Annotated in this window: 47 protein-coding genes (1 of these 47 running past the window's edge); 30 read left to right on the top strand and 17 right to left on the bottom strand. The window is 66.8% G+C overall.

The window, feature by feature from the left end; translation table 11 throughout:
* The 3 genes from QX128_RS29860 to QX128_RS29850 form a co-directional block, all read left to right on the top strand.
* Positions 1 to 1,257 (top strand): mannose-1-phosphate guanylyltransferase/mannose-6-phosphate isomerase (locus QX128_RS29860; RefSeq protein ID WP_316239309.1); only part of this gene is annotated, 1,257 nt, incomplete at its 5' end.
* Positions 1,258 to 1,326: 69 nt separating this feature from the next.
* The gene (locus QX128_RS29855) at positions 1,327 to 3,549 is read left to right on the top strand and encodes a tetratricopeptide repeat protein (RefSeq protein WP_316239308.1); all 2,223 of its coding nucleotides are present in this window, start codon (positions 1,327 to 1,329) and stop codon (positions 3,547 to 3,549) included.
* A gap of 57 nt (positions 3,550 to 3,606) precedes the next feature.
* Positions 3,607 to 5,826, top strand: coding sequence for a tetratricopeptide repeat protein (locus QX128_RS29850; protein WP_316239307.1), 2,220 nt, complete (start codon positions 3,607 to 3,609; stop codon positions 5,824 to 5,826).
* Positions 5,827 to 5,835: 9 nt separating this feature from the next.
* Here QX128_RS29850 and QX128_RS29845 read toward each other — a convergent pair whose 3' ends face one another.
* A complete protein-coding gene (locus QX128_RS29845) occupies positions 5,836 to 6,546 on the bottom strand; it encodes a DUF1223 domain-containing protein (protein WP_316239306.1) in 711 nt (236 codons plus the stop codon).
* A gap of 360 nt (positions 6,547 to 6,906) precedes the next feature.
* Between QX128_RS29845 and QX128_RS29840 the strand changes: the two genes are divergently transcribed.
* The 3 genes from QX128_RS29840 to QX128_RS29830 all read left to right on the top strand — a co-directional run bounded on the left by QX128_RS29840 (position 6,907) and on the right by QX128_RS29830 (position 10,202).
* Positions 6,907 to 7,914, top strand: coding sequence for a Gfo/Idh/MocA family oxidoreductase (locus tag QX128_RS29840; RefSeq protein WP_316218709.1), 1,008 nt, complete (start codon positions 6,907 to 6,909; stop codon positions 7,912 to 7,914).
* A gap of 49 nt (positions 7,915 to 7,963) precedes the next feature.
* Complete coding sequence (locus QX128_RS29835) at positions 7,964 to 9,112, top strand: DegT/DnrJ/EryC1/StrS family aminotransferase (protein WP_316239305.1); 1,149 nt, start codon at positions 7,964 to 7,966, stop codon at positions 9,110 to 9,112.
* 829 nt (positions 9,113 to 9,941) lie between these two features.
* Entirely contained in the window at positions 9,942 to 10,202 is a 261-nt protein-coding gene (locus QX128_RS29830) for a hypothetical protein (RefSeq protein ID WP_316218781.1), read from the top strand.
* On the opposite strand, the gene QX128_RS29825 is transcribed toward QX128_RS29830, so the two are convergent.
* Positions 10,199 to 11,101: a hypothetical protein gene (locus QX128_RS29825; protein WP_316218782.1), complete on the bottom strand. Its 903-nt coding sequence runs from the start codon at positions 11,099 to 11,101 to the stop codon at positions 10,199 to 10,201. The genes QX128_RS29830 and QX128_RS29825 overlap by 4 nt on opposite strands.
* A gap of 511 nt (positions 11,102 to 11,612) precedes the next feature.
* Between QX128_RS29825 and murJ the strand changes: the two genes are divergently transcribed.
* The 4 genes from murJ (at position 11,613) to QX128_RS29805 (ending at position 17,250) form a co-directional block, all read left to right on the top strand.
* Entirely contained in the window at positions 11,613 to 13,142 is a 1,530-nt protein-coding gene (gene murJ / locus QX128_RS29820) for a murein biosynthesis integral membrane protein MurJ (protein ID WP_316239304.1), read from the top strand.
* Between the two features lie 149 nt (positions 13,143 to 13,291).
* Positions 13,292 to 15,601 carry a xanthine dehydrogenase family protein molybdopterin-binding subunit gene (locus QX128_RS29815; protein WP_316182945.1) on the top strand — a complete coding sequence of 770 codons (2,310 nt, stop codon included), beginning with the start codon at positions 13,292 to 13,294 and terminating at the stop codon, positions 15,599 to 15,601.
* Positions 15,602 to 15,731: 130 nt separating this feature from the next.
* Complete coding sequence (locus QX128_RS29810; protein WP_315805319.1) at positions 15,732 to 16,181, top strand: cytochrome c; 450 nt, start codon at positions 15,732 to 15,734, stop codon at positions 16,179 to 16,181.
* A 148-nt stretch (positions 16,182 to 16,329) separates the two neighbouring features.
* Positions 16,330 to 17,250, top strand: a complete 921-nt coding sequence (locus QX128_RS29805; protein ID WP_316239303.1) for a cytochrome c — start codon at positions 16,330 to 16,332, stop codon at positions 17,248 to 17,250.
* A gap of 27 nt (positions 17,251 to 17,277) precedes the next feature.
* Here QX128_RS29805 and QX128_RS29800 read toward each other — a convergent pair whose 3' ends face one another.
* Positions 17,278 to 18,438 carry an ABC transporter substrate-binding protein gene (locus QX128_RS29800; RefSeq protein WP_315805321.1) on the bottom strand — a complete coding sequence of 387 codons (1,161 nt, stop codon included), beginning with the start codon at positions 18,436 to 18,438 and terminating at the stop codon, positions 17,278 to 17,280.
* 238 nt (positions 18,439 to 18,676) lie between these two features.
* Between QX128_RS29800 and QX128_RS29795 the strand changes: the two genes are divergently transcribed.
* Positions 18,677 to 21,199 (top strand): EAL domain-containing protein, encoded by a 2,523-nt coding sequence (locus QX128_RS29795; protein WP_315805322.1) that lies wholly within the window; start codon positions 18,677 to 18,679, stop codon positions 21,197 to 21,199.
* On the opposite strand, the gene QX128_RS29790 is transcribed toward QX128_RS29795, so the two are convergent.
* Positions 21,153 to 22,217, bottom strand: coding sequence for a helix-turn-helix domain-containing protein (locus QX128_RS29790; protein ID WP_316182993.1), 1,065 nt, complete (start codon positions 22,215 to 22,217; stop codon positions 21,153 to 21,155). The two genes, QX128_RS29795 and QX128_RS29790, sit on opposite strands and share 47 nt — an antisense overlap.
* A 368-nt stretch (positions 22,218 to 22,585) precedes the next feature.
* Positions 22,586 to 22,831: an Lrp/AsnC ligand binding domain-containing protein gene (locus QX128_RS29785; RefSeq protein ID WP_315805323.1), complete on the bottom strand. Its 246-nt coding sequence runs from the start codon at positions 22,829 to 22,831 to the stop codon at positions 22,586 to 22,588.
* Positions 22,832 to 22,952: 121 nt separating this feature from the next.
* Between QX128_RS29785 and thiD the strand changes: the two genes are divergently transcribed.
* Entirely contained in the window at positions 22,953 to 23,753 is an 801-nt protein-coding gene (thiD, locus tag QX128_RS29780; RefSeq protein WP_315805324.1) for a bifunctional hydroxymethylpyrimidine kinase/phosphomethylpyrimidine kinase, read from the top strand.
* A gap of 114 nt (positions 23,754 to 23,867) precedes the next feature.
* Positions 23,868 to 24,323 carry an ester cyclase gene (locus tag QX128_RS29775; RefSeq protein WP_410053194.1) on the top strand — a complete coding sequence of 152 codons (456 nt, stop codon included), beginning with the start codon at positions 23,868 to 23,870 and terminating at the stop codon, positions 24,321 to 24,323.
* 33 nt (positions 24,324 to 24,356) lie between these two features.
* Here QX128_RS29775 and QX128_RS29770 read toward each other — a convergent pair whose 3' ends face one another.
* A complete protein-coding gene (locus QX128_RS29770; RefSeq protein WP_316239302.1) occupies positions 24,357 to 25,406 on the bottom strand; it encodes an AraC family transcriptional regulator in 1,050 nt (349 codons plus the stop codon).
* A 139-nt stretch (positions 25,407 to 25,545) separates the two neighbouring features.
* Between QX128_RS29770 and QX128_RS29765 the strand changes: the two genes are divergently transcribed.
* The 9 genes from QX128_RS29765 to QX128_RS29725 are packed head-to-tail and all read left to right on the top strand — an operon-like array spanning position 25,546 to position 33,219.
* Positions 25,546 to 26,370 (top strand): alpha/beta hydrolase, encoded by an 825-nt coding sequence (locus QX128_RS29765; protein ID WP_316239301.1) that lies wholly within the window; start codon positions 25,546 to 25,548, stop codon positions 26,368 to 26,370.
* A 15-nt stretch (positions 26,371 to 26,385) separates the two neighbouring features.
* Positions 26,386 to 26,892 (top strand): hypothetical protein, encoded by a 507-nt coding sequence (locus QX128_RS29760; protein WP_316239300.1) that lies wholly within the window; start codon positions 26,386 to 26,388, stop codon positions 26,890 to 26,892.
* 30 nt (positions 26,893 to 26,922) lie between these two features.
* Positions 26,923 to 27,567, top strand: coding sequence for a hydrolase (locus QX128_RS29755; RefSeq protein WP_316239299.1), 645 nt, complete (start codon positions 26,923 to 26,925; stop codon positions 27,565 to 27,567).
* 14 nt (positions 27,568 to 27,581) lie between these two features.
* Positions 27,582 to 27,869, top strand: coding sequence for a XapX domain-containing protein (locus QX128_RS29750; RefSeq protein WP_315805329.1), 288 nt, complete (start codon positions 27,582 to 27,584; stop codon positions 27,867 to 27,869).
* Positions 27,866 to 29,743 (top strand): amidohydrolase, encoded by a 1,878-nt coding sequence (locus tag QX128_RS29745; RefSeq protein ID WP_315805330.1) that lies wholly within the window; start codon positions 27,866 to 27,868, stop codon positions 29,741 to 29,743. The genes QX128_RS29750 and QX128_RS29745 overlap by 4 nt, the downstream gene beginning before the upstream one ends.
* On the top strand, positions 29,743 to 30,168 hold the full coding sequence (locus tag QX128_RS29740; protein WP_315805331.1) for a DoxX family protein: 426 nt from the start codon (positions 29,743 to 29,745) through the stop codon (positions 30,166 to 30,168). Before QX128_RS29745 ends, QX128_RS29740 begins: the two co-directional genes overlap by 1 nt.
* Positions 30,169 to 30,195: 27 nt before the next feature.
* The gene (locus QX128_RS29735; RefSeq protein ID WP_316239298.1) at positions 30,196 to 31,086 is read left to right on the top strand and encodes a glyoxalase; all 891 of its coding nucleotides are present in this window, start codon (positions 30,196 to 30,198) and stop codon (positions 31,084 to 31,086) included.
* 41 nt (positions 31,087 to 31,127) lie between these two features.
* Entirely contained in the window at positions 31,128 to 32,507 is a 1,380-nt protein-coding gene (locus QX128_RS29730) for an alginate export family protein (RefSeq protein WP_316239312.1), read from the top strand.
* A 19-nt stretch (positions 32,508 to 32,526) separates the two neighbouring features.
* Entirely contained in the window at positions 32,527 to 33,219 is a 693-nt protein-coding gene (locus QX128_RS29725) for a YoaK family protein (protein ID WP_316182950.1), read from the top strand.
* An 8-nt stretch (positions 33,220 to 33,227) separates the two neighbouring features.
* Here the strand turns inward: QX128_RS29725 and QX128_RS29720 are convergent, their stop codons facing one another.
* A complete protein-coding gene (locus tag QX128_RS29720) occupies positions 33,228 to 36,572 on the bottom strand; it encodes a CHAT domain-containing protein (RefSeq protein ID WP_316239297.1) in 3,345 nt (1,114 codons plus the stop codon).
* A gap of 314 nt (positions 36,573 to 36,886) precedes the next feature.
* Between QX128_RS29720 and QX128_RS29715 the strand changes: the two genes are divergently transcribed.
* Together QX128_RS29715 and QX128_RS29710 are read left to right on the top strand one after the other, a co-directional pair.
* Positions 36,887 to 38,152 carry an HlyD family secretion protein gene (locus QX128_RS29715; protein ID WP_315805335.1) on the top strand — a complete coding sequence of 422 codons (1,266 nt, stop codon included), beginning with the start codon at positions 36,887 to 36,889 and terminating at the stop codon, positions 38,150 to 38,152.
* A 12-nt stretch (positions 38,153 to 38,164) separates the two neighbouring features.
* Complete coding sequence (locus QX128_RS29710; protein ID WP_315805336.1) at positions 38,165 to 39,745, top strand: DHA2 family efflux MFS transporter permease subunit; 1,581 nt, start codon at positions 38,165 to 38,167, stop codon at positions 39,743 to 39,745.
* 144 nt (positions 39,746 to 39,889) lie between these two features.
* Here QX128_RS29710 and QX128_RS29705 read toward each other — a convergent pair whose 3' ends face one another.
* The 4 genes from QX128_RS29705 to QX128_RS29690 are packed head-to-tail and all read right to left on the bottom strand — an operon-like array spanning position 39,890 to position 44,579.
* Entirely contained in the window at positions 39,890 to 40,741 is an 852-nt protein-coding gene (locus tag QX128_RS29705; RefSeq protein WP_316182953.1) for a fumarylacetoacetate hydrolase family protein, read from the bottom strand.
* 9 nt (positions 40,742 to 40,750) lie between these two features.
* On the bottom strand, positions 40,751 to 42,073 hold the full coding sequence (locus tag QX128_RS29700) for an MFS transporter (RefSeq protein ID WP_316218796.1): 1,323 nt from the start codon (positions 42,071 to 42,073) through the stop codon (positions 40,751 to 40,753).
* A gap of 33 nt (positions 42,074 to 42,106) precedes the next feature.
* Positions 42,107 to 43,660 (bottom strand): bifunctional 3-(3-hydroxy-phenyl)propionate/3-hydroxycinnamic acid hydroxylase, encoded by a 1,554-nt coding sequence (locus QX128_RS29695; RefSeq protein WP_316239296.1) that lies wholly within the window; start codon positions 43,658 to 43,660, stop codon positions 42,107 to 42,109.
* Between the two features lie 25 nt (positions 43,661 to 43,685).
* The gene (locus QX128_RS29690) at positions 43,686 to 44,579 is read right to left on the bottom strand and encodes a VOC family protein (protein ID WP_316239295.1); all 894 of its coding nucleotides are present in this window, start codon (positions 44,577 to 44,579) and stop codon (positions 43,686 to 43,688) included.
* A gap of 175 nt (positions 44,580 to 44,754) precedes the next feature.
* On the opposite strand from QX128_RS29690, the gene QX128_RS29685 reads away from it, so the two are divergent.
* Positions 44,755 to 45,471: a GntR family transcriptional regulator gene (locus QX128_RS29685; RefSeq protein ID WP_315805341.1), complete on the top strand. Its 717-nt coding sequence runs from the start codon at positions 44,755 to 44,757 to the stop codon at positions 45,469 to 45,471.
* Between the two features lie 2 nt (positions 45,472 to 45,473).
* Here QX128_RS29685 and QX128_RS29680 read toward each other — a convergent pair whose 3' ends face one another.
* Positions 45,474 to 46,130 carry a TetR/AcrR family transcriptional regulator gene (locus tag QX128_RS29680; protein WP_315805365.1) on the bottom strand — a complete coding sequence of 219 codons (657 nt, stop codon included), beginning with the start codon at positions 46,128 to 46,130 and terminating at the stop codon, positions 45,474 to 45,476.
* A gap of 207 nt (positions 46,131 to 46,337) precedes the next feature.
* Here QX128_RS29680 and QX128_RS29675 point away from each other — a divergent pair, with 207 nt between their 5' ends.
* A complete protein-coding gene (locus QX128_RS29675; RefSeq protein ID WP_316239294.1) occupies positions 46,338 to 46,766 on the top strand; it encodes a CHRD domain-containing protein in 429 nt (142 codons plus the stop codon).
* A 30-nt stretch (positions 46,767 to 46,796) separates the two neighbouring features.
* Here the strand turns inward: QX128_RS29675 and QX128_RS29670 are convergent, their stop codons facing one another.
* The 5 genes from QX128_RS29670 to QX128_RS29650 all read right to left on the bottom strand — a co-directional run bounded on the left by QX128_RS29670 (position 46,797) and on the right by QX128_RS29650 (position 52,079).
* Positions 46,797 to 48,371: an EAL domain-containing protein gene (locus QX128_RS29670; protein WP_315805343.1), complete on the bottom strand. Its 1,575-nt coding sequence runs from the start codon at positions 48,369 to 48,371 to the stop codon at positions 46,797 to 46,799.
* Positions 48,372 to 48,532: 161 nt separating this feature from the next.
* Complete coding sequence (locus tag QX128_RS29665; protein ID WP_316239293.1) at positions 48,533 to 49,720, bottom strand: MFS transporter; 1,188 nt, start codon at positions 49,718 to 49,720, stop codon at positions 48,533 to 48,535.
* A gap of 43 nt (positions 49,721 to 49,763) precedes the next feature.
* The gene (locus QX128_RS29660) at positions 49,764 to 51,128 is read right to left on the bottom strand and encodes an NAD(P)-binding domain-containing protein (RefSeq protein WP_316239292.1); all 1,365 of its coding nucleotides are present in this window, start codon (positions 51,126 to 51,128) and stop codon (positions 49,764 to 49,766) included.
* 49 nt (positions 51,129 to 51,177) lie between these two features.
* Positions 51,178 to 51,495 carry a metalloregulator ArsR/SmtB family transcription factor gene (locus tag QX128_RS29655; RefSeq protein ID WP_316239291.1) on the bottom strand — a complete coding sequence of 106 codons (318 nt, stop codon included), beginning with the start codon at positions 51,493 to 51,495 and terminating at the stop codon, positions 51,178 to 51,180.
* A gap of 104 nt (positions 51,496 to 51,599) precedes the next feature.
* A complete protein-coding gene (locus tag QX128_RS29650) occupies positions 51,600 to 52,079 on the bottom strand; it encodes a hypothetical protein (RefSeq protein ID WP_316239290.1) in 480 nt (159 codons plus the stop codon).
* Positions 52,080 to 52,155: 76 nt separating this feature from the next.
* Between QX128_RS29650 and QX128_RS29645 the strand changes: the two genes are divergently transcribed.
* The 4 genes from QX128_RS29645 to arsB all read left to right on the top strand — a co-directional run.
* Complete coding sequence (locus tag QX128_RS29645) at positions 52,156 to 52,806, top strand: Crp/Fnr family transcriptional regulator (RefSeq protein WP_316239289.1); 651 nt, start codon at positions 52,156 to 52,158, stop codon at positions 52,804 to 52,806.
* Positions 52,807 to 52,897: 91 nt separating this feature from the next.
* Positions 52,898 to 53,260, top strand: a complete 363-nt coding sequence (locus tag QX128_RS29640) for a metalloregulator ArsR/SmtB family transcription factor (RefSeq protein ID WP_316239288.1) — start codon at positions 52,898 to 52,900, stop codon at positions 53,258 to 53,260.
* Entirely contained in the window at positions 53,253 to 53,780 is a 528-nt protein-coding gene (locus tag QX128_RS29635; protein WP_315805350.1) for an arsenate reductase ArsC, read from the top strand. The genes QX128_RS29640 and QX128_RS29635 overlap by 8 nt, the downstream gene beginning before the upstream one ends.
* 4 nt (positions 53,781 to 53,784) lie before the next feature.
* Positions 53,785 to 54,316: the 5' portion of an ACR3 family arsenite efflux transporter gene (arsB, locus tag QX128_RS29630; protein WP_316239287.1), read on the top strand. 497 nt of this gene lie beyond the right edge of the window; 532 of the gene's 1,029 nt are visible here — the first part of the coding sequence; it begins with the start codon at positions 53,785 to 53,787; its stop codon lies beyond the right edge, outside the window.

Here is a 54,316-nt window from a genome sequence, read left to right as displayed (position 1 = left end):
TTCGAGCGGCCGATCATCATCACCAACCTGGCCTATCGCTTCATGGTGCTGGAGCAACTGGCCGAGATCGGCATCGAGGCCGACGTCCTGCTGGAGCCGATGCGACGCGATTCAGGCCCGGCGATCGCCGCCGGAGCCGCCTTTGCCCAGTCGCGCCATCAGGATGCTGTCGTGCTGGCGCTCGCGGCCGATCACGTCGTTCGTGACACCCCCGCTTTTCTCGCGGCGTGCCGCCAGGGGCTCGCTGCCGCCGAGGCCGGCCGCATCGTCACCTTCGGCGTCAATCCGGAGCGCGCGGCCACAGAATACGGCTACATCAGTCCTGGCGCGCCGGTATCCGGGGAGGTGCGGGCGGTCGCGAAATTCGTCGAGAAGCCGGACCAGCCGACCGCGGAGCGCTACATTCGCGAGGGCTATCTCTGGAACAGCGGCAACTTCATGTTCCGCGCGTCGGTCCTGCTCGACGAATACCGCAAGTTCGATGCCGACAGCGTGCAGACGGTCACCAACTCCGTTGCCAAGGCCGGCCGCGACCTCAGCTTCATCATCCTCGACTCCGACGCCTTCGCCGCGGCCAAGCCGATCTCGATCGACTATGCCGTGATGGAGAAGACCGAGCGTGCGGCCGTGGCCCCGGTGTCGTGCGGCTGGTCCGACGTCGGCTCCTGGCATGCGGTCTGGGAATTGTCCGACAAGGACGGGCAGGGCAACGCCGCGCGCGGCACCGCCGTGTTCGAGGATTCCCGCAATTGCAACGTCGTCACCGACAAGGCGCTGGTCGCGCTCGAAGGCGTCGACGATCTCGTCGTGGTGGCGGCGCAGGATGCCGTGCTGGTGTCGCGCCAGCGCGATGCCAACGGCTTGAAGCGGCTGGTCGCCAAGCTCAAGACCGTCGCGCCGGAGGTCACCGAGGCGCACATCAAGGTGCACCGGCCCTGGGGCAGCTATCAGTCGGTCGACAATGGCGAGCGCCACCAGGTCAAGCGCATCATCGTCAAGCCCGGCCAGCGGCTGTCGCTGCAGAAGCACTATCACCGGTCCGAGCACTGGATCGTGGTGCGCGGCGCGGCGCGGGTCACGGTGAACGAGACCGTTCAGACCGTGCATGAGAACGAATCGATCTACATCCCGATGGGCGCGGTGCACCGGCTGGAGAACCCGGGCAAGATCCTCTTGGAGCTGATCGAGGTCCAGACCGGGTCCTATCTCGGCGAGGACGACATCATCCGCATCGAGGACGATTACCGCCGCGAGTAGGGCGGGGTCTCGCCGCGAATCACGCGAGCCGTGCTAGACAGCCCCGGAGTCGTCCGCCGGAGAGCTTCCTTGCAAAGCACGATCGGATCGCGTGCGTTCCAGAACGCGCGCCTGCAGAAGAAGAACCGCAAGCAGGCCGACGGCCTGCTGCCGAAGGCCGTCGAGGCCTACCGGGCGGGCCGGCATGCCGATGCCCAGGCCATCTGCGGTCAGGCGCTGGCCCTCGTGCCCGACCATTTCGACGCTCTTCACCTTCTCGGCGCCTCCGCGCTCGACAGCGGCCGGCTCGATCTCGCCGAGCAGGCCCTGACCCGCGCCGTCGCGGTGGAGCCGCGCAATGCCGAGGCCCTGGCCAATCTCGGCCTGGTGCTGTTCAGCATGAAGCGCTACGAGGAGGCGCGCGCGGTTCAGGAGCGCGCCGTCGCGCTCAAGCCCAATTTCGCCACGGCGCTGACCAGCCTCGGCAACACCCTGATGAACATGCAGCTGTTCGCGCAGGCGATCGAGGCGCACGACCGCGCCATCGCGCTGAAGCCGGACTTCGCCGACGCCTACTGCAATCGCGGCATGGCGCAACTGCTCCTGCTGCGCAACGAGGAGGCCCGGCAGAGTTTCGACCGCGCCCTGGCGCTGGCGCCGCGGCACATGCAGGCGACGTTCGGCAAGGGACTGGTCAGCGTCAACCTGCGGCACCTCGAGCAGGCGCTGGCCGCCTTCAACGCCGCGCTTGCCATGAAGCCGGGGACGGCGGCCGTCATCGCGCAGCGTGGCCGGCTCTATGTGCAGATGGGACGGTTCGCCGAGGCCGAGGCCGATTTCGATGCCGCGCTGGCGATCGACCCCGGGCTCGAAGCGGCGCTGCTCGGCAAGGCGCATGTCTGCGTGCTCACCGAGCGGATCGCGCCAGCGATGCTGGCCTGCAAGCGGGTGCTGGAGCAGAATCCGGCGTCGGAAGTCGCGCTGATCTGGCTCGGCACGTGCCTCGCGAAGCAGGGCGACACGGCCGGCGCCATCCAGCACTTCGATCGCGCCCTCGAGATCAAGCCGGATTTCGAGGATGCGATCATGAAGAAGATCTTCGCGCTCGATTTCTATCCCGGCGCCGACGTCGCCCTGCATCAGGCCGTCCGCCGCGAATGGTGGGAGCGGATCGGCGCGCATATCCAGCAGCGCCAGCTTGCCGCCATCGACCGCGATCCGGATCGCCGCATCACGGTCGGCTACGTGTCGTCCGACTTCCGCAGCCATTCGGCCGCGCTGACCTTCCTTCCGGTGCTGCGCCATCACGACCACGCGGCGTTCAAGGTCATCTGCTACTCGTGCTCGCCGCTGGTCGATTCCGTCACCGAGCAGTGCAAGGCTGCGGCCGATGGCTGGATCGAGGCATCTCAGTTGTCCGACGATGAACTCGCCGATCGCATCCAGGCCGATCAGGTCGACATTCTCGTCGACCTCTCCGGTCATTCGGCCGGCAACCGGCTCACCGTGTTCGCCCGCAAGCCCGCGCCGATCCAGGTCACCGCGTGGGGCAATGCGACCGGCACCGGCCTGCCCACCATGGACTACTTCTTCGCCGATCCGGTGACGGTGCCGGCGGCAGTACGGCCGCTGTTCGCCGAGCAGGTCTACGATCTGCCGGCACTGATCACCACGGATCCTCTGCCGGACGCGCAGCCGACACCGCTGCCGATGTTGCGCAACGGCTACGTCACCTTCGGTGTCTTCAACCGCGTCGACAAGATCTCCGACGAGGTGCTGACGGTGTGGTCGGCGCTGCTCCGGGCGCTGCCGGACGCCCGCGTCGTGATCAAGAACGGCGCGCTTGAGGATGCATTCCTGCGCGACACGCTGATCGCCCGCTTCGCCGCGCACGGCGTCGGCGAGAGCCGCCTTACGTGTCTGGGCGCGTCGATGCGCCATGAGCACATCGCAGCGTTCGCCAACATCGACATCTCGCTCGATCCGTTCCCGCAGAATGGCGGCGTCAGCACCTGGGAATCGCTGCAGGCCGGCGTGCCCGTGGTTGCCAAGCTCGGCAGCAGCGCAGCGTCGCGGGCCGGCGGCGCGATCGTCAAGGCGGTCGGGCTCGACGACTGGGTGGCCGAGGACGACGAGGGCTACATCGCGATCGCCGTGCGACACGCGGCCCAGCCGGCCGAGCTGGCTCGGCTCCGCGCCGAGCTGCCGGCGCGGGTGGCCAACTCCGCTGCCGGCAATGTCGAGACCTACACGCGCAAGGTCGAGGAAGGCTATCGCCAGTTCTGGCGCCGCTATTGTGCCGCCGGCGGCTGAGCGCCGTCCGCAGTACGCCTGTTCTGTCGATCTACGCGTCACTCCGGAGGCCGTCTTTTGGCAAGCGACGTCGGTTCCCGCGCGTTTCAGAATGCGAGGCTGCAGAAGAAGCATCGCAAGCAGGCCGATGCGCTGATGCAACAGGCCGTCGCCGCTTATCGCGGCGGCCGTCGCGCCGAGGCGCAGGCGATCTGCGGCCAGATCCTGGCGCTGCTGCCCGATCATTTCGATGCGCTGCATCTGCTCGGTGTGACGGCGCTCGACAGCGGACAAATGGAGATGGCCGAGCAGGCGCTCATCAAGGCCGTCGAGATCGAGCCGCGGAATGCCGAGGCGCTCTCCAATCTCGGTCTGGCGCTGTTCAACCGCAAGCGCTTCGAGGAGGCGCGCAAATGCCAGGAGCGGGCAATCGCGCTGAAGCCGAATCTGCTCGTGGCGATCACCGGCCTCGGCAACACGCTGATGCGGCTGGGGCGGCCGGAGGAGGCGATCGCCGCGCATGACCGGGCGATCGCGCTCAAGCCGGACTATGCCGACGCCTATTGCAATCGCGGCATGGCGCTGCTTCCGCTCGCCCGCAATGCGGAGGCCAATGCGAGCTTCGATCGCGCATTGTCGCTCAACCCGCGCCACATGGAGGCGATGTTCGGCAAGGGCCTCGCCAGCATCAATCTGCGCCATTCCGACGAGGCGTTCGCGGCGTTCGATGCCGCGCTTGCAATCAAGCCCAATGCCGCGCAGGTGCTGGCACAGCGCGGCCGCCTGCACCAGCAGGCCGGACGGTTCGAGCGGGCCATGGCCGACTTCAAGGCCGCCCTGGCGCTCGATCCATGGCAGGACGTGGCGTTGCTGGGCTTCGCGCAGCTCAGCGCCATCAAGGACAATATCGCGCCGGCGATGGACGCGTGCCGCAAGGTGCTGGAGCTCAATCCGGCCTCCGAGGTCGCCTGGACCTGGCTCGGCGAATGCTTCTGCAAGCAGGGCGATCTCGCAACGGCCTTGCAGCACTTCGAGCGTGCGCTCGAGATCAAGCCGGATTTCGGTGATGCGATCACTGCCAAGATCTTCCTGCTCGACTTCATGCCGGACACCGACTTCGCTCAGCACCAGGCGGCGCGCCGGGAATGGTGGACCAGGATCGGCAGCAAGATCGTGCGCCGGCCGCCGCCGGTCCGCGACCGCGATCCGGAGCGGCGGCTGACCATCGGCTACGTCTCCTCCGATTTCAGGAATCACTCGGCTGCGCTGGTGTTCCTGCCCGTCCTGCGCCACCACGACCATCAGGCGTTCAAGGTCGTCTGCTACTCCTGCTCGCCGCTGCAGGATGGCATGACCGAGCGCTGCCGTTCCGCCGCCGACCTCTGGGTCGACGCCTGGCAGATGTCCGATGAGGAACTGAGCGATCGCATCGAGGCTGATCAGGTCGATATCCTCGTCGACCTCTCCGGCCATTCCGCCGGCAACCGGCTGCCGGTGTTCGCGCGCAAGCCGGCGCCGGTGCAGGTCACCGCGTGGGGCAGCGGCACCGGAACGGGGCTTCCCACCATCGACTACTTCTTCGCCGATCCGGTGACCGTGCCCGAGGCCGCGCGTCCTCTGTTTGCCGAGCAGGTCTACGACCTGCCGGCCGTCATCACCACCGATCCCTTGCCGGGATGGCAGCCGACGCCGCTGCCGATGCTGCGCAACGGCTACGTCACATTCGGCGTGTTCAACCGCATCGACAAGATCTCCGATCCAGCGCTTGCGCTCTGGTCGCGGCTGATGGGCGCGCTGCCGGACTCGCGGATCGTCATCAAGAACGGTGCGCTCGATGAGCCCTTGCTGCGCGATGGGCTCGTGGCCCGGTTCGTGGCGCACGGCATCGCCGAGGGGCGCATCACCTGCCTCGGCCTGTCGACGCGCGATCAGCACATCGCGCAGTTCGCCGCGATCGACATGTCGCTCGATCCGTTCCCGCAGAATGGCGGCGTCAGCACCTGGGAGTCGTTGCAGGCCGGCGTGCCCGTCGTCGCCAGGCTCGGCCACGGCGCCGCGGCGCGGGCGGCGGCCGCCATCAACACGGCGGTCGGGCTCGCAGAGTTCGTGGCGGAGGACGATGACGGGTACATCGCCATCGCCCTGAAGCATGCGGCGCAGCCCGCGGAACTGGCGAAGCTGCGGGCGCAACTGCCGGCGATGGTCGCGAACTCCGCCGCCGGCAATGTCGAGACCTACACGCGCAAGGTGGAGGAGGGCTATCGTCTGTTCTGGCGCCGTTATTGTGCCTCCTCCTGATCGTGGCGGCTACAGCCGCGCTGCACCGACGATGCGCCCGTCCGCCGCTTCGAGAATCACCGCGGCATCCTCGCCCTCCGGCATCGGCTCGGTGAGGCGCAGCGCGCTGCCGCTCCAATCACCGAGCGTCCGCACCGAGCGCACCACGTTCAGCTCCTCCAGCGTGCGGCCGCCATTCTCGCCGCGGCCGATCGCGGTTTCATGCCGATGATCGAAGCCGACCAGGAGCAGGCGTCCGCGTCCTTCACCGCCGCCGACCTCGACCGTGAGCTTGTCGCCATTGCGTGCGAGCTTGAGCCGCGCCGCCGTCGCGCTCGCGCCTCTGGCGCGATCGATCGCAGGTCCGACCTCCGCCCGGTTGGAGCCGACATGGCTCGTCGTGCCGTCGACGACGATCTCCGGCGTGTAGGAGCCGTCGCCGAAGCGGCTGCCGTAGCGGGCCTGACGATCGGTGGCGGCCGGCAGCGAGAACGGATCCTTCCAGCCGAGCCGGTCCCAATAGGTGACGTGAAAGGCGAGCGGCAGCACGTCGCGGCGCTGCCGCACCAGCTCGTTCAGATAGGCATTTGCAGGCGGGCAGGAGGAGCAGCCCTGCGAGGTGAACAGCTCGATGACGACGGGCCGATCCGTGGCGGCGGCCGACGGCGACCATGGGGCAAGCGATGCGAGCAGCACGGCGAAGGCGGAGGCGTGGCGGAGCGAGGCGAGGCTGAGGGGCATGGGTGTTCTCCCGCGTTGTGACGTGATCTCCTTCGCTGGCGGGAGCCATCGCGTTACCTCCTGCCGCGGCCAACACGCAGGCGTGAAGACGCATCCACCGTTACTTTCGCGACCTGTCGCGACGCGTGAGCAGGGCGCCCGCCACACCTGAAGCGCATCGCGCACGCCATTCAAAAGACAGCGTTTTTCGTCCGTGCCGGATGTAACTTTCTGAATCAAATCGTGTCCTGAAAAGGCTTTCCGCATTCGCCTCGCTTCGAGCGGCATGCTAGGAGAGCTTCGACCGGTGATTTGCAGTTCGTTAACCGTTGCGGCCAATCCGTGACGTCGCAAGCCGGGGGCATTGATGGGGTCGATGACATGAGTTCCAAGGGGGCGGGCCACAAGGCCGAGCTGAGGCAGGCGCTGCGCGTCGGCGTCATCGGAGCCGGCGTGATGGGCAGCAATCATGCCCGCGTGCTCGCCGGACTGCCCGACGTGCATCTGGTCGGCGTGGTCGATCCGCTGCCCGCGCATCGCAGCCGCGTCACCGAGCTCGCGAACTGCCCGACCTTCGAGAGCCTCGACCAGCTCGTCGCCGAGGGCGTCGACGCCGTGACCATTGCGGCGCCGACGCATCTGCATCATGAGCTTGCGCTGGCCTGCATCGCGCGCAAGGTTCACCTGATGGTCGAGAAGCCGATCGCCTCGACGGTGGACGAGGGCAGGGAGATCGTCTCGGCCGCGCATCGCGCCGGCGTCACCCTGATGATCGGCCATGTCGAGCGCTTCAATCCGGCGGTGGCCGCGATCAAGAAGGCGATCGCCGGCGAGGACATCCTGTCGATCGCGATCACCCGCGTCGGCCCGTTCCCGCCGCGCATGTCCAATGTCGGCGTCGTCATTGATCTCGCCGTGCACGACATCGATCTGATCCGCTGGTTCACCGAGTCCGATATCATCGAGGTGCAGCCGCAGCTGTCGAGCGCGGTGGCCGAGCGCGAGGACATCGCGCTGCTGCAGTTCCGCACCGCCTCGGGCGTGCTCGCCCACATCAACACCAACTGGCTGACGCCGTTCAAGGCGCGCAACGTCACCGTGGCGACGCGCGGCAAGTACATCATGGGCGATCTGCTGACGCGCCAGGTCACCGAATGCTTCGGCTTCAAGCCGGACGGCAGCTACTCGATGCGTCATCTCCCGGTCGGCCATGACGAGCCGTTGCGCGCCGAGCTGATCGCCTTCCTGCACGCGGTGCGCTCGGGCACTGCGCCGGCCGTCACCGGTGACGAGGGCGTCGCCAGCCTCGCGATCGCCACGCAGTGTCTGGAGACCTCGAGCCATCGCCCGGCCGAGGCCGCCGCCACCAAGCGGCGCGCGGCCGGCTAGCCGCGCCTCCGCTCCATCCATTTCCGTTTCCGAAAAATTGTCAGAGCTCATGAACCAGCACCTGCGTCATCAACCCATTCCGTTCATCGACACCGCCGCGCAGCGCCAGCGGCTCGGCAAGTCGCTCGACGACGCCGTCGCCCGCGTGCTCGCGCATTGCCAGTTTCTCGGCGGCCCCGAAATCATTCAGCTCGAGAAGGAGCTGGCCGAGTTCTGCGGTGCCAAATACGCCGTGAGCTGCTCCAGCGGCACCGACGCGCTGCTGATGGTGCTGATGGCGCAGGGCATCGGCCCGGGTGACGCGGTGCTGTGCCCGTCCTTCACCTTCTGCGCGACCGGCGAAGCGGTGGCGCTGACCGGCGCCACGCCGGTGTTCGTCGACGTGCTGGAGGACACCTTCAACATCGATCCGGCCTCGCTCCGCCGCGGCATCGCCACCGCCAAGCGGCTCGGCCTCAAGCCGAAGGCCGTGATCCCGGTCGATCTGTTCGGCCAGGCCGCCGACCATGATGCAGTGGCCGCCATCGCCGCGGACGAGGGCCTGTTCGTGCTCGACGACGCCGCGCAGGGCTTTGGCGCCAGCTACAAGGGCCGCCGCATTGGCACCTTCGGGCTCGCCACGGCGACCAGCTTCTATCCGGCCAAGCCGCTCGGCTGCTTCGGCGACGGCGGCGCCATCCTCACCGACGATGCCGGCCTCCTGGAGCGCCTGCGCAGCGTGCGCGCCCATGGCGGCGGCAGCGACAAATACGACAACGTCCGCCTCGGCCTCACCGCGCGGCTCGATACGATCCAGGCGGCGGTGCTGCTCGAGAAGCTCAAGATCTTCGACGACGAGATCGCCGCGCGCAATGTCGTCGCCGAGCGCTACACGGCGGCGCTGGCCGACGTCGTGAAGGTGCCTCGCCTGGTCGACGGCTGCACCTCGGTCTGGGCGCAATACACCATCCGCCTGCCCAAGGGCGTCGATCGCGACACCTTCGCCGCCGCGTTGAAGGCGCAGGGCATCCCGACCGCGATCTACTATCCGAAGTCGATGCACCAGCAGACCGCCTACCGCATCTTCCCGAGCGCCGATGGCGGCCTGCCGGTCAGCGAGCAGCTCTCCGCCGACGTCATCAGCCTGCCGATGCACGCCTATCTGGACGAGGCGACGCAAGGGCGCATCATCGACGTCGTGCGCGGCGCACTGGCCTGAGGTCTTACGCATCGTCGCGCATCTCCGCTGGCGGCCCGACCGGCCGCAGCGTGTATGAATGATCTGTCCCACCGGCAGCTCCAACAAACACTGTCGTCCCGGCGAACGCCGGGACCCATACCGCGTGATGTCTGGAAGGGGCAGGCGGCCCGTTCCGCGCGCCCCATCGGCTGCACGGCGTATGGATCCCGGATCGGCGCCCGCCGCCGCTTCGCGTCGGCAGGCTTGTCCGGGACGACAGCGGAGTGCGTGGTGCGCCTCCCCGCCAGCGTCGCAAGTGCCGACGTGCGACCGGCATGCTCACTGTCATTGCGAGCGAAGCGAAGCAATCCAGGGCTGCGCGTGCGGTCCTGGATTGCTTCGTCGCTTCGCTCCTCGCAATGACGGTGGTGAGACATGTGTTCACCTTCTCGCGGCGCATCTGGCGTCCGAGCTTTGCTGTTCGTCATGCCCTCCCGAAAAGAGGGCACGGGGAATGCCGGGCGCTGGCCGCACCCATGGCCCGCCTGCGAAAAAAATGCAGGCGGCAGGAACCACAGGTTCAGCCGAGACATCCCGGCATTCCCCGCGCGATGGTTTTGACGGCTGCTTCGCGTTCTCCCCGGTGCTCCGGGCTTTTTGGCCACCGTGCGCGCAATGCGCTTTCGCGCATTACGCGGGGCATCAGCGTCGGGATGCCAGGACCACGCGACTTGACCGTGCGCATCGACGTTGTTCGTCGGCGTGGCGAACCACGCTGCAACATCGACACGCCCACCGCATCCCGCCTCAACGTCCGTGACGACCGCGAAGCGCCCCTCTGATCGAGTCGGGACGGGCGCATCCAATCATGATTTCTGATAAAAAGAAAGAAGAATCTTTCTCCGAAACGGACTGGATAGAGGATGCGCTTGAAGCGGTTAGCGAAATAGCTTTTTGCGCAGTTGGCAGGGACGGAAAAGCGGGCGGGAGACGAGCAGGCGATAACGAAATGCCGCGCCTCATCGCGAAGATTGGATCGGAACGGGGGGCGATGCCCGCATTCGGCGATCATTGGACACTAGCTTGCGCCGCTTGGCACCGCGATGCAAAGAAAGTTTCGGCTTCTTAACCAGCAAAAATCACGTACCCGTCTTCCAAACTGAAACTGCCTTCTTCAACAGGATAGGTAGGCGTTGGAAATAGCCTTGATATTCCAAAGCGCCGCAAGTGGTCTTGGTACTCTGATGTTTCAGGCAAGCCGTGCCTGATATGCTGCCCAAAAATTGCAGAGCGGTTTCTCGTTTCGGCACTTTCGATCCAGCACAGGAACTGGTGTCGGAGATAGGAAGCCTTTGATTCGTGATACGTCACACAATCGGCTTCCTGACACCAGAGGGCTGTCGACGACAACTCGGGGTGCTCGGCAATTGTATCGGGATGCGGGATCTCGGCGTGTAGCTTCCATCCGTTTTCCGACGACGGGAGACTTAGGAAGCTCCAAAGGACTACGAGGCTGAATTGAGCAAACTGGTACTGCACAGCACAAACCTTGTGGCTGCAGAACAGCAGAAACTCTCGTTTGGGCGGTCCGACGAAGACGGAGTACAAGAGTATAAAGCGCGTTGGGTCATATTTTCCAAGTCCGACCTCTATCGTGCTTTTTTTGAACCCCGGAATGTAATGTGGTTGTGCTAGGTTTGGACATCGTCTTGAGAAGAGCGGAACGAAGCCAGTTTTCGACTTTATCGCCTTTGTGAAGCTGTACCCGTGCCGCAGATGCTCGCCGACCCGATAGGTATGGTGAAATGTATTGAGCCCGTGCGTACTATTTGGGCTCGTGTGAAGCGAATATCGCTGTTCATCGATAAGCTTGCCCGCGAAGGGGTCGTTCTTGTTGTCAGGGTTGTGGAATAGAGATCGTCGAAACAGCAGCTTAAGGTCGCCGGTTTTCTGGCTCTCCAGAACGAAGAAAAGCTCACGCTGCGCTGCGTTGGCTTCGATACAAAACGATACCCGCTTGTCCGGCACAAATCGTTCCTTTCCGTCCTCGCCTGCAACGAAGTGCCGGTGAGCTCTTCGCGGCCTTACCCAATCCTCAGTAACTTAACTACCAAGTTAGCACAATCTGGAGTTGACAAAGTAGGTTTTCGGAGGACTGCTCGGGCTGGCCGACTATTTTAGTTTGGACGAAAACGTGACATTGATTGAGTGTTTGCATCGGCTGCGGCGGATTACGCCCCGCTAACGGGTCCGCCCCACGACCTGTTACTCCGTCATGGCCGGGACAGGCCTGGACAGGCCCGACCATGACGACGTGGAGGCAGACGGGCGCAACACGAGGACCGCCACATGCGATAGCCCTCCCGCACGTGGGACAGGTCTTCCCGGCGGCGCGCCGCACAGCCCCGAGATGATTTGTGCCGGTCCTGGCTCGCAAGCCCGGGCAGTGCCGCGAGAGTGTCGCCACACTTTGGCCGCAAGCGGGAATCGCACACGTTCCCCGCTTCAAACTCCCCTCCCAATCCTCTACAAGCCCCCCATGCTCGGACGTATCTTCACCGTTGGCGGCTATACCTTGCTGTCGCGCCTTACCGGCTTTGCCCGCGATATCATGCTGGCGGCGATTCTTGGCGCCGGGCCGGTGGCGGACGCGTTCTTCATTGCGTTCCGGCTGCCGAACCATTTCCGGGCGATCTTTGCCGAGGGGGCGTTCAACGCGGCGTTCGTGCCGGCCTATGCGCATGTGCATGGCGAGAAGGGGCCGGCCTCCGCCAGCCTGTTTGCCGACCGCATCTTCACGCTGCTGCTGGCGTCGCAGGTGGTGCTGCTGATCCTCGCCTGGGCGTTCATGCCGCAGGCGATGACCATTCTGGCGCCGGGCTTCACCGACGATCCGGCGCAGCGCGAGCTTGCGATCACGCTGACGCGAATCACCTTTCCGTATCTGCTGCTGATCACGCTGGTGACGCTCTATGGCGGCATGCTCAATGTGATGCAGCGGTTTGCGAGCGCCGCGGCGGCGTCGATCTTCCTCAATCTCGCGATGATGGCGACCCTGGCGCTGGCGGCGTTCTTCCCCGGTGTCGGCCATGCCGCCGCCTGGGGCGTGCTGATCTCCGGCTTCCTGCAATATTTCCTGCTCGCCGGCGATCTCGCCCGCCATGGCGGGCTGCCGCGGTTTGCGCCGCTCAAGCTCGACGACGACATCCGCGCCTTCTTCAAGGCGCTGGGGCCGGCGACGCTGGGATCGATGGGCACCCAGGTCGCGATGTTCGCCGATACGATCATCGCGACGTTCCTCCCCGCGGGCGCGATCTCGGCACTGTATTACGCCGACCGCCTCAACCAGTTGCCGATCGGCGTGATCGGCATCGCCATCGGGACGGTGCTGCTGCCGGAGATGTCACGGCGGCTCACGGCGAACGATCACGACGGCGCCATGGAGCAGCAGCGCCGGGCGTTCGAGTTCACGCTGCTGTTCTCGGTGCCGTTCGTCGCCGCCTTCCTCGCCGTCCCCGACGTGATCACCCGCGCGATGTTCGCGCGCGGCGCCTTCACCAAGGGCGACGCCGCCGCGGCCGGGGCGACGCTCGCCGCCTATGCCGTGGGCCTGATCCCGTTCGTGATGATTCGCAGCGCGGTCTCGACCTTCTACGCGCGCAAGGACACCGCGACGCCGGTGAAGGCCTCGCTGACGGGGCTGACCGCCAACGTCGTGCTGAAGGTGCTGCTGATGGGCTCGCTCGCCCAGGTCGGACTCGCGCTGGCGACGGCCGTCGGCGCCTGGATCAATCTGCTGCTGGTGCTCGGCTTCGCCGTGCACAAAGGCTATCTGCACTTCGATCGGCGGCTCACCTCGTCGCTGCTGAAGTTCGCCGGGACCGGCGTGGTGCTCGCGGCGGCGTTGTGGGCAACGGCCCTGGTGGCATCGACCCGGCTCGCGTCGCTCGGCCGCATGCAGGACGAAGCCGTTCTCGGTCTGCTGATCATCGTCGGCGCCGTCATCTACGTGGGCGCCATCCTCGTGCTGTTCGGTCCGCGCTGGCTGAAGGCCCTCGTGCGGCGCTGACGTTTGCGCTGCAGCATGGCGTGCTGGCATGCCTGCCGAGAGTTGACCGCGCGTGTTCGGGGAGCGGCCATATGCCGTTTGCGCGAGGGCGTGATCCGCTGCAATATGCTGGCCAATCGTCGCGACAATGCAGTGGGAAGTGAAACCAGATGGCAGCTCCGATCAAGTTCGGTATGGGACAAAGCGTTCTCCGGAAAGAGGATGACGCGCTGATTCGCGGCAAGGGCCGCTACACCGATGATCTCGCGCCATCCGCTGCCCTGCATGCCCTGGTGCTGCGCTCGCCGCATGCCCATGCCAAATTCACCATTGATGTCACCCAGGCGCGGCTGTTGCCGGGCGTGGCGCTGATCCTGACCGCCGAGGACACCGCCGAGCTCGGCGGGCTGCCGTGCCTGTTCAATCTCGAGACCGATCCGTTCACCGCGCCGCCTTATCCGATCCTCGCCAAGGACGAGGTGCGCCACGTCGGCGATGCCATCGCCTTCGTCGTCGCCGACACGCTCGACCACGCGCGCGATGCGCTGGAGGCGATCAAGGTCGAGTGGACGACGCTGCCGGCGGTGACCGGCGTCGTGAACGCGATCAAGCCGGATGCGCCGCAGGTCTGGGCCGAGCACAAGGGCAACGTGCTGTTCGATGTCGGGATCGGCGACAAGGCGGCGGTCGAGGCGGCGTTCGCGAAGGCGCATGCGGTCGCCGAGATCCGCATCGTCAATCCGCGCGTGGTGGCGAGCTTCATGGAGACCCGCGCCGCGGTCTGCGACTACGACACCAAGCGCGACCATCTGACCCTGACGGCCGGCAGCCAGGGCAGCCACCGCCTGCGCGACATCCTCTGCCAGAACGTGCTGAAGATCCCGACCGAGAAGATGCGGGTGATCTGCCCCGACGTCGGCGGCGGCTTCGGCACAAAACTGTTTCCCTACCGGGAATACGCGCTGGTCGCGGTCGCCGCGCAGCGACTGCGCAAGTCGGTGCGCTGGGCCGCCGACCGCTCCGAGCATTTCATGGGCGATGCGCAGGGCCGCGACAACGTCACCACGGCGAAGATGGCGCTGGCCGAGGACGGCAAGTTCCTCGCGATGGACGTCGACCTGATGGGCGACATGGGCGCCTATCTGTCGACCTTCGCGCCCTATATCCCGCATGGCGGCGCCGGCATGCTGCCGGGCCTCTACGACATCCAGGCCTTCCACTGCCGCGTGCGCACGATCTTCACCCACACCGTGCCGGTCGACGCCTATCGCGGCGCGGGCCGTCCCGAGGCGGCCTACGTCATCGAGCGTCTGGTCGACGCCTGCGCGCGCAAGCTCGACATGTCCGTCGATGCGATCAGGCGCAAGAACTTCATCCCGCCGCGCGCGCTGCCCTACAAGACCGCGACCGGAAAGGTCTATGATTCCGGCGATTTCAACGCGCACCTCAAGCGCGCCATGGAGATCGCCGAGTGGAAGGAGTTTTCGAAGCGCGCCAAGGCCGCCAAGAAGCACGGTCTCATTCGCGGCATCGGGCTCGCGAGCTATGTCGAGGTCTGCGGCACCATGGGCGAGGAGACCGCCAACGTGCGGCTCGACCCGAACGGTGACGTCACCATCCTGATCGGCACGCAGTCGAGCGGGCAGGGCCACCAGACCGCCTACGCCCAGATCGTCGCCGAGCAATTCGGCCTGGCGCCGGAGCGCGTGCACATCCATCAGGGCGACACGGCCGAGATCGCGACCGGCCTCGGCACCGGCGGCTCGGCCTCGATCCCCTCCGGCGGCGTCAGCGTGCAGCGCGCCACCCACGAGCTCGGCGACAAGCTCAAGCAGATCGCGGCCGAAGCGCTCGAAGCCGGGCTCGGCGATCTCGAGATCGCCGACGGCGTGATCCGCGTCGCCGGCACCGACCGCGCGATCTCGTTTGCCGACCTCGCCAAGCGTCCCGGCGTCGATCCTGACAAGCTCAAGGGCAGCGCCACCTTCGCCAGCGCCGACGGCACCTATCCGAACGGCACCCACGTGGCCGAGGTCGAGATCGACCCGGCGACCGGCATCATCCGGATCGTCAACTACGTCATCGTCGACGATTTCGGCGTGACGCTGAATCCGCTGCTGCTGGCCGGCCAGGTGCATGGCGGTGCGGTGCAGGGCATCGGCCAGGCGCTGATGGAGCAGGTGGTCTACAGCAACTCCGACGCCCAGCTCGTCACCGGCAGCTTCATGGACTACGCGCTGCCGCGCGCCGCCGACGCGCCGTCCTTTACCTTCGAGACCCACAACGTGCCCTGCAAGACCAATCCGATGGGCGTCAAGGGCGCCGGCGAAGCGGGGGCGATCGGCTCCTGTCCGGCCGTCGTCAATGCGATCGTCGAAGCCCTCTGGCGTGAGTACAAGATCGATCACATCGACATGCCGGCGACCCCGGAGCGCGTCTGGATCGCGATCCGGGAGCAGCATCGCCGTCATAGTCTCTGAGTACTCTCCCTCCGGATCTCCTCCGATATCCGCCTCAATTCCGGAATAATCCGCCGGCTGAGGGGTTGACCAACCGAGCGACCCCGTCCGGGTGGGCTGGACGGGATTGTGACAACAAAGGAGCGAATTGATGAAGCGGACTGTCGTGGCTGTCGCAGCTTTGCTGCTAGGGGCCGGCGCCGTGATGGCACAGCAGGATCTGGTCAAGCATAGCCAGGACACGATGAAGGCCAACGCCAAGAACCTCGGCGGTGTCCTGATCGCGATGGTCAAGGGCGAGAAGCCGTATGACCAGGCCGCCGTCAATGCCGCTCTGGCCCAGCTCGAGGACACCGCCAAGAAGCTGCCGACGATGTATCCGGCGAGCCTGAAGGGCGCCAAGTTCGAAGGCGACTACGGTCCGTCGCCGAAGATCTGGGAAGACCAGGCCGGCTTCAAGGCCAAGATCGACAGCTTCGCGAAGGTCGTCACCGAGGCCAAGGCGAAGATCAAGGATCTCGACAGCCTGAAGGCGACCGCGCCGGGCATCGGCAAGGAATGTGGCGGTTGCCACGAGACCTTCCGTCTCAAGAACAGTTGATCTGACCTGCCATCCACGGGGGCGGACGCGACATTGCGTCCGCCCCCGTTTGTTTGCGCCGTGCGGGCGTCCTGACGTATCACGGCGCCGCCGAGCTCCGGTAATGATCGCCGGGCCGACGATCTCCTCCTGCTGTGACGGAGCCACCATGCTACGCCGCCTCCTGCTTGCTCTCTGCGTGCTCGGCGCCGCTGGCCTGACGGTGTTCTGGTGGTTGACCCAGCCGTCGACGATCACGCTCGCAGCGGCGACGCGCGCGCCGGATCTCGCCAACGGGCAGGAGATGTTCAACATCGGTGGCTGCGCGTCCTGTCACGCCGTGCCGAACCAGCCGGATCGACTGAAGCTCGGCGGCGGCCTGCCGCTGGCCTCGCCATTCGGCACGTTCTACGCGCCCAACATCTCGCCCGATCCCACTGACGGTATCGGGCGCTGGAGCGAGGCCGAGTTCGTCAATGCGGTGGTGAGGGGCGTGTCGCCGGGCGGCAGCCACTACTACCCGGCGTTTCCCTATCCCTCCTACGCGGCCGCGAAGATCGACGACGTCCGCGATCTCTTCGCCTACATGAAGACGCTGCCGCCGGTTGCGGGCGCCTCGCGCGCGCACGACATGCCATTTCCGTTCAACATCCGTCGCACCGTCGGGGTCTGGAAGCTGCTGTTCTTCGACGGCAAGTCCTTTGCCGCCAACGCCTCGCGCCCGGCGGAGTGGAATCGCGGCGCCTATCTGGTCAGCACCTTCGGCCATTGCGCCGAGTGCCACAGCCCGCGCAATGCGCTCGGCGGCATCGTCTCGGCGCAGCGGCTGGCGGGTGGGCCAGAGCCGGAAGGTCAGGGCTTCGTGCCGAATATCACCCAGAAGGGCCTGTCGGACTGGAGCGAGAGCGACATCAGCTATTTCCTCGAGACCGGACAACTGCCCGACGGCGACAACGTCGGCGGCTCGATGGCGCGGGTGATCCGCAACACCTCGCAGCTCTCGACCGAGGATCGCAAGGCGATGGCGGTCTATCTGAAATCGCTGCCGCCGGTGGAAGGCCCGCCGAAGCCGAAGAAGCCGGCAAGCTGATCAGTTCGGCGGGCGCGCGCGCTCAGGTCAGATCGGCTTGAAGCTGCCGTCGCTCTGGATCACCGTCAGCGACACCGGCGGTGGATTCTCCTTGCGCGCGTTGCCGAAGCTGACCACCAGCCCGCCGATGTCGAACTGGCCGACCTCGTTGATGATGCGGAGCAGCTCGGCGCGGGTCGGGTTCGGCCCGGTCATCGCCAGGGCGCGCGCCACCAGTCGGCCGGTGATGTAGCCCTCGAGGCCGATGAAGTCCGGCGTCTGGCTCGGATCGAGCGTCTTCATCGCGGCCTGATAGTCGGCGACGATGCGGAGGTCGGTGTCCCACGGAAACGGCACCACCTCGGAGACGACTACGCCGCGGCCTTCCGGGCCGAGCTCCTTGGCGAGCGCGTTGCCGCCGACGAAGGAGACCGCCGTAAAGGTCGGATTGAAGCCGCTGCGATGCGCCATCTTGATGAACTCGGCGCACGGGCCGTAGGTGCCGACCAGGATCACCGCTTCAGGCTCCGCGCGCCGGATGACCTTGAGCGCGGCGCCGACGGCGCGCGTGTTGCGCTCGAACGTGCCTTCGGCCGCGAGCTCGAGGCCGCGGCGATCGAGATGCGTCTTCACGCCGGCCAGTACGTCGCGGCCGAACGCGTCATCCTGATAGAAGATCGCGATGCGGGTCAGGTGAAGCTCTTCGGTGAGATACTTGATCGAGGCTTCCGCCTCCGCCGCGTAGCTCGCGCGGATGTTGACGATGTTCTGGAATTCAGGCGTCCGCAGGAATTCGGCGCCGGAGATCGGCCCGATGAAGGGGACGTCGTTGGAGGCCGCGATCGGCGCAGTGGCCATCGCGGTCGGCGTGCCGACGGCGCCGATCAGCGCGAACACCTTGTCCTCGTAGATCAGCTTGATGGTCTCGACGACCGAGCGATCGGGGTCGTAGCCGTCGTTGCGGCTCAACAACTTGAGCCTGCGTCCGTAGACGCCGCCCTTGGCGTTGAGCTCGTTGAAGGCCGCCAGCAGTCCCTGGCGCGCCGCTTGGCCCAGCGCGGCCGACGGGCCTTCCAGCGCCGCCACCTGGCCGAACATGATGGTGTCGTTGGTGACGCCGAGCTCGTCGGCGCGCGCAGACCCCAGCGGGAGCACGCCGGCGATCAAGATGAGAATGAAGGAGATCCGAAGGCTTGAAAACCAGTTCATTGCGATCTTCGATGCACGGGGTACACTTGATGACAACTCAGTCTAGGCGTGTTGAATGAAGACCTCGCTAAAGACGTAGCCCGCGCTTGATCGCGTTTTGGGCGGCCCTCAACAGTCAGCCGTTAACCAAGCCCCGGTTTCTGGTACGCCACAACGGATCATCTTTGACCGTCCTTAACTTACCGCGGCCAGCATCGGCCGCATCGTGGTGAGGGGCAGCCGTTTGGCGGGGGCCATATTGCAGGTTGAAGAGTACAGCGCACCGACGCTGCAGGAAAAGGATGATGCTCGCAGCGGTAGCGGGCGCGAGAGGCTGCGCGCGTCGTTATCGCGATACCGCCTTTATCGCCCTGCGATCATCGCGGCATGCGTCGGCGTCGTGCTGTCGGTGGTCGGGACGGTTGCCGTGGGACGCTGGGAGAACCGGCTGGCGCGCACCGATTTCGAAGGCTTGGCCGAAGCCCAGGCGATCCTGGTCCAGAACGGCGTCAACGAATATGTCAGCCGGCTGACCGCGCTGCGCACCCGCTTCGAATCCGCCAACGACGACATTACGCGCAGCGAGTACCAGACCTTCAGCGCGCGCCTGTTCGAGTCGCATCGCGGCATGCTGCGGCTGGCGTGGCTGCCGCGGATCAAGCGCAAGGAGCGCGGCGAATACGAGGCGGCGGCGATCACCGACGGCGTTCCCGCGTTTCGCATCAAGTCCTATCCCGACGGCACCGTCGCGCCGGAGAGCGACGAATACTATCCGGTCTACTTCTCCACCGAGGCGAAGACCTCGCCGGTCTACGGTCTCGACTATTGGAGCATTCCCGACCATCGCGCCGTGCTGGAGCAGTCGCGCGACTACGACGTGATCGGCGCGTTGCGCACGCGTCAGAACCTGATCAATCAGAACGAGCGCAATAACGCCGTGATGATCGGCATCCCCGTCTACGCCAAGGGGACGTCGCGCACGACGGTCGCCGACCGCCGGCGCAATCTCTCTGGCTTCATCATCGGCGTGTTCGACCTGCCGACGCTGTTGCAGTCGGTGCGCGCGAACAATCCCAACAGCCCGGCGCTCGCGATCAACCTGCTGCCGCCCGAGCGCGTGATCAATGCCTCCGGCGTGGACCCGCAGCGCTGGCCCGCGGACCCCAGCATCTGGTCGACGACCTTGCGCATCGGCGATGCCGACTGGGTGTTCCAGGCGGCGCCCGCCGGTGGCAGCCTGATGGCGAGCCACAATCGCGCGCTGGCGCTGTATGCGGCCGGCATGGCGACGACGATCTTCCTTGCCGTGTATCTCGCGCTGTCGAGCCGCAACGCCCTGCAGCTCGCGCTCGCCAATCGCCGCGTGCTCGAGCTGGCGCAGACCGACGCGCTGACCGGCCTTGCGAACCGCGCCTTCTTCCTCGAGGAAATGGAGCGCATCAACGACGAGAAGAGCGGCCGCTTCACCGTCTTCCTGCTCGACCTCGACCGCTTCAAGAACGTCAACGATTCGCTCGGCCATGGCGCCGGCGACGAGCTGCTGGTGCAGGTGGCACAGCGGCTGAGATCGCAGTTGCGCGACGAGGACGTGCTGGCCCGGCTCGGCGGCGACGAGTTCGCCCTGATCCAGGCCGGCGCCTCCGACCAGCGCGCCGCCGCGATCGAGCTCGCGCAGCGCATCACCCGGCTGATCGCGGAGCCGTACCAGCTCGGCGGACAGCGCGTCGAGATCGGCACCAGCATCGGCATCTCGCTCGCGCCCCAGCACGGCCGCGACCAGGAGCACCTGCTTAAGAAGGCCGACCTCGCGCTCTACCGCTCGAAATCCGCCGGCCGCAGCTGCTACACGCTCTATGACGATGCGATGTCGGCCGAGCTCGAGGCGCGCAACACGCTCGAGGGCGATCTGCGCGACGCCATCGCGCAGTGCCAGTTCGAGGTGCACTATCAGCCGTTCTACGACGCCGAGACGCGCGAGCGGTGCGGCGTCGAGGCGCTGGTGCGCTGGCGCCATCCGGTCAAGGGGCTGGTGCCGCCGGACAAGTTCATCCCGCTTGCGGAGTCGACCGGCCTGATCGTGCCGCTCGGCGAATGGATCATCGGGCGCGCCTGCGACGACGCCACCGCATGGCCCGACGACGTCAAGATCGCCGTCAATCTGTCGCCGGTCCAGTTCAAGCAGGCCGAGCTGTTCGACGTGATCCAGTCGGCGCTCGCGCGGTCGGGCCTCGATCCGAAGCGTCTCGAGATCGAGATCACGGAGTCGGTGCTGCTGGAGCGCGCGGCCGAGAACGAGAGCTTCATCGATCGGCTGAAGGGCCTCGGCATCTCTCTGGCGCTCGACGATTTCGGCACCGGCTATTCGTCGCTGCGTTCGTTGACGGCGTTCCCGTTCAACAAGATCAAGATCGACAAGTCCTTCGTCGCCAATCTGAGCGTGCGCGACGAAAGTGCCGCCGTCATCTCATCGGTCGTGACGCTGGCGCGGGGGCTCGGCATCCAGATCACCGCCGAAGGCGTCGAGACCGAAGAGCAGCTGGTGCAACTGCGCTCGCTCGGCGTCAACTTCGCGCAAGGTTATCTGCTGGGCCGGCCGATGCCGGTCGAGCAGCTTGAGCAGCATCTGGAGATCGCCCGCGCTGCATCCGAGGCCGACGAGCCGCAGCCGGCCGAAGACGCATCCGAGGACGATGCATCCGAGGACGACGATCCGCGCTCGGCGGCCGTCGTCGCGCTCATTCCCCGGTCCGGGGCGCTGCTATCCCTCGCATCCAACGGCTGAGCGGCGAGGCGGCTTCGGCATCTGCGTCGACCGGCAGGCGTGCCAGGCCCAGCATGGCGGCCTCGCGCGCGGCGCTCGGCGTGATGCCGTAGGCGGTCTTGAACAGCCGCGTGAAATGGGCATCGGTGCCGAGCTGCCAGCGCCGCGCCACCTCGCTGATGCGCTGTGTCCGCGACCCGGTCCCGGCGAGATCGAAGAACGCGCGATGCAGGCGGCGGCTGCGGATGTAGTCGGCGATGCCGCCGATCGGCGCGAACAGGCGATAGAGCGACGCGCGCGACATCCCGAAATGCAGCGCCACCGCGTCGGCGCTGAGCTCGGGGCTCGACAGCTGCGCCTCGATGTATTGGCGGATGCGGAGCAGCGAAGCATCCGGCGTCACGCTGCGGTCGGCATCGCGGCGTTCGAGCTCGCCGCGCAGGCAGGCCGAGATCAGCGCGATCGTGCCCTCGACCGCGGCCTGGCACTCGTCGAAACTCATGCGCGGCGCACAGTCGAGCAGTGCGCCGAAATGCCGCGCCAGCAGCGGCGCCAGCGCGCCGCTGCGCGGCAGCACCAGGCCGTGCAGGTCGTCGACCTGCAGCAGGCGCGCATCGAACATCGGACGGGGAACGACCAAGGTAATGTTCTCGAACGGCGTCGCGCGCGTTTCGAGTGTCTGGGCGAGATCGAGCACGCAGAGGTCGCCGGCCTCGACCCGGATCGGCGCGGCCGCCGCGACCCCCTCGTAGCTGCCGCTCACGTAGAGCTGCAGGATGATGTGGTCGACGCCGCTGCGGGCAATGGTCTCGGCCGATCGGCGGAACCGCTGGCCGCTCGCCCGGGCCGATCCGAGCAGCACGGAGCCCAGCGCGTAGGACAGCACGTCCGCCCTGAACGGAGCGGCCTCGCCGGCCGCGAGCTCGTCGACCTCGAAGAACGTCGAAGTGGCCTCGCGCCACGCCGCGATGTTCGCCTCGGTGTCCATCTGCTCGGCGCAAAAGCCGTAGCTCGGCAGCAGGGACGAAACGGCTTTGATCTCACTCTTCACACGGCGCCGCAGTCATTCTTGAGTTTTCGTCTCAACCTCTTGATCGACCGTATCGGATCGGTTGCTCGCCTTGACCGGGTGCTCCGCGCACCCGCTATAGAACGCCTATCGCCAAGTTGCCGAAAGGGAAAGCCGGGCCGTTCGACGGTCCCCCATTGCCCCTCACGATCGAAAGGTCCGGCTTTCCGGCCCACTGGCGCGAATTGGCGGACAACGGTCTCCGGCCGCCACCGTCTTTCATGACGAAACCATGCTTGACCCATTTTCAGGACCTCGGCGCCCGTCGGTCACGACGGGCGCCTTTGTCGTGGGGCAGGCGACCGACGGGCAGGCACCGGGTCAGGATGAGCGCGTCGCTAGGTGGCGCCGAAGGCCTTGAACGTGATGATGGTGTGGGTGTCCTGAATGCCGGGCAGGACCTGGACCTTCTCGTTCACGAAGTGGCCGATGTCGGTGTCATTGTCGACGTAGAACTTCACCAGCAGGTCGTAATTTCCCGCCGTCGAGTAGATCTCGGAGGCGATCTCGGCTTCCGCCAGCGCATTGGCGACCGTGTAGGACTGGCCGAGCTTGCACTTGATCTGGACGAAGAAGGGAACCATTGCGGGCTGTCTCCGGAAGGCATCTTTCGCCTCAATATAGCGTTTTCCGGCGAAGTCGATACGCTTTCTCCGGCGACCGGGCCTGCTTGCCGGGCGCGGCCGGCCCGCGCTAGGAAGGGGCATGAGCACCCCCGTCGCACTCACCATCGCCGGTTCGGATTCCTCCGGGGGAGCCGGTATCCAGGCCGACCTCAAGACCTTCGCGGCGCTCGGCGTCTACGGCGCCTCGGTGCTGACGGCGCTGACGGCCCAGAACACCAGGGGCGTGACCGGGGTGCATCTGGTGCCGCCCGATTTCGTCACGGCGCAGATTGATGCGGTGTTCGATGACCTCGACGTCGGCGCGGTCAAGATCGGCATGGTGGCGCAGGCGCCGATCGCCGACGCCATCGCGGCAAGCCTTGCGCGCTGGCGGCCGCGGCATGTCGTGCTCGATCCCGTGATGGTCGCGACCTCGGGCGCGCGGCTGTTGCCGGAGGATGCGATCGACGCGCTGCGCCGCCGGCTGATCCCCCAGGCGACGCTGATCACGCCGAACCTGCCCGAGGCGGCCGCGCTGCTCGACGAGCCGGTCGCTGATACGGACGAGGCGATCGCGGCGCAAGGCCGCCGGCTGCTCGCGCTCGGCTGTCCGGCCGTACTGATCAAGGGCGGTCACGGGCAGGGCGCCGACAGCACCGATTACCTGATCACATCAGCGACCAGCATCCCGTTGCCGTCGCCGCGCATCGACACGAAGAACACCCACGGCACGGGCTGTTCGCTGTCGTCGGCCGTGGCCGCAGGGCTGGCGAAGGGGGAGAGCCTCGAGGCGGCCGTGCGCAACGCCAAGGCCTTCATCTCCGGCGCGATCGCGGCGGCCGATCGCTTCACGGTCGGACACGGCCATGGCCCGGTGCATCATCTCCACCGCTATTATTGAGGTCACACATCTTTGAGGTCACTTCCCGTGGCAACTTAGCTTAGCTGGCGGCAGCCGAAATAGCTGGGGCGGACAACGGCTGCATCATGTCTGCGCTCCGCAGGAGATGACGGAATGATGACGCGTTTCGCGGCGGTGGCTGCGGTGCTGTTCGCCACGGTGGCGACACCGGTGCTGGCCCAGCGGGCCTATTCCGCCCAGGAGGAACGCAACAAGGCGATCGTGCTCGACTTCTATGAGCAGGGCCTCAATCGCAAGGATTTCGAGGCGGCGTCGAAATATCTCGGCACCTACATCCAGCACAATCCGAATGCCGAGGATGGCCCTGAGGGATTTCGCAAGTTCATCGAATTTCTGAAGGCCAAGTTTCCACAGTCGCACAGCAGGATCACGCAGGTGCATGTCGACGGCGACTTCGTCGTGCTGCGCGTTCACGCCATCCGCGAGCCCGGCACCCGCGGCAACGCCATCGTCGACATCTTCCGTCTCAAGGACGGCAAGATCGAGGAGCACTGGGATTCGGTTCAGCCCATTCCCGAGCAGTCGGCCAATCCCAATGGGATGTTCTGAAGAACGCGTCTGAAGGCCTCTCCCGCCGGCGGATCATGGTCCGCGCGCGAGCGCGATTTCCCGACGCACGCCCCTCATCACGCGCGAGCGGTATTCGCCTGGCGATTCGCCGAACCAACGATTTGACGCGCGGAAGAAGGTGCTCTGGTCGGCATAGCCCAGCAGATAGCCGATGTCGGTGAGCGTCATGCGGAAATCGGAGAGATGGCGCTGGGCCAGCTCGCGCCTGACATCGTCGACGAGGTCGCTGAAGGAGAGGCCTTCATCGGCGAGCCGGCGCTGGAAGGTGCGGTCGCTCAAGCCGAGCTCGGCTGCGATGGCCGAGCGCAGCGGGCTGCCGTCGGGCAGCAGCCTGGCGATCGCGGCGCGGGCGCGATGCGCGGTGTCGGCCTTGACCAGGCGCTCCAGCGCCTCGTCGGCGATCCGATCGTGGATTGCCGAAAGCTCGGGCGCCGAGGTCGTCAGCTTGCAGGCGAGATCCTGATCCGACACCAGGAAGCCGTTGAACGGCGCATCGAATTCGAGCGGGGATTGGAACGCCCTGTTGTAGCACGCGATCGACAGCGGCACCGCATGCGAGAAACGCGTCGCGAGCGGCGTCAGCGGACGATCCAGCATCCACCGGCATAGATTGAGCAGATTGACGACGCCGTAGTCATAACGCTGCCGCGGAATCGGGCATTCACCGCCGAACACGTCGGTTCGTATCCAGCGACCGCCATGACCCGGCTCGAGCGTGATGGTCACCGCGTCGCTCACCAGGCACATGTACCGGATCAGGCGCATCAGCCCGGCGAGAAGAGTGGGGCTCGACATCATGGCGTAGCCGGCGACGCCATAGTTGTCAGGTCGCGGCGCATCGAGCTTTGCCAGCCCGATGTCCGGATTGCCCGAACGCTCGGCCGCCAGCACCCACAACCGGCTCAATGCCTCGGTCGGCCAGCGGCGGTCGCAATCGTCGAGATCGTCGATCGACAGCCCGACCTCGGCGAACAGCGCGGCGGCATCCAGACCTTGCTCGTTCAGCGTCGTCGCAACGCCGCGCATCCAGGACGACGATGTGGTTCGAATCTGCTGATCCATCCCTTGGCCTTCTGGAGCCAGTGCTTTGGCATCCTCGGGTCATTGTGCAGATGCACATGAGACTGCATAGCACCTGATATTGGCGATCGCGATACCAAAATCGGTGGTGCGACCGCATGGCTGGCGCGCAGGAGAAATCATGCCCGTTCTGAAAACCAATGACGGCACAGAGATTTACTACAAGGATTGGGGCTCCGGCCAGCCGATCGTGTTCAGCCATGGCTGGCCGCTGTCAGCCGATGATTGGGATGCGCAGATGCTGTTCTTCCTCAATCACGGCTTTCGCGTCATTGCCCACGATCGCCGCGGCCATGGCCGCTCGGCCCAGGTCGCCGACGGTCACGACATGGACCACTATGCCGACGATCTCGCGGCACTGACCGCACATCTCGATCTCAACAGCGCGATCCATGTCGGCCATTCGACCGGCGGCGGTGAGGTCGTGCACTACCTCGCGCGCCATGGCGAGAGCCGCGCGGCCAAGGCTGCGATCATCGCCGCGGTGCCGCCGCTGATGGTGCAGACCGCGGCGAATCCGGGCGGACTGCCGAAATCCGTGTTCGACGACTTCCAGACCCAGGTCGCCACGCGCCGCGCGGAATTCTATCGCGACGTCGCCGCTGGGCCGTTCTACGGCTTCAACAAGCCCGGCGCCAAGCCGTCCGAGGCGGTCATCCAGAACTGGTGGCGGCAGGGCATGATGGGCAGCGCGAAGGCGCATTATGATGGCGTCGTTGCGTTCTCGCAGACCGACTTCACCGAGGATCTGAAGAAGATCACCTTGCCGGTGCTGGTGATGCACAGCGAGGACGATCAGATCGTGCCCTATGCGGACTCTGCGCCGCTTTCCGCCAAGCTGCTCAAGAACGGCACGCTGAAGACCTACAAGGGCTTTCCGCACGGCATGCCGACCACCGAGGCCGCGACGATCAATGCCGATCTCCTGGCCTTCATCAAGGGCTGATCAGAGGAGAGATTCATGACCTGGGGAATTCCGACGACTCTGTTTCTTCAGATTCACGTGGTGCTGAGCCTCATCGGAATTGCGACCGGGCTCATCATGCTCGCCGGCCTGCTGGCGGGCCGCCACCTGCCAGTGTGGGCGGCACTGTTCTTGGCCACGACCTTCCTTACAGGCGTGACCGGATTTCCGCTGCCGCCGTTCGGCCTCGACCCGCCCCGCATCATCGGCATCATCCTGCTCGCGCTGCTCACGGCGGCCGCTGCCGCGCTCTATGTGTTCGCGCTGTCGGGCTGGTGGGGACGCGTCTATGTCGTGACGTCGCTGCTCTCGCTCTATCTCAACGTCTTCGTTGCGATCGTGCAGTCGTTCCAGAAGATCGGCGCGCTCAACGCGCTGGCGCCGACGCAGAGCGAGCCGCCGTTTGCTGTCGCTCAGATCGTCACTCTCTTGCTGTTCATTGGCCTCGGCATCGTCTCATGGCGGCGGTTCGCCTCCGTGGCGCCGGGAGCCTCCCTGGCCTGAGTCAACCATCCGCTTCTCAAGGAGAACCACGTGTCCAAGCTCGAAATGCTCACCCCGCAGAACTGCGCCGTCGCCCTCATCGACTATCAGCCGGCGATGTATCAGGGCGTGCAGTCGCACGACCGTCTCGGCGTGTTCAACAACATCCAGATCGTCGCCAAGGCGGCCAAGCTGTTCAAGCTTCCGACCGTGCTCACCACGGTGGCGAAGGATTCCTTCTCCGGCCCGTTCATGCCCGAGGTGACCGAACTGTTTCCGGAGCACGACATCGTCGACCGCACGGCGATGAACTCCTGGCTCGACGCCGGCTTCCGCAAGCAGGTCGCCGCCACCGGCCGCAAGAAGTTCATCATCGCGGGACTGTGGACCGAGGCCTGCGTGCTGTTCCCGACCTTGGACATGCTGCGCGAAGGCTACGAGATCTACATCCCGGCCGACGCCTGCGGCGACCTGTCCCTCGAGGCGCACAACCGCGCGATGGATCGCGCGGTGCAGGCCGGCGCGGTGCCGATCACCTCGTGCCAGTTCGCCTTCGAGCTCCAGCAGGACTGGGCACGTGCCGAGACCTATGACGGTATGATGGAGATCCTGAAGGCGCATTCGCCCTACGGCATCCAGATCCGCTTCTCGAAATGGGCGCTCGGCGAGCACGCCTCGGAAGGCGGCGCAAAGTAGCCCTGGGACGAACGATGAAGATCTATCTGTTCTCGCTCGGGGCAGGGCTTTTGGTCGGCGTGATCTACAGCCTGCTTCAGGTCCGCTCGCCGGCGCCGCCATTGGTGGCGCTGGTCGGCCTGCTCGGCATTCTCGTCGGAGAGCAGGTGATCCCCGTGGGCAGGCAGCTCCTGAACGGCACCACGCTTGCTGCCGCGTGGCAGAAGGCGGCCTGCGCCACGCACATCTTCGGCCTGCTGCCCGGCCATCACGGACGGGCAGACACAACCATCGCTCCGGCGCGGGACGAGAAGACCTCATGACCGATCATCCCGACCTCATCCTGCATCGCGGCCTGTTCACGACGCTCGATCGCTCCAATCCCGCGGCGAGCGCGGTCGCGATCAAGGACGGCGTGTTCACCGCGGTCGGCCACGAGCAGGACGTGATGAAGCTCGCCGGCCCCCGGACGAAGGTCATCGATCTCAAGGGCCGTCGCGTGCTGCCTGGCCTGATCGACAATCACCTGCACATCATCCGCGGCGGGCTCAACTTCAACATGGAGCTGCGCTGGGACGGTGTGCGCTCGCTCGCGGACGCGATGGCGATGCTCAAGGCCCAGGTCGCCATCACGCCGCCGCCGCAATGGGTGCGCGTGGTCGGCGGCTTCACCGAGCATCAGTTCGCCGAGAAGCGGCTGCCGACCATCGACGAACTCAACGCCGTCGCGCCTGACACCCCGGTGTTCCTGCTGCATCTCTATGATCGTGCGATTCTCAACGGCGCCGCGCTGCGCGCCGTCGGCTACGACAAGCACACGCCGCAACCGCCCGGCGGCGAGATCGCGCGTGATGCCGAGGGCAATCCGACCGGTCTGCTGCTCGCCAAGCCGAACGCCGCCATACTCTATGCGACGCTCGCCAAGGGACCGAAACTGCCGTTTGACTATCAGCTCAATTCCACCCGGCACTTCATGCGCGAATTGAACCGCCTCGGCGTCACCGGCGCGATCGACGCGGGCGGCGGCTTCCAGAACTATCCGGACGACTATGCCGTGATCCAGAAGCTGGCCGATGACGGCCAGCTCACGATCCGGCTCGCCTACAATCTGTTCACGCAGAAGCCAAAGGGCGAGAAGGACGATTTCCTGCGCTGGACGCAGAGCTCGACCTACAAGCAGGGCAACGACTATTTCCGCCACAACGGCGCCGGCGAGATGCTGGTGTTCTCGGCCGCCGATTTCGAGGATTTTCGCGTACCGCGGCCGGACATGCCGGCCGAGATGGAAGGCGAGCTCGAAGAGGTGGTGCGCATTCTCGTCCAGAACAAATGGCCGTGGCGGCTGCACGCCACCTATGACGAGACCATCTCGCGCGCGCTCGACGTATTCGAGAAGGTCAACCAGGATACGCCGCTCGAGGGTCTCAACTGGTTCTTCGATCATGCCGAAACGATCTCGGACCAGTCGATCGACCGCATCGCCGCGCTCGGCGGCGGCATCGCCGTGCAGCACCGCATGGCCTATCAGGGCGAGTACTTCGTCGAGCGCTACGGCTTTGGCGCGGCCGAGGCGACGCCGCCGGTGAAGAAGATCCTCGACAAGGGCGTCAAGGTCTCCGCCGGCACCGATGCGACCCGCGTCGCCTCCTATAACCCCTGGGTGTCGCTGTCGTGGCTGGTGACCGGCCGCACCGTCGGCGGGCTGCGGCTGTACCCGCAGCGCAACTGCCTCGATCGCGAGACCGCGCTGCGGATGTGGACCGAGAACGTCACCTGGTTCTCCAATGAAGAGGGCCGCAAGGGCCGCATCGAGGTCGGCCAGTTCGCCGATCTGATTGTGCCGGACCGCGACTTCTTCTCGTGTCCCGAGGCCGAGATCGCCGACATCACCAGCGATCTCACCATGGTCGGCGGCCGCGTCGTCTATGCGGCGTCAGATTTCAAGATGCTGGACGACTCCGCGCCGCCGCCGGCGATGCCGGACTGGTCGCCGGTGCGCCGCTTCGGCGGTTACGGCGCGTGGCTCGCGAAGGATGAGACCGGCGCGGTGCGTGCCCAGGCGATGCAGATGTGCGGCTGCGCCAATGCCTGCGGCGTCCACGGCCACGACCATGCACGGTCCTGGTCGAGCCAGTTGCCGATCGCCGACCTCAAGAGCTTCTGGGGCGCGCTCGGCTGCGCCTGCTGGGCGGTGTGATGGCCGTGATCCCGGACACGCCGCGGCCGGTCGCAGCGGTGCTCGCCTGGCCGTGGCTCTGGCCCGCGGCGCGGCTCGCGCTCGTCTCGGCCTATGTGATCGGCGGCGTCCAGAAGCTGATGGATTTTCCCGGTGCCGTCGCCGAGCAGGCCCATTTCGGCCTGCAGCCGGCGGCGCTGTGGGCGGTCGCTGCAATCGCCGTCGAGCTGATCGGCTCGCTGCTCGTCGTGGTCAACCGCTTCGCCTGGCTCGGCGCCGGTGCGCTCGGCGTGCTCACCTTCGTCGCCATGCTCACCGCCAACGACTTCTGGCACATGGAGGGCCATGACCGCTTCATGGCGCTCAATTCCTTCTTCGAGCATCTCGGCCTGATCGCCGGTCTCGTGCTCGTCTCCATCATGTCCTGGCGCGCGCGCCGCGCCTGATCCGGTCTCCATTTGTCTGAGGTTGTCATGATCCGCTCCCGTCATCTGCTCGGCGTACTCGTTGCCACCGCCTTGTTCGGCGCTCCCGCATTCGCCAAGGACACCGCGCGGCTCGTGGGCGTCGGCGCGCAATACGACACGACGCATGTCTATGTCGCGCCCGACGACGTCGAGAAGTTCGTCACGAGCTTCCTCGCCACCTTCGGCGGCCAGAGCACCAAGCAGGTCGTCGCGACGGTGACGCCGACGCCGAGCAGCACGACCTCGCAGCTGCTGCAGACGCCGGTCGGCACGGTGTCGCTGTTCGGCTTCAAGACTCCGATCCCGTATCCGTTCGGCGCAGAGCGCACCGGCTATCTCGTCACCGACATGGACGCCGCCATCAAGGCCGCCAGGGCCGCCGGCGCCGACGTCGTCGTCTCGCCGTTTCCCGATCCGATCGGCCGCGATGCCGTGATCCAGTGGCCGGGCGGCGTCAACATGCAGCTCTACTGGCACACGACCAAGCCGTCCTACGCCGCGTTCGAGAAGGTTCCGGAGAACCGCGTCTATGTCTCGGCCGATCGCGCCGAGGCGTTTACCCGCGCCTTCCTGCGGTTCTCAAAGGGCAAGGTGATCTCCGACGAGGCCAAGGCGCCGGGCGTCGAGATCGGCCGGCCCAACGACCGCTACCGGCGCATCCGCATCGAGTCGGTGTTCGGCCGCATGACCGTGCTCGTCACCGATGGCCATCTGCCATATCCGTTCGGCCGCGAGATGACCGGCTACGAGGTCGCCGACCTCAAGGCCACGCTCGACAAGGCCAAGGCTTCGGGCGCGACCGTGCTGGTCGAGCCGTTCACGGCGGACAAGCGCGAGCAGGCGGTGGTGCAGTTTCCCGGCGGCTATGTCGCGGAGATACATGCGCTGGTAAAGTAGCCCGATGGGGGACGGTGGTGCGGATCATTCAGGCATTGGCGATGACGGCGGCGGCCGTCGCATTGGTCGCTGCGTCCTGCGGCGCTGGCGCTGCCGAGGATGCTCCCGGGCGTCCCACGATCCGCACCAACCGTTGGCAGGAGGACTGGTCGGTGCTGGCCGATCCGGCGCTGCGCACCGCGCCGTTCGATCCGATCAAGTACGTCCCGCTGCAAGCGGGTGTGCCGCAGAGCTATGTCTCGTTCGGCATGACCCTGCGTGAGCGCTTCGAGAGCCTCGATGCCGCGAGCTTCGGCATCGGCGGGGCGAAGCCGGATCAGCACGTGTTGCAGCGGCTGCAGATCCATGCTGACGCGCATCTCAACGAGCACTGGCAGCTGTTCGTCCAGCTCGAGGACGACCGCGCCTTCGGCAAGGCCAACATCACGTCGGTCGACCAGAACCCGCTCGATCTCCGGCTCGCCTTCCTCGCTTATGTCAATGCGACGGAGAAGGGCACGTTCAAGGCACGGGTCGGGCGGCAGGATTTCGACTTCGACCTGCAGCGCTTCGTCTCTTCGCGCGACGGGCCGAACGTGCGCCAGTCCTTCGACGCGCTGTGGGCCGACTGGGAGAGCGGCCCGTGGCGCTTCATCGGCTTCGTCAGCCAGCCGGTGCAATACAAGCTGGTGCGCCCGTTCGACGACACGTCGAACGGATCGTTCCTCTTCCACACCTTCCGCGTCGAGCGCCAGGTGTTCGGCACCAACGAGCTGTCGTCGTATTATTCCTACTATCAGCGTGACGATGCGCGCTTCCTCGATGCCGCAGGCCTCGAGCAGCGCCACGTGCTGGACATCCGCTTCGCCGGCAAGCTCGCCGGCTTCGACTGGGATCTCGAGGCGATGGGGCAGGCGGGTTCGGTCGGGGCGACGCAGATCCGCGCCTGGGGCGCCGGCGCGCGCGCCGGCTACACCTTCGCCGACGTCGCCTGGCAGCCGCGCATCGGCCTTCAGCTCGACGGCGCCTCCGGCGACCGCCATCCCGGTGACGGCAAGATCGAGACCTTCAATCCGCTGTTCCCGAACGGCTACTACTTCACGCTGGCCGGCTTCACCGGCTACACCAACCTGATTCACCTCAAACCGTCGCTGACGGTGAAGCCCATGACAGATCTCTCATTCATGGCCGCGATCGGCCTGCAATGGCGCGCGACCAATGCGGACGCGATCTACGTCCAGCCCAATGTCGCGGTCGCCGGCACCGCGGGGCAGGGCAGCTCGTGGTCCGGCGCCTATGCGCAGCTGCGCGCCGACTATCGCTTCAACGCCAACCTCACAGGCGCGTTGGAAGCCGTGCACTATGAGATCGGCGACACGCTGCGCCGCGCCGGCGGCCACGACAGCGACTACATCGGCATCGAGCTGAAATACGCGCTCTGAACAACGAAAGCAGGACCACATGTCGCAATTCGAGTCCCGCAACGTGGTGCCGCTGCTGCTCAGCGTCAATGCCGGCTATGTCGACACTGCCGGCTTCCTGGCGCTGCAGGGCCTGTTCACCGCGCACGTCACCGGCAACTTCGTGACGTTCGGTGCGGCGCTGGCGCTGGGCACCTCGGGCGCGACCGCCAAGCTGCTGGCGCTCCCGGTATTCTGCTTGGTCGTGATCGCGACGCGGCTGGCCGGCACGTTGCTGTCGCGGCGGTGGTCGCGCGCGTTCGAGGTCCTGATCGGCGTCAAGCTGGTGCTGCTCGTCCTTGGCGCCGTGCTCGCCATCCATTTCGGCCCGTTCCATGACGGCGACAGCCGCGAGGCGATCATCACCGGCATGGTGCTGGTCGCGGCGATGGCGATCCAGAACGCCGTGCACCGGATACATCTGCCGAGCTCGCCGCCGTCGACCCTGATGACCGGCACGACCACGCAGGTGATGATCGACCTCGCCGACAGGATCTATGTCGGCGACAAGGGGCAAGCGCCGCCGCCGGCGCGGCTGATGCAGATGGCGATCAACGTGCTCGCCTTTGCGCTCGGCTGCGGCGCCGCGGCGCTGCTGTTCATGCGCCTGGGAGGCTGGTGCTTCGTCGTGCCGCCGGTCATCGCCGCGCTGGCGCTCGGCGTGCGCCTCGCCGGGCCCGAGCCGGCGCGCTGAGGACGCCGTCAGGTGCCGGTGCCGAGTGCCGGCTGGACGTTCGGCGCAGGCGCCGTCGGCGGCAGCCGCGGCAGCGACGGCGCAACCTGGGTGTCGCCGTCGCAGTGCACCGCGTAGAGCAGCCCGAGCGGGTTGCCGTGCTCGCGGAGAAATTCCCGGCGCAGGCTGAGGAACGTCTCTCCCAGCGGCACGCCGTCGAGAAAGCTTTCGAAGAAGCGCTTCGCCCAGGCCGTGGCGAAGATCGCCGGGGTCTTGCATTCCGTTCCAACCACGCCGCGCGCGCCCTTGGCCATGAAATACGGCACGAAGCCGTCGTAGAACGCCGGCGACAATTCGGCCGACTCGCAGGCGTTGATGAAGACGAGGGGGTTGCCGGGAAGCAGCTTGCTGGTCGGGGCGTCCAGGCTGAGCTCGCCCAGCGTGATGCCGGCATCGGTCAGCACCAGGCTGGAGCTGTCGGGACCGCCGGGATCGTCGAGGCCGGTCGCCCGGGCATGACAATAGAGGTAGAGGATCTGGTCGTTGGTGGTCTCGTCGGCCAGCGCCTTGACCAGCTCCTTGCTGGTCGTGCGCGACACGATGTGGACGTTGCGGCGTGCCGCCTTTTCCGCGAGCCAGAACCGCTGCTGCTGGGCGACGAGGTCGGCGCCCATCTGCCGGTCGATGTTGTCGTTGACGTTCAGGCTGATGCTGAGCTCGGGCTTGTCGCTCGGGATCAGGCAGTCGGAGATGCGCGGCGTGTTCTGCATCGGGATCTGCTCGATCACGTGGCGCATGCCGATGAAATTGTCCCAGTCGAGCTGTGCGCCGGCCGAGGCATCGCCGACATAGAGCAGGCCCCACGGCACCGTGGTTGCCTCCGCCACGATCTGCAGCTTCAGCCGCCTGGAGCGGTCGCTGGTGAGCTTGCGCAGGAAGTCGCCGATGTCCTTGGAATCCTGCGCCGCGGCGGGCCCGAAGAACAGCTTCTGGAACAGCGCCGATCCCGCCCGCGCCATGATCTTCAGGGCGGCGTCGCGGTCGGCATCGGCGATGTCGATCCCGCTCTGGAAGACGCAGCTGCCGGCCGCGTTCTGATGGGTCACGACCTTCATGAGCTCCTGGCGCACGATCTCGATCGATTTGGCCAGGTAGTCCGGCAGCAACGGCAGCCGGGCGCGGACCGTGACGGGCTTCCAGACGAGACAGTCGTAGCCGCCCGCGATCGGCATGATCGACAGGCCGACATCGCGCGGATTGAGCACGCTGGCGGAGGAGTAGGGCCGGCCATGCGCGCCCTCGACGCGGGGCGAGGGCGCCGCGCCGACATCGATGACGAGGTCCATCTGCTGGACGAAATTGCCGTCCTTGTGGACCGTCGCCCGCAGCGCCGACGGGCCGAACTTCTTCGGCGACAGATCGAACCGCGCCTTGTTGCGCGACTTGCCGGTGCGCGGCAGGCGCAGCGGGCGGCTCTTGTCGGAGAGCTCGAAATCGTCGCTGTCGAGCTGGATGGTCAAAGTGACGTCGGAGGTTCCTTCCGGGAACAACTGCTCGTCGGCGAGCGGCACCGACGAGACGCCGCTCTGCTGGACGTCGACGTCGAAAGCGAACGTGTACCACTGGCCCGGCTTCAACGGCGCATCGAGATCCTCGAAGCCGGCATTGATCCAGCGCTGCTCGCCGGGCGGATAGGCTTTGCGGTTGTCGAGCGGGGGCGGCTGCGGAACGGTCGGCGGCGGCGCCCATTGCGGATATGGCAACTGAACCTGCTGCTGCTCTTCCTGCTGCCGTTGCTGCTGCTGATGCTGACTCTGCTCCCGCTGCTGCTGCTCGCGTTGCTGCCGCTGGCCCGGCTCGACCTGCTGCTGCTGCTCCTGCCGCTGAACCTGCTGTTGCACCTGCTCCGAAGTCCGCTCGAACGTCCGCGGCCGCCAGAGCTGCTGATCGTAGCGCTGCTGATCGAAGTGGCGGATGTCGTCGCTGAGCAGCCCGCCGCCGATGCTGCCGGGTTGCGGCCTGACGGCCGCGGGCGCGGCCAGGATCGCGGCCCAGAAGGCGTGAGCCACTTCGGGGTGGGCGATGTCGCTGTGGGCGCCGGCCGCGCCGCCGCCGTTCCGGATGATCCGGCTCGCCTCGATGTTGTAGACCCGGCCGCTGCCGAAACCGTAGCTGAAGCCGACATCCTGGATCGGCATGTCGACGGTCGCCACAGGCTGGGTGCCGCGGACGCCGAAGCTGCCGATGGCGCCGTACAGCGGATAGTCGGTATCGAGCAGATATTGCTGCTTCAGCCGCGCTCCGAGCGGGTAGAACCATCCGTTCGCCCGGTCGTAGCTCGAGCGGGTGGTCACGAATGCGCCGCGCACGAGCCCCTTCAGCAGCGTGCGCCGGAAATAGCCCTGCGCTGGCGCGGCCTGCGGAATGCTCTCGGCATAGCACCACAGCGACAGCGCGCCCTGGACCAGGAACATCGTCTCGACCGGGCGCGGCAGCGCGCGGCCGTCGGGCGTGCCGGCGACGGCCGCCGACACGACGATGCAGCCGAAGCTGTGGCCCATCAGGTGAACCCGGGCCGCCGGCGCCGCCTGCTGCAGCTTGACGAGGACATCATGGGCGCCGGCCTCGCCGAACTGGCGCGCGCGATCCTTCATCTTCCAGAACGACAGGATGCGGAGCGGCGCCAGCAGCGCCTCGCGCAGGTCGTCGCCGAGGCCGAGCGTGCCTGCGGTCGCATCGGCCGGCCCGCTCCGTGCCTCGCTCACGATCACGGTCGGATCGAACCGGTCCTGCTCGGCGCCAGGGCGTCCGCTTACATCGCCCATCGCAAGGCCGGACGCAGCGAACAGCCTGAGATAGGCATCGCGCATCGAGTCCGGCAACGTGGCCGCCGGCGCAATGCGCGCCTGCTCGAGGATCGAGCGAATGTCGGCGCGCGCCGCCGGCGTGTCGGCGATGCGTGCCGCATAGCGCTCCACCTCCGCCTCGAGCGATGCCGCCGGCGTGTCGGCGGACAGCAGCCCGCCCGCGCCCGACGGCAGCGTCTCGTCGCCGAATGGCAGGCTCGGCCAGTGCAGCCCGATGATGACGGGAGCAAAGCCGGGACGCTGCCGTGCCGCGGCGAGCCGGTCCGCGTCGAGCGCTCCCATGGCGGTGAGCCAGCGATCATACTGCTCGATCGCCGCGGGGACGTCGCCCATCCAGCCATGGCTCAGCAGGATGATATCGCTGACCGCCGCGCCCAGCGCATGGAGGCGGTTCACCACCATCTCGCTCGCGAGCGAACCGTCGGCCTCTCGCCGCTCTTGCCCCGTCGCATCGAAGGCGATGAGCACATATTGCAGGTCTGAGCCTGGCACCTGACGGACGGGCATGCGTGCCTCGCAATAGGATCACGTCGGCATCTTCCGCGGTAGTCGGTTGCCGACCCTAACAATTTCTTATTATGCGTGTGTTGTATTTAGCCGCGTTGATCGAGTCAACGCGATCACGTGAGACTGCAACCGCGGCTGCGTCACGCAGTTGACCTTGCTCACGGCGGTTCGCGGTGGAGGCGCAGGGAAACGCGCGTCGGCGATCTCCAATGACGAAAAGTTTAGCTCGCCGCATCGCTGTGCGCCATTGCGTCCCACATGCATCGCGCCCAACTGTAGAAACGAAACGGTTCCGTTCTTTTCAAGGAGACGTGATGACACAGCAAGCTCTGTCATCGGCTGAGGTTCCATCTGCGGCCAACGACGATCCGGTGGTCTCCGCGCGCGATCGTGCCGTGCGGCAATGGCGCGGGGATGCCTCTGGCGACACTCCGCAGCAGATCGAGGCCAAGGCGCCGGCTGCGGAGCCCGGTCCGTCGCCGACGGAGCACGGGCAGCGCCAGGAGGGGGCCCGGAGGAGCCTGATCCGGCGGCATCCGCTTGGGGCAGCGCTGGGTCTCGTGCTGCTGCTCGCCGTCGGCGCCGGCGGCTACGTCTACTACGATGCGGCCGGTCACTATGAGACCACCGACGATGCCTTCATCGCGGCCCGCCAGTTCTCCATTGCGCCGAAAGTCTCCGGCTACATCACCGCCGTCCCCGTCACCGACAACCAGCACGTCAAGGCCGGCGACGTGATCGCGCGCATCGACGATCGCGACTACAAGACCGCGCTGGCCCAGGCCGATGCGCAGGTGAAGTCGGCCCAGGCGGCGATCCGCAACATCGAGGCGCAGATCGAGGTGCAGCAGGCGCAGATCACCGCGGGCCAGGCCCAGGTCGAGCAGGCCCAGGCCGGGCTGACCTTCGCCGAGCAGCAGGCCAAGCGCTATCAGGACCTCGCCCGCACCGGCTCGGGCACGGTGCAGAGCGAGCAGCAATACACATCGCAGCTCCAGCAGCAGAAGGCGGCGCTGACCTCGGCGCAGGCCAATCTGCAGGTGGCGCAGCGGCAACTGGAGTCCTTGAAGGCGCAGCGCGAGAGCGCCGACGCCAATCTCGCGCAGGCGCAGGCGCAGCGCGACCAGGCGCAGCTCAATCTGTCCTACACGACCGTGACCGCGGCGCAGCCCGGCCGCGTTGTCAATCTCAGCGCCGCCGACGGCCAGTTCGCGGCACAAGGCACGGCGCTTTCGATGTTCGTGCCCGATGACGTCTGGGTGACCGCCAATTTCAAGGAAACCCAGCTCGACGAGATGCGTCCAGGCCAGCCCGTGACCCTGGAGATCGACGCCTATCCGGAGCGCGAGATCCGCGGCCATGTCGCCAGCGTGCAGTCCGGCTCGGGCCCGGCCTTCTCGCTGCTGCCGCCGCAGAATGCGACCGGCAACTACGTCAAGATCGTGCAGCGCGTGCCGGTCAAGATCGACATGGATGATCCGCCGACGGACGTCGCGCTCGGTCCCGGCATGTCGGTGGTGCCGACCGTGCGTGTCGATCCCAGGCCGTCGCTCTATGAGCGGCTGAAGGCCGTGCTGTGAGGGAGGTCCGCCATGCGTGAGGCTGCCGCTCTCTCCGCGCCGCGCGCCGGCAGTCCGTGGATCATCGCGGTGCTGGTCGCGCTCGCGACCTTCATGGAGGTGCTCGACACCACCATCGCCAACGTCGCGCTGCCCTATATCGCCGGCGGCATGGGCGTGAGCCAGGACGAATCCTCCTGGGTGGTGACGACCTATCTCGTCTCGAACGCGATCATCCTGACGGCGTCGAGCTATCTCGCCAAGCGCCTGGGCCGCAAGACCTTCTTCATCATGTGCCTCGGCCTGTTCACCTTGAGCTCGGTGCTGTGCGGCTTCGCCTGGAATCTGCAGGTGCTGCTGCTGTTCCGGATCATGCAGGGCCTGGGCGGCGGCGGCATGGTGCCGGTCGCGCAATCGATCCTCGCCGACTCCTTCCCGCCGGAAAAGCGCGGCCAGGCCTTCGCGCTGTTCGGCGTCGCCGTCGTGGTCGCGCCCGTCGTCGGCCCGACGCTCGGCGGCTATCTCTCCGACAACGTCTCCTGGCACTGGTGCTTCCTGATCAACGGCCCCGTCGGCGTCGCCGCGATGCTGCTGATCGGGCTGATCCTCAAGGAGCCTGAAGCTGTCACTGAAGAGCGGCGCAAGCAGGCGCACGGCTTCGACGTCGTCGGCTTCGTGCTGGTCGCGACCTTCCTCGGCGCGCTCGAACTGATGCTCGACCGCGGCCTCGAGGACGACTGGTTCGACTCGCGCTTTATCCTGGTCACCGCCGCGGTCTGCGTTGCCGCCTTCATCGCCATGATCCCGTGGGAGATGAACCAGAAAAACCCGACGGTCGACGTCCGCATGCTGGCGTCGCGCCAGTTCGGCGCCAGCTTCCTGGTGATGCTGGCGACCGGCGCGATCCTGCTCGGCACCACGCAGATGCTGCCGCAGATGGTGCAGCAGGATTTCGGCTACACCGCGACCTGGGCGGGCCTCGTGTTGTCGCCCGGCGGCCTCGTCACCATGGCGATGATGTTCGTGGTCGGACGGCTCTCGGGCAAGGTGCAGCCGAAATACATGATCATGACGGGCGCCGCGGTCGTCGCCTTCGCGATGTATGACCTCACCCGGGTCTATGCCAATGTGGACTTCTGGTTCTTCGCCGAATCCCGCATGCTGATCGGAATCGGCCTGCCGCTGATCTTCCTGTCGATCACGACCGCGTCCTACAACGGCATTCCGCCCGAGAGGACCGACCAGGCCTCGGCGCTGATCAACGCCGCGCGCAACACCGGCGGGTCGATCGGGGTGTCGCTCGCCGCCAACATCCTGGCGCATCGCGCGCAGTTCCACCAGAGCCGGCTGGTCGAGAATGCCATACCGTCCAATCCGGCCTATCAGGACACGTTGCACCAGGTGACGAACTACTTCACCGCCCATGGCAGCTCGCTGGTCCAGGCGCAGCAGCAGGCGCTCGCCTGGATCGGCCAGACCGTTCAGATGCAGGCGTCGCTGCTCGCCTATGTCGACGTCTACTGGGCGCTGATGCTGATCTCGCTGTCGGCGATTCCGCTGGCGCTGACGCTCCGCAAGGTCAAGCTCGGCGGCGGCCCGGCGATGGCGCATTGAGGAAGCACGGTTGTTCGGCTGTCGTTCCGGGGCGATGCGCAAGCATCGAACTATGGTGCGCAGTTGCGCACCCGAGAATCCCGAGATTCCGGGTTCAGCCCTGGCGGGCTGCCCCGGAATGACGGTCAGGAACATCAGGGGCGCTCACACCGCCTCGTCGGCGATGCCATTTCGCAGCAGTCCGATCTTGTCGATCTCGACCTCCACGACATCGCCGGGCTTCATCCACAGCGGCGGTGTGCGGCGGGAGCCGACGCCGCCGGGCGTGCCCGTGGCGATCACGTCGCCCGGCTCGAGCCGGGTGAACGAGGAGCAGTATTCGATCTGGCGCGGGATATCGAAGATCATCTGGCTGATCGTCGCGTCCTGGACCACCTCGCCGTTGAGCCGCGTCTGCAGCCGCAGCGAGCCGAGGTCGTCGATCTCGTCCGGCGTGACCAGCCACGGGCCGAAGGCGCCGGTCGCGGGAAAATTCTTGCCCGGCGTGAACTGGTGGGTGTGGCGCTGGAAGTCGCGGACGCTGCCCTCATTGTAGCAGGCATAGCCGGCGATGTGCTTGAAGGCCTCGCTGCGCGGGATGTAGCGGCCCGGCTTGCCGATCACGATGGCGAGCTCGCCCTCGAAATCGAGATCGGTCGAGACGCGCGGGCGGATGATATTCGTGAGATGCCCGGTCTGGCTGTTGGCGAAGCGGCCGAACACCGTGGGGTTCTCGACCTCGGAGCGGCCGGTCTCCTTGCGGTGCGTCTCGTAGTTCAAGCCGATGCAAAGGATCTTGTCCGGGTTCGGGATCACCGGCAGGAAGCTGATGGCCGAGATCGGATGCCGCCTTGCGCCTGAGGCCGCTGCAGCCGCCTCCTTCAGCGCGTCCGCTGCGATCGCCGATTTCAGGTCCGGGAAGCGGTCGCGCAGGACGGCACCGAGATCGGCGACGTCGGTGCCCTCGACGAGTCCCCAGGTCGGCGCATTGTCGATGGTGAAGCTTGCAAATCTCATCCGATGTCCTCAGGTCGAAACCGCCGCTACGGCGGAGGGAGAAGCCGGTTCTTGCGCCGATTTCGCGAAGCGCGCGATGGTGCGCTCCGGGAAGATCAGCGCGAAGGCCGAGATGGCGCCAACGATCAGCACGCCGGCGGTGAAGGTCATGGCGTGGGCGTAGCCGAGCGGCGCGTTGCCGCCGGCCTCGCCGACGATCCAGCCGGTGAGCGCATTCGACACCAGCGCGGAGGCCGCGTTGCCGGAATAGATCACGACGATCAGCCGGCCGCGCTGGATTGCCGGCGCCACGGCGCCGAGCGCGACGGGGCCGAAGATCGTGGTGAGACTCGGCGCCGCGAAAGCGATCGCGATGCAGGCGAGCTGCAGCGGGCCCGAGGTGACGATGCTCAAGAGCAGCGCGCAGCCGGCGGCGAGCAGGGCGAGACCGGAGGCGTGGCCGAGGCAGGCACGCAGGCTGAAGCCTTTGCGCTGCAGAACTTGCGTCAGCCAGGAGCCGCCGAGCAGCAGCGGCGACTGGAACAGGTAGATCCCCGAGATGATCCAGCCGACATCGACCTGCTTGTAGCCGAGCCCGAGCTGCAGATAGGGCGGCAGCCAGGTCGCGGACATGCCGACGATCCAGTACGACGCGGTCGACATGATGATGACGCCGATCACGGTCGGATCGGCCCACAGCACGCGCGCCGGCAACGCCTTGTCCTTCGCCGCCGAAGCCTCCGGCGCATGGGCGGAGTAGGGTCCTTCACCACCGACGAAGAACCAGCCGAGCATCCAGGCGAGCCCGAGCAGGCCGCAGAACAGGAAGCCGGTGCGCCAGCCATGGCTCACGATGACATAGGTCAGGATCGGACCGCCAGCCAACAGACCGACGCTGATGCCCTGCAGCACCACGGCGCTCGGCACGCTGCGGCGGTCGGCGGGAAACCAATTGTAGCAGGCGTGCAGCGCGGTCGGCAGTCCCGGGCCTTCGCCGGCGCCGAGAATGATGCGGCAGATCACCAGCACGGCGATCGAGCCGGAGAAGAAGATCGGGATCTGCGTGGCCGACCAGACGGCGGCCATGATCAGGAGCAGCCATTTCACCGGGAAGCGGCCGACGACGAACATCCCGACCGCCATGCCCGACAGCGAGAACAGCAGGAAGAAGCTGCTGCCGATCAGCCCGAACTCCTTCGGGCTCAAGCCAAGCTCCTTCATCATCGGCACGGCCGAGAGGCCGAATACCAGCTTGTCGAAGAAGTTCAGCGTCTGGAACAGGAACAGCATGATGAGGACGGCGATCGCGCGTCCTCCCACACTGGGTCTGGCGGTGTCCGATGATGTCGTCATGGCGTTTCCCCGTTTGACATTCTCTTGTTTTGATTAGTGCAGTCGTTGGTTCAGCTCGCTCAGCAGCGCGGCGAGCTCCGGCGCGTCCGTCGCGACGCCGTAGACATAATGATCGGGGCGCACCAGCGCGGCGCTGCAGCCGTGGCGCTCGAACCAGCGTGCGACGACGGCGCTCTCCTCGTGCAAGCCGTGACCGCCGATGGCGATCACACTGATCCCGGCGTCGCGGGTCGCAGCGTCGATCGAGCTCGAGTTCAGCGCGCCCCGCCCGTCGAGGACGAGCCGCCATCCGGTGCCGGCGATGGTATCGAGCAGCGCTCGCCCACCACCGTCGCCGACGATCCAAGGCTGCGGAAACAGCGTGCCATTGGCCGCGTTTGCCCTGGTCGCGAGCAGTCCCTGCGTCAGCGGCGGCACGATCTCCTGCCGCGTGATGGTGCGCGGCGCGCCGCCGCCTTCGGCAAGGATACGCGCATCGCGTGCCGCTGCGGCCGCGGGATCCTGCTCGCAGATGACGCGGCCGATCGCCTTGATGCGCGTGGTCAGCTCGCGCACATGCGTGCTGCGCTCGCTCTCATAGCTGTCGAGCAGGGCCGTGGTCGATTGGCCGCGCAACACGCGCGCGAGCTTCCAGCACAGATTGGCGGCGTCGCGCAGGCCCTGGCACATGCCCTGGCCGATGAAGGGCGGTTGTTGATGCGCGGCATCGCCGGCGAGCAGGACACGACCCTGGCGCCAGCGGTGCGCGACCAGCGCATGGAAGCGGTAGCTCGCCGCGCGCCACAGTGTGGCGTCCTTGGGCCCGAGCCAGCGGGACAGCAACTGCCAGACCTGCTCCGGCTGCTCCATCGCGTGGCGGTCTTCCCCCGGCCGCAGCATGATCTCGAAGCGGCGATGGTTCCCGGGACCGATGATGTAGGTGGTCGGACGCGCGGGATCGCAGAATTGCGCCGCGGTGGCCGGGAGCTTGCCGGCGCCGCCAGCATTCACGAGAAGATCGACCACCAGCCATGGCTCGTCGAAGTCGAGATCATCGAAGCTGATGCCGAGCTGCTGGCGCACGGTGCTGGAGGCGCCGTCACAGGCGATCACGTAGTCGGCGGTGACCTCATGCGTCGTGCCGTCCGCCCGCTGCAGCACGACGGTCGCCGCCGTTGCATCCTGCCGGATCGCGACGAGGCTCGTGCCCAGCTCGACCGTCACCGACGGACAGGCGCAAACGCGATCGCGCATCATCTGTTCGACCGGCGGCTGCGTGAACACCATGCTCGGCGTGTAGCCGAGCGGGTAGGGCGGGCCGACCATGTCGATGCGGCGGATCAACTGCCCTCGTGCGCCGAAATGCTCGGACGCCGGGAACGGCGCGACGTACCGGCTGACCTGTTCGGCGATGCCGAGATTGTCGAACAGCCGCATGATCTCGTGATCGAGCGCGATCGCGCGCGGCTTGTCGTAGATCTCGACAGCGCGATCGATCGCGAGCGTTTTGATGCCCTGCATGCCGAGCAGGCTCGCGGCGATGGCGCCGGTCGGACCGAAGCCGATGACGGCAACCTCGAAATGCGTGTGATCGGACGTGGCTGACATGGAAACTCTGGAATTGGACAACGAGTCAGGCGGCGTAGCCGACCGCGAGCTGCGCGGCCTTGACGTGCTCGGCCTTGGGCGGCGCAATGCCCCATTGGTCGGTGCGGCCGGGCGGCCAGACCCAATGCTCCGGCCCACGCACGACGTAGTCGTCGTCGACCTGCAGCACCTCGGCGGTGTATTCGATCACGGTCCCGACGGGATCGATGAAGTAGGCGAAGACATTGTCGCCGGGGCCGTGGCGGCCGACGCCCCAGGCGATCGGATGGCCGGCATCGATCATGCGGCCCGCGCCGCGCATCACGCCTTCCCAGGTCGGCATCAGGAAGGCGACGTGGTTGAGGCCGTTCACCTTGGCGGCGGCGATCACCACCGCATGGTGATCGGAGTTGCAGCGGACGAACGCCATCGCCGCGGAGCGATCGGTCAGCTTGAAGCCGAGCGCCTTCTCGTAGAACGCAGCCGTGCGATCGACGTCGGTGCTGTTGAGATTGACGTGGGCGAGCCGCTCGGGGAGCTCGGGCCGCGGTGGCCTGGTGTCGTGCCTGAGGTCGTCATGAACGAAGCGCAGCACGCCGCCTTCGGGGCCGCGCAGGCTCATGATCATGCCGCCGTCGGGACCGGGGTTCGGCGCTGGCGCTGCGATCAGCGTCGCGCCTTCATGGATGGCGTTGCGGCTGACGGCATCGAAATCACTGGACTCGGCGAGGCGGAAAGTCACCGCCTTCAACTCGGTACGCTCGCTCTGGTGCAGCGCTACGACATGATGATCGCTGCCGGTCGCACGGAGATAGACGATGCCGCGGGCCTCCGCGACGCGCTCCAGCCCCCAGGTCTGTCGATAGAACGCTTCCGAACGCGCGAGATCTGGCGTGCCCAGATCGACGCTGCGCAGAGCCGCGACCGGAAACCGGGTCATGAGCGTGTCCTCCTGCGCGATGCCCGGGTGAGGACGCGCGACGTTTCTATCCCTGGCCGGGCAAAACCGGCTCGTCCTTTTTATTACATAAAAAATAGTAATCAATCAGAATTTATAAATTTTATGTTCTGTAGCCTCGCTCTATACATGTCGTCTGATTCAGAGGAGATCGGGCGTGGATGCGGTTTTGGAGGCCGAGGGGCAGGGCCCGTCGACGCAGGCGAGTCATGTGTATGACCGGCTGCGCGAGGACCTGCTGTCCGGCCGGCTGGCGCCGTCGCGCAAGCTGCAGATGCGGTTTTTGACCGAGACCTATCAGACCGGGCAGACACCGCTGCGCGAGGCGCTCAACCGCCTCACTGCCGACGGACTGGTCGAGGTGCGCGAGCAGCGCGGCTTCTACGTCAAGGACATCAGCCGCGCCGAGCTCGCCGAGCTGACCAAGACCCGCTGCTGGGTCGAGGCGCTGGCGCTGCGCGAGTCGATGGCGGCGGCGACGCCTGATTGGGAGGAGCAACTGGTGCTGGCGCAGCATCGGCTCAGCCGCGCGCCGCGCTCGCTCAGCGCGACCACGTTCGAGGACAATCCGGAGTGGGAGAGGCTGCACCGGATCTATCATCGGGTCCTGATCTCGAACTGCGGCTCGCAGTCGCTGATCGCGTTCTGCGGCCAGCTTGCCGACCAGCTCTATCGCTACCGCCGGCTGTCGATCCGCAAGGCGTTTCCGTCACGCCCCGTCGGCGACGAGCACGCCGACATCGTGAACGCCGTGCTTGACGCCGACACCGAACGCGCGGTTGCGCTGCTCACGGCGCACTATCAGCGCACCGCCGACGTGATCCTGCAGGACGAGACGATCTTTCCGGAGCTGCGCAAGGACAAGCAGATTTAGGATCACGTCGTCGCGGCGAGGAAGAAGTCGACGCGCTTCTCGACATGCGCCTGGGCTTCCTTCTTCAGGGTGCGCATGTCCTCGCCGAGCAGGCTGCGGATCAGCACGGCGAACACGACGAGATCGAGGAAGATCCGTGCGCTGTCCTCGATGCGATCGGCCGAGAACGCGCCCTTGCCGGCAAGGCCTTCGGCGCGCGCGAGCTCGCCGATCGCATGGCTCACATTGCAGGTGGCGCGCTTGCGCGCGGTGTCCTGGATCTCGAGCGTCAGCTCGGGAAACCGCGGATTTTCCGCAATCGCGGTCCGCATCAGGCCGATCGTGTCTTCGACGAAGGCGCGCTCGATCAGGGTGAGTCCGAGGCTGATCAGCCGGGCGCGGAAGGTGCGGCCCTGCGGCACCAGGTTCTCATATTGGGTGTTGCGCGCGGCATGGCGGGCGATCACGGCCGCGAACAGCGCGGCCTTGCTGGGAAATCGCGCGTAGATGGTCGGCTTGCCGGCACGCGCGGTCTGCGCGATCTCGTCGACGCTCGCGCCCTCGAAGCCGTTTGCGAGGAACACCGTCTTTGCCGCATCGAGAATGCGCTCCTCGACCTCGCCGGCACGTTCGAGCGGAGGCCGCCCCACCTTGCCGCGCGCCGTCTTGGAAGCAACCATTCGATCCGCCATGGCTTTCTTTCTTTCGAGGCTTTCTTTCGCGGCCTTTGTGTTCCCGTCCTGTTTGGCACAGGGGTCCGGATTGTTCAATCAACGCGGCCGGGGGCCGCTGCTCATGCCTGGGGCGTTAACGCGTTCCACGGAATATCGGCTTGCCCGTGGGGTCTCGAACACTGAGACTGCACAAAACGATTGAGGAGGAAAACCATGGGACGGACATTCGTTCATTTGTCGTTGCTCGCGGTCGCCTGCGTCGCGGCCGCGCCTATTGCGCGCGCTGAAACCGTCATCTTGAAGTCCGAGCTCAAGGCCGCCAACGAGGTGCCGCCGAACGCGTCCACCGCGTCGGGCGCGGCCGAAGCGAGCTTCGACACCGCCACCAGGACGCTGAGCTGGAAGGTTACCTATTCGGGCCTCACCGGGCCGGCGATGGGAGCGCATTTCCACGGTCCCAGCGAGGCCGGCAAGAATGCCGGCATCGTGCTGCCGTTCAAGAGCCCGGAGACCCCGATTACCGGTTCGGCCGTCATCACGGACGCTCAGGCGGCCGATCTGCTGGCCGGCAAATGGTACGCCAACGTTCATACCCAGGCGAACCCAGGCGGCGAGATTCGCGGACAGATGACCCGGCAGTGAGGCGCGTGCCCGACGCGCGCGGGCTCGCCGTCACGCGGCCAGTTCCGGTTCGCCGGCCTGGCCGGGAACGGCCGAGGCCCGGCGCACGTCGAGGAACTGCTTGAAGCGCCCGAGCGACAGCGGCGGCGCAACCAGATAGCCCTGGCCTTCCTCGACGCCGCAGGCGATCAGCGCATCGACCTGCTCCTGATGCTCGATGCCCTCGGCGACCACGGACATGTCGAGCTCGCGCGCCAGCGCCACCAGCATCTGCACCACCACGATGGCGGACTGGTCGCGGGTGATCGCGTCGACGAAGAACTTGTCGATCTTCAGGATGCGCGCGCCGAGCCGCTGGATGTAGGACAGGCCGCTATGGCCGATGCCGACGTCGTCGAGTGCGACGCGGAAGCCGAGCTCGCTGAGCTCCTTCACGACATCAGTCGCCTTGGCGAGATCGGCGAGCTCCTCGCGCTCGGTGACCTCGAGCACGACCTGGCGGGTGGAGACCGATGACGACGCGACCGTCTTGCGCAGATCGTCGATGAAGCGGTCGCCGAGCAGGTGGCGCGGGGTGACGTTGACGGACAGCTTGAACAGCTTGTCCTGCTTCATCTCCGGCTGCAGCTCGCGCAAGGCGGTCTTGAGGAGCTGCCAGGTCAGTCTCTCGATGCGGCCGGAGCTCTCGGCGAGCGGGATGAAGCTCATCGGCGGGATCAGCCGGCCGTCCGGCTTCTCCCAGCGCGCCAGGATCTCGCAGCCGACGATGTCGCCGGTCTTCAGTCGGAAGGTCGGCTGCACATAGGGCTTGAACTCGTTGGCCGCGAGCGCGCGGTCGAGCTCGGCGACCGGGTCCACCGGCCGGCTGAGGTAGCTCGCCAGCAGCAGGCCGAACATGCCGCCCAGCGTGCCGGCGGCGAGCATCGTCAGGAGATAAGCGAGGTCGCCGCGCGCGCTCAGGCTCTGCGGCCGCACATGGATCGTGGCCTGCAGCGGATAGCGGTCGGACACGGTGGTGAACGCGACGGTCTGCGCCGGCGATCTGGCGGATGCGTCGGGATGATAGCCGGCCACCTGCTCGCCATCGGGCAAAGTCAGGGTGACGTTGCTCTCGGCGCGCAGGCCGACCGGCATCACGTCCAGCAGATTGCCGTCGATGCGCAGGATCGCCGCCAGCGACCGTTGCGGGTCGATGTCGCGCATCACGCCGAACGCGGCGCCGGTGAACTGCTCGACGCGGAACAGCCGCAGCTCGCCGTCGGCGGACTTGAACATCTCGTCGCGCCGCGCCCAGCCATTGTCGAATTCCAGTGTTTCGGAATAGGCCGCGCACTTGACCGCGCCGTCGCGATCGACGGTGCGGATGTCCTTGATGATGGTGCCTTGATAGACGTGAAGGCGCAGCGCCTGCAGCGCGACGGCGCTGCAGTCCATCGGTCCTTTCGCGATCAGACGGTTCAGGATCGATCCGGCCGAGTCGATCGCGGCCTCGGAACGGCGCAGCGCCAGCTTGCTGAGCTCGCTGAGCTGCCGCGCGGTCTGGTTGCCGATCAGCGCGGTCACGGCGAGATCGGCGCCGGCCAGGAAGATCCCGACGCAGGCGACCACCGCCGCGACACGAAGCATGTGTTTACGTTGCAATGCCATCGTGTCGTGAACGCCCCCGTATGACCACGGGTATCCTTCAATCCAACCTTCAACTTTCCGTATATGCGCCCCAGGATGCCCGTCCGCAGCGGCACGGTGGGCCGTGAGCGCAGGAAGCTGGTTAATGAAAGGCTACCGGCTCAGGCCGCCTTGTCGGTGGTGTCGAGCGGCATCGCCGTCTCGGCGCGCTCGGCCGGCAGCAGCATCAGGGCGGCGAGCGCCGACAGGCTCAGGCTCGCCGACACGATCAGCACGCCGCGGCCGAGCCCGTCGATGAGCAGGCCGAACAGCAGCGGCGCGAAGGCCTGGCAGATCCGCGACGGCGCCCCGATCAGGCCGAGCCGGTAGGCGTAGTTGACGGGGCCGAAGATCGCGAGTGGCAGCGTGCCGCGAGCAATGGTCAGGATGCCGTTGCCGGAGCCGTGCAGCAGCGCGAAGGCCGCCGCCGCGCCGCCGCCGAACAGCCCGATTGTCACGGCGCCGATCGGATGGGTGATACAGGCGAGCCGCGCCGAGGCGAGCGGATGGAAGCGGCTGAGGAAGCCGGCCTCGAACACGCGCGCGGCGACCTGCGCCGGCCCGATCATCATGCCCGCGAACAGCGCCTGTGCAGGGGTTGCGCCGAAGGCCTGCATCAGCCGCGGCAGATGCACCGCCATCGCCGCGGTCACGGTCCAGGCCGCCGCCATCGCGAACGCGATCAGGATCATGGGACGATCGAGCGGAATGTTCGGCTTGCCCCCCGGCATCTCGCCGGGTGCCATCTGGGTCGCGCGCGGCAGCGACAGATTGAGCGGCAGGCCGATCACGAGATGCGCGATCGCCCAGGCAAAGCAGGTCTCGCGCCAGCCGATGGTGGCGAGCCCCCAGGTGCTCAGCGGCCAGCCGACGGTGGAGGCAAAGCCCGCGATCAGGGTGATGCCGGTGATCGCGCCGCGCGCATCCTTGCCATAGATGCGCCCGAGCGCGCCGAACGCGGCGTCATAGAGGCCGAGCCCCATGCCGACGCCGAGCCACAGCCACGCCAGCGCCATCACCCACAGCGAATGCGACAGGCCAAGCAGCGCGAGCCCGATCGCCAGCACGATGTTGGAGCCGCACAGCACCTGGCGGCCGCCGACGCGGTCGATCTGGCGGCCGATGCGCGGACCCAACAGGCCGGAGATGATCAGCGAGGCGGAGAAGGCAGCGAAGAACCAGTTGTTGGACAGGCCGAGATCCCTCGCGATCGGGTCGGCGAGGATGGCGGGCAGATAGTAGCTCGATCCCCAGGCCAGCGTCTGGGCGGTGCCGAGAGCGATGACCACGCCCAGCCGTCTTGCCTGCATTCCCGTCGACCTCTCCTCAGTTCTGGGTCACGAAGTCTCGGCGTCATGAGCAGCCGCAGCCGCTGCGGCCAGCCGCCTTGGCTTTGGCGTCATCGGCACAGCAACTGTCTACGCCCGATGGCGCCGGTCCGCCACAGCAGCCGGGCAGGGCTGCAATGCTCTCCACTCCGCCGCGGGTGCAGACGCCGGTCTCCGGCAGCTTCAACTCGACACGATGCGCGGCGGCCTTGTCGCCGGCGATGTCGGCGGTGATCGAACGGACCTGCTCATAGCCCGTCATCATCAGGAAGTTCGGCGCGCGGCCATAGCTCTTCATGCCGGCGAGATAGAGCCCGGGCTCGTCGGCCTGCGCCAGCTCGCGCGCGCCATGCGGCCGCACCGTGCCGCAGGAATGCTCGTTCGGATCGATCAATGGCGCGAGCGCCACAGGGGCCTCGATCGCAGGATCGAGCCGCAGGCGCAGTTCCGCCAGCAGCGACAGATCGGGGCGGAAGCCGGTGGCGACGATCAGCTCGTCGGCGGTGACGTGGCGGTCGCCGTCCGCGGCGATCCGCAACCGGCCGTCGTCATCGGTGATCCCGATGACGCCGAAGCCGGACTCGAGCCGGATGCGGCCCGAACGCACCAGCGCGGCAAAGGCCAGGCCGAGCTCGCCGCGCGCGGCGAGCTGGTCGGCGCTGCCGCCGCCGAATGCCTTCGCGGGATCGTCGCCGCGCAGCAGCCAGATCGCCCGCGTGCCCGGCGCGACCTCGGCCAATGCGGCCAGATCGATCAAGGTGCCGATCGCCGAGTGGCCGGCGCCGAGCACCGCGACCGTCTTGCCGGCATAGCGGCTGCGCTGCGCGCCGCGGACGTCCGGCATCGCGTAGGCGATGCGCGCCGCATGCGCGGCTTCGCCGAGCGCGGGCAGCCCGCTATGGCCGGCAGGATTGGGCGAGAACCAGGCGCCGGAGACATCGATGACGGCGTCGGCCTGCAGCGCCGCCTCGCCCTTGCCGTTGTGGGCGCGAATCTCGAACGGCGCATCGGCGCGTCCCTTCGACTTCGCCTTGTCGAAGCCGGCGCGGCCGATCGCGGTGACGCGATGCGAGGTTCTGATGACGTCGCGCAGCGCGGTGCGCGTTGCAAGCGGTGCCAGATATGTCTCGATCAGCTCGCGCCCGGTCGGATAGGCCTCGGGCTCGGGCGAATTCCATCCCGACTCAGCGAGCAGCCGCGCCGCCGCGCTATCGATGTTGTACTTCCACGGCGAGAACAACTGGACGTGCTGCCATTGCCGCACCGCATGCGCGGCTTCCGCACCCGCTTCCAGCACGACCGGGGTCAGGCCGCGCTCCAGCGCGTGGGCGGCGGCCGCCAGCCCGACCGGCCCGGCGCCGATGATTGCGACCGTCTTGGCGTCCGTCATGGCATTTCTTCCCATACTTCTAGAATGATCGAATTAAAGGGCGAAATCATCAGGCCGCCGGCCGCGCCGTGCTGCAGCCTTGCTCCTCGACGCAGCACTCGGAGACGAGAAATCCGAGCAGCGACCGCATCAATTCGTATTCGGCGTGACAGACCAGCGTCGTGCCCTCGCGCTGCTGCGAGATCAGCCCGACCGCGACCAGCGTCTTGACGTGATGCGACAGCGTCGACGCCGGGATCTTCAGCCGCTCCTGCAACCGGCCGACCGGCATCCCGGCATGCCCGGCGCGCACCAGCGCGCGGTAGATCTTCAGGCGCGTGGTGTTGCCGAGGGCTTCCAGGCGGGCAGCGGCGTCATCGAGCTTCATGGCGTGGAGGATGCGGCATGCGGGATGCCCGAGTCAAACGTTATTTCTAGAATAATGGAAATAACGCGCCGCGATGCATCGGCGGTGGGAGGCCGTCCGGCGCGCTATCGCAGCCGGTAGCCGGCATGGCAGCCCACGCAGGCCGCCATCGTCTCGCCGAGCGCCTTCAGCGCCGGCTTGAGGTCGCCGGTCACGCCCGCATTCTGCGCTTCGATGGCGAAGCGGCTCGCCGCCTTGTGCATGGTGGTGCCGGCCTCCTGCATGCCCGGGGGCATGAACCCGGCCACCTCGGCGGCGCCGTGCAGCCGCAGCGAGCTCATGCCCAGGCGCTGCTCGGCGATCTGGCCGGCCTTGTCCGGCTCGCCCGCCGCGAGCGCGTCGTTGATCTGCTGCAGCGCCAGCAGATGGTCGCGCATGTTGGCAAGCGTATGCTCGGCGAGGTCGGGCGGGAACGCCACCCGCTCGCGCGGGTCCGCCGGAAGCATCCCGTGGCTGCCATGGTCGTGATGGCCGTGGTGCTGCGCCGTCGCGATGCCGGCGGATGCGACGAGGGCCAGCGTAACGGCGGCGAGACGCAGGCGCATGAGGACCTCCATTGAGCGAACGCGGTGACGTCTTCCCTAGACCGCGCAGCCGGACGGCGCATATGATCCAGATCATATGCCGAGGATTGACCATCTCCCGCCCGAGGGCACGCGCCCCCCGCTCGACTGGCGCGCTCTTGCACGGCTGTCGCCGTTGCTCGCCGCGCTGCCCGCGGCCGCGCGGTTGCGGACTCGGCGCATCCAGGTGCCGCGCCAGGGCACGGTGTTCTGTCGGGGTGATCGGCCGCGGGCGATGTTCTTCGTGCTGACCGGCGAGGTGAGGCTGGTGCGCCGCTCGCGCGCCGGCGACGACATCGTCCTGCAGCGGGCCCGCCGCGGCTTTCTCGCCGAGGCCAGCCTCGACCAGTCGACGTATCATTGCGACGCCGTCGCGGCGCAGGATTCGGCGCTGCTGGCGATCGACCGCAAGGCCTTCGCCGAGGCGCTGCGCCGTCCCGAGATCGGGGACCGATGGTGCGATCATCTCGCCCGCGAGTTGCGCAAGGTCCGGGCGCAGTCGGAGCGGCTCAGCCTGAAGACGGCGCGCGAGCGGATCGTGCACTTCATCGAGACCGAAGGGGAGGGCGGCGAGGTCGAGCTCGGCCGGTCGAAGAAGGACTGGGCCGCGGAGCTCGGCGTCACCCATGAAGCGCTCTATCGCGCGCTGGCGCGCATGGCGCAGCACGGCGAACTCATCGTCGACGGCACCCGCCTGCGCTTGCGATGAGCCTTCCAGTCTGCGGAGCCTCTCGCTCCCTCGTGCATTCCTGGTGCGGCCGGCCTTGACGTTTGCTGGTTATATCGATAATTCTGGATATATGGAAAACGAACAAGCCGTTCTGGCCTTGGCGGCGCTGGCGCAGCCGACGCGCCTGCAGGCCTTCCGCACGCTGGTGCAGCACGAGCCCGACGGGCTGCCGGCGGGCGAGCTCGCGCGTCTGCTGGAGGTACCGCAGAACACGCTGTCGGCACATCTCTCCGTGCTCGCCCGCGCCGGCCTCGTCAGCTCGATCAGGCACAGCCGCTCGATCGTCTACCGGGCCGATCTCACGCAGTTTCGCGAGGTCGCGCTGTTTCTGCTGCAGGACTGCTGCGGCGGCCGGCCGGAGGTCTGCGCGCCGGTCATCGCAAGTCTCACCCCCTGCTGTCCGCCGAAGCGCAAGGAGAAGAGCCGTGTCTGACCGCATCTACAATGTCTTGTTCCTCTGCACCGGAAATTCGGCGCGCTCGGTGCTCGCCGAGTCGATCCTGCGCAAGGACGGCGCCGGCCGTTTCCGCGCCTTCTCCGCCGGCAGCACGCCGAAGGGCGCGGTGCATCCGTTGGCACTCGAGACGCTCGCGCGCATGGACTATCCGACCGACGATCTGCGCTCGAAGAGCTGGAGCGAGTTCGCCGCCGCCGGCGCGCCGGCGATGGATTTCGTCTTCACGGTCTGCGACAACGCCGCCGGCGAGGCGTGCCCGATCTGGCCGGGGCAGCCGATGACGGCGCATTGGGGCATCGAGGATCCGGCGGCGGCCGCAGGCACGGAGCTGGAGAAGCTCGCGGCGTTCACGACCGCCTTCCGCTATCTGAAGAACCGGATCGACGCCTTCATCAATCTGCCGCTCGGCCGCATCGATTCGATGTCGCTCGGCACGCGGCTGCGCGCGATCGGGACGGGCGAGGGCGCAACGTCGTTCCGCTCCGACGTGGCCTGATCCGATGACGATCTTCGAGCGCTATCTGACGGTCTGGGTCCTGCTCTGCATCGTCGTCGGTATCGGTCTCGGCCATCTGATGCCGGGGCTGTTCGCGGCTGTCGCGTCGGCGGAGGTGGCGCGGGTCAATCTGCCGGTCGCGGCCCTGATCTGGCTGATGATCATCCCGATGCTGCTGAAGATCGATTTCGCCGCGCTCGGCAACGTGAAGGAGCATTGGCGGGGCATCGGCGTCACCCTGATCGTGAACTGGGCGATCAAGCCGTTTTCGATGGCTCTGCTCGGCAGCATCTTCATCGGCCACGTGTTCGCGCCGATGCTTCCCGCAGGCCAGTTGTCGTCCTACGTGGCGGGTCTGATCCTGCTGGCGGCGGCGCCGTGCACGGCGATGGTGTTCGTCTGGTCGAATCTGTGCGACGGCGAGCCGCACTACACGCTGAGCCAGGTCGCGCTCAACGACGTCATCATGGTGTTCCTGTTTGCGCCGCTGGTGGGCCTGCTGCTCGGCGTCGCCTCGATCTCGGTGCCCTGGACAA

It is taken from the genome of Bradyrhizobium sp. SZCCHNR1015 (assembly GCF_032489875.1).
Classification (GTDB): Bacteria; Pseudomonadota; Alphaproteobacteria; order Rhizobiales; family Xanthobacteraceae; genus Bradyrhizobium.
Note: the sequence above shows the minus strand (reverse complement) of the source record. Positions and strands in the feature narration are given on the sequence as shown.

Coding starts and splice junctions, on each gene's coding strand:
- QX128_RS29845 (WP_316239306.1), bottom strand. CDS start 6,546: ATGCCCCTCAGCCTCGCCTCGCTCCGCCACGCCTCCGCCTTCGCCGTG.
- QX128_RS29840 (WP_316218709.1), top strand. CDS start 6,907: ATGAGTTCCAAGGGGGCGGGCCACAAGGCCGAGCTGAGGCAGGCGCTG.
- QX128_RS29835 (WP_316239305.1), top strand. CDS start 7,964: ATGAACCAGCACCTGCGTCATCAACCCATTCCGTTCATCGACACCGCC.
- QX128_RS29830 (WP_316218781.1), top strand. CDS start 9,942: ATGATTTCTGATAAAAAGAAAGAAGAATCTTTCTCCGAAACGGACTGG.
- murJ (WP_316239304.1), top strand. CDS start 11,613: ATGCTCGGACGTATCTTCACCGTTGGCGGCTATACCTTGCTGTCGCGC.
- QX128_RS29815 (WP_316182945.1), top strand. CDS start 13,292: ATGGCAGCTCCGATCAAGTTCGGTATGGGACAAAGCGTTCTCCGGAAA.
- QX128_RS29810 (WP_315805319.1), top strand. CDS start 15,732: ATGAAGCGGACTGTCGTGGCTGTCGCAGCTTTGCTGCTAGGGGCCGGC.
- QX128_RS29805 (WP_316239303.1), top strand. CDS start 16,330: ATGCTACGCCGCCTCCTGCTTGCTCTCTGCGTGCTCGGCGCCGCTGGC.
- QX128_RS29800 (WP_315805321.1), bottom strand. CDS start 18,438: ATGAACTGGTTTTCAAGCCTTCGGATCTCCTTCATTCTCATCTTGATC.
- QX128_RS29785 (WP_315805323.1), bottom strand. CDS start 22,831: ATGGTTCCCTTCTTCGTCCAGATCAAGTGCAAGCTCGGCCAGTCCTAC.
- thiD (WP_315805324.1), top strand. CDS start 22,953: ATGAGCACCCCCGTCGCACTCACCATCGCCGGTTCGGATTCCTCCGGG.
- QX128_RS29775 (WP_410053194.1), top strand. CDS start 23,868: ATGATGACGCGTTTCGCGGCGGTGGCTGCGGTGCTGTTCGCCACGGTG.
- QX128_RS29770 (WP_316239302.1), bottom strand. CDS start 25,406: ATGGATCAGCAGATTCGAACCACATCGTCGTCCTGGATGCGCGGCGTT.
- QX128_RS29765 (WP_316239301.1), top strand. CDS start 25,546: ATGCCCGTTCTGAAAACCAATGACGGCACAGAGATTTACTACAAGGAT.
- QX128_RS29760 (WP_316239300.1), top strand. CDS start 26,386: ATGACCTGGGGAATTCCGACGACTCTGTTTCTTCAGATTCACGTGGTG.
- QX128_RS29750 (WP_315805329.1), top strand. CDS start 27,582: ATGAAGATCTATCTGTTCTCGCTCGGGGCAGGGCTTTTGGTCGGCGTG.
- QX128_RS29745 (WP_315805330.1), top strand. CDS start 27,866: ATGACCGATCATCCCGACCTCATCCTGCATCGCGGCCTGTTCACGACG.
- QX128_RS29740 (WP_315805331.1), top strand. CDS start 29,743: ATGGCCGTGATCCCGGACACGCCGCGGCCGGTCGCAGCGGTGCTCGCC.
- QX128_RS29735 (WP_316239298.1), top strand. CDS start 30,196: ATGATCCGCTCCCGTCATCTGCTCGGCGTACTCGTTGCCACCGCCTTG.
- QX128_RS29730 (WP_316239312.1), top strand. CDS start 31,128: ATGACGGCGGCGGCCGTCGCATTGGTCGCTGCGTCCTGCGGCGCTGGC.
- QX128_RS29725 (WP_316182950.1), top strand. CDS start 32,527: ATGTCGCAATTCGAGTCCCGCAACGTGGTGCCGCTGCTGCTCAGCGTC.
- QX128_RS29720 (WP_316239297.1), bottom strand. CDS start 36,572: ATGCCCGTCCGTCAGGTGCCAGGCTCAGACCTGCAATATGTGCTCATC.
- QX128_RS29715 (WP_315805335.1), top strand. CDS start 36,887: ATGACACAGCAAGCTCTGTCATCGGCTGAGGTTCCATCTGCGGCCAAC.
- QX128_RS29710 (WP_315805336.1), top strand. CDS start 38,165: ATGCGTGAGGCTGCCGCTCTCTCCGCGCCGCGCGCCGGCAGTCCGTGG.
- QX128_RS29705 (WP_316182953.1), bottom strand. CDS start 40,741: ATGAGATTTGCAAGCTTCACCATCGACAATGCGCCGACCTGGGGACTC.
- QX128_RS29700 (WP_316218796.1), bottom strand. CDS start 42,073: ATGACGACATCATCGGACACCGCCAGACCCAGTGTGGGAGGACGCGCG.
- QX128_RS29695 (WP_316239296.1), bottom strand. CDS start 43,660: ATGTCAGCCACGTCCGATCACACGCATTTCGAGGTTGCCGTCATCGGC.
- QX128_RS29690 (WP_316239295.1), bottom strand. CDS start 44,579: ATGACCCGGTTTCCGGTCGCGGCTCTGCGCAGCGTCGATCTGGGCACG.
- QX128_RS29680 (WP_315805365.1), bottom strand. CDS start 46,130: ATGGTTGCTTCCAAGACGGCGCGCGGCAAGGTGGGGCGGCCTCCGCTC.
- QX128_RS29675 (WP_316239294.1), top strand. CDS start 46,338: ATGGGACGGACATTCGTTCATTTGTCGTTGCTCGCGGTCGCCTGCGTC.
- QX128_RS29670 (WP_315805343.1), bottom strand. CDS start 48,371: ATGCTTCGTGTCGCGGCGGTGGTCGCCTGCGTCGGGATCTTCCTGGCC.
- QX128_RS29665 (WP_316239293.1), bottom strand. CDS start 49,720: ATGCAGGCAAGACGGCTGGGCGTGGTCATCGCTCTCGGCACCGCCCAG.
- QX128_RS29660 (WP_316239292.1), bottom strand. CDS start 51,128: ATGACGGACGCCAAGACGGTCGCAATCATCGGCGCCGGGCCGGTCGGG.
- QX128_RS29655 (WP_316239291.1), bottom strand. CDS start 51,495: ATGAAGCTCGATGACGCCGCTGCCCGCCTGGAAGCCCTCGGCAACACC.
- QX128_RS29650 (WP_316239290.1), bottom strand. CDS start 52,079: ATGCGCCTGCGTCTCGCCGCCGTTACGCTGGCCCTCGTCGCATCCGCC.
- QX128_RS29645 (WP_316239289.1), top strand. CDS start 52,156: ATGCCGAGGATTGACCATCTCCCGCCCGAGGGCACGCGCCCCCCGCTC.
- QX128_RS29640 (WP_316239288.1), top strand. CDS start 52,898: ATGGAAAACGAACAAGCCGTTCTGGCCTTGGCGGCGCTGGCGCAGCCG.